Origin of the sequence: Streptomyces sp. CLV115, from assembly GCF_038448545.1 — a bacterium.
Classification (GTDB): Bacteria; Actinomycetota; Actinomycetes; order Streptomycetales; family Streptomycetaceae; genus Streptomyces; species Streptomyces sanglieri.
The window spans coordinates 1-44,068 of record NZ_JBCEWQ010000068.1; the positions used below are offsets into that span (position 1 = coordinate 1).

Annotated in this window: 35 protein-coding genes and 1 tRNA gene; 13 read left to right on the forward strand and 23 right to left on the reverse strand. The window is 70.4% G+C overall.

What is annotated here, in order from left to right:
• Nucleotides 1-56 precede the first annotated feature (56 nt).
• The 3 genes from AADR41_RS22925 to AADR41_RS22935 form a co-directional block, all read right to left on the reverse strand.
• Nucleotides 57-881, reverse strand: coding sequence for a hypothetical protein (locus AADR41_RS22925; protein WP_342283262.1), 825 nt, complete (start codon nucleotides 879-881; stop codon nucleotides 57-59).
• A gap of 182 nt (nucleotides 882-1,063) precedes the next feature.
• Nucleotides 1,064-2,137, reverse strand: a complete 1,074-nt coding sequence (locus AADR41_RS22930; RefSeq protein ID WP_446751100.1) for a metallophosphoesterase — start codon at nucleotides 2,135-2,137, stop codon at nucleotides 1,064-1,066.
• Between the two features lie 158 nt (nucleotides 2,138-2,295).
• Nucleotides 2,296-3,408: a LacI family DNA-binding transcriptional regulator gene (locus tag AADR41_RS22935; RefSeq protein WP_342283264.1), complete on the reverse strand. Its 1,113-nt coding sequence runs from the start codon at nucleotides 3,406-3,408 to the stop codon at nucleotides 2,296-2,298.
• A gap of 370 nt (nucleotides 3,409-3,778) precedes the next feature.
• Between AADR41_RS22935 and hisC the strand changes: the two genes are divergently transcribed.
• The 5 genes from hisC to AADR41_RS22960 all read left to right on the forward strand — a co-directional run bounded on the left by hisC (nucleotide 3,779) and on the right by AADR41_RS22960 (nucleotide 13,117).
• Nucleotides 3,779-4,858, forward strand: a complete 1,080-nt coding sequence (hisC, locus tag AADR41_RS22940; protein WP_342283265.1) for a histidinol-phosphate transaminase — start codon at nucleotides 3,779-3,781, stop codon at nucleotides 4,856-4,858.
• A gap of 323 nt (nucleotides 4,859-5,181) precedes the next feature.
• Nucleotides 5,182-6,690: a cytochrome ubiquinol oxidase subunit I gene (locus AADR41_RS22945; RefSeq protein ID WP_342283266.1), complete on the forward strand. Its 1,509-nt coding sequence runs from the start codon at nucleotides 5,182-5,184 to the stop codon at nucleotides 6,688-6,690.
• An 18-nt stretch (nucleotides 6,691-6,708) separates the two neighbouring features.
• On the forward strand, nucleotides 6,709-7,710 hold the full coding sequence (cydB, locus tag AADR41_RS22950; RefSeq protein WP_317860230.1) for a cytochrome d ubiquinol oxidase subunit II: 1,002 nt from the start codon (nucleotides 6,709-6,711) through the stop codon (nucleotides 7,708-7,710).
• Nucleotides 7,711-7,818: 108 nt separating this feature from the next.
• Nucleotides 7,819-11,352 (forward strand): thiol reductant ABC exporter subunit CydD, encoded by a 3,534-nt coding sequence (gene cydD, locus AADR41_RS22955; RefSeq protein ID WP_342283267.1) that lies wholly within the window; start codon nucleotides 7,819-7,821, stop codon nucleotides 11,350-11,352.
• A gap of 58 nt (nucleotides 11,353-11,410) precedes the next feature.
• Complete coding sequence (locus AADR41_RS22960; RefSeq protein WP_342283268.1) at nucleotides 11,411-13,117, forward strand: sensor histidine kinase; 1,707 nt, start codon at nucleotides 11,411-11,413, stop codon at nucleotides 13,115-13,117.
• Nucleotides 13,118-13,222: 105 nt separating this feature from the next.
• On the opposite strand, the gene AADR41_RS22965 is transcribed toward AADR41_RS22960, so the two are convergent.
• The 6 genes from AADR41_RS22965 to AADR41_RS22990 form a co-directional block, all read right to left on the reverse strand.
• A complete protein-coding gene (locus tag AADR41_RS22965) occupies nucleotides 13,223-14,089 on the reverse strand; it encodes a Cof-type HAD-IIB family hydrolase (RefSeq protein WP_342283269.1) in 867 nt (288 codons plus the stop codon).
• Between the two features lie 120 nt (nucleotides 14,090-14,209).
• The gene (locus AADR41_RS22970; RefSeq protein WP_342283270.1) at nucleotides 14,210-15,109 is read right to left on the reverse strand and encodes an LLM class flavin-dependent oxidoreductase; all 900 of its coding nucleotides are present in this window, start codon (nucleotides 15,107-15,109) and stop codon (nucleotides 14,210-14,212) included.
• A gap of 98 nt (nucleotides 15,110-15,207) precedes the next feature.
• Complete coding sequence (locus tag AADR41_RS22975) at nucleotides 15,208-15,750, reverse strand: RNA 2'-phosphotransferase (protein ID WP_342283271.1); 543 nt, start codon at nucleotides 15,748-15,750, stop codon at nucleotides 15,208-15,210.
• Between the two features lie 169 nt (nucleotides 15,751-15,919).
• Nucleotides 15,920-16,894 (reverse strand): MerR family transcriptional regulator, encoded by a 975-nt coding sequence (locus AADR41_RS22980; RefSeq protein WP_342283272.1) that lies wholly within the window; start codon nucleotides 16,892-16,894, stop codon nucleotides 15,920-15,922.
• Nucleotides 16,891-18,672, reverse strand: coding sequence for an SDR family oxidoreductase (locus AADR41_RS22985; RefSeq protein WP_342283273.1), 1,782 nt, complete (start codon nucleotides 18,670-18,672; stop codon nucleotides 16,891-16,893). Before AADR41_RS22985 ends, AADR41_RS22980 begins: the two co-directional genes overlap by 4 nt.
• The gene (locus AADR41_RS22990; RefSeq protein ID WP_342283274.1) at nucleotides 18,669-19,520 is read right to left on the reverse strand and encodes a M24 family metallopeptidase; all 852 of its coding nucleotides are present in this window, start codon (nucleotides 19,518-19,520) and stop codon (nucleotides 18,669-18,671) included. The genes AADR41_RS22985 and AADR41_RS22990 overlap by 4 nt, the downstream gene beginning before the upstream one ends.
• A gap of 426 nt (nucleotides 19,521-19,946) precedes the next feature.
• Between AADR41_RS22990 and AADR41_RS22995 the strand changes: the two genes are divergently transcribed.
• The 6 genes from AADR41_RS22995 (at nucleotide 19,947) to AADR41_RS23020 (ending at nucleotide 24,920) form a co-directional block, all read left to right on the forward strand.
• On the forward strand, nucleotides 19,947-20,936 hold the full coding sequence (locus AADR41_RS22995; RefSeq protein ID WP_342283293.1) for an ABC transporter ATP-binding protein: 990 nt from the start codon (nucleotides 19,947-19,949) through the stop codon (nucleotides 20,934-20,936).
• Nucleotides 20,926-21,834 (forward strand): ABC transporter permease, encoded by a 909-nt coding sequence (locus tag AADR41_RS23000; protein WP_342283275.1) that lies wholly within the window; start codon nucleotides 20,926-20,928, stop codon nucleotides 21,832-21,834. The genes AADR41_RS22995 and AADR41_RS23000 overlap by 11 nt, the downstream gene beginning before the upstream one ends.
• Nucleotides 21,831-22,742: an ABC transporter ATP-binding protein gene (locus tag AADR41_RS23005; RefSeq protein WP_342283276.1), complete on the forward strand. Its 912-nt coding sequence runs from the start codon at nucleotides 21,831-21,833 to the stop codon at nucleotides 22,740-22,742. Before AADR41_RS23000 ends, AADR41_RS23005 begins: the two co-directional genes overlap by 4 nt.
• A gap of 30 nt (nucleotides 22,743-22,772) precedes the next feature.
• Nucleotides 22,773-23,492, forward strand: a complete 720-nt coding sequence (locus AADR41_RS23010) for an ABC transporter permease (protein ID WP_124719945.1) — start codon at nucleotides 22,773-22,775, stop codon at nucleotides 23,490-23,492.
• A gap of 296 nt (nucleotides 23,493-23,788) precedes the next feature.
• Entirely contained in the window at nucleotides 23,789-24,487 is a 699-nt protein-coding gene (locus AADR41_RS23015) for a hypothetical protein (RefSeq protein ID WP_342283277.1), read from the forward strand.
• 345 nt (nucleotides 24,488-24,832) lie between these two features.
• Nucleotides 24,833-24,920, forward strand: a tRNA-Ser gene (locus tag AADR41_RS23020).
• 95 nt (nucleotides 24,921-25,015) lie between these two features.
• Here the strand turns inward: AADR41_RS23020 and AADR41_RS23025 are convergent.
• The 9 genes from AADR41_RS23025 to AADR41_RS23065 all read right to left on the reverse strand — a co-directional run bounded on the left by AADR41_RS23025 (nucleotide 25,016) and on the right by AADR41_RS23065 (nucleotide 35,005).
• On the reverse strand, nucleotides 25,016-25,825 hold the full coding sequence (locus AADR41_RS23025) for an HAD family hydrolase (RefSeq protein WP_342283278.1): 810 nt from the start codon (nucleotides 25,823-25,825) through the stop codon (nucleotides 25,016-25,018).
• Entirely contained in the window at nucleotides 25,822-27,111 is a 1,290-nt protein-coding gene (gene serS / locus AADR41_RS23030; protein ID WP_342283279.1) for a serine--tRNA ligase, read from the reverse strand. Before serS ends, AADR41_RS23025 begins: the two co-directional genes overlap by 4 nt.
• Nucleotides 27,112-27,822: 711 nt before the next feature.
• Nucleotides 27,823-28,758, reverse strand: a complete 936-nt coding sequence (gene pheA / locus AADR41_RS23035; protein ID WP_342283280.1) for a prephenate dehydratase — start codon at nucleotides 28,756-28,758, stop codon at nucleotides 27,823-27,825.
• A gap of 27 nt (nucleotides 28,759-28,785) precedes the next feature.
• Nucleotides 28,786-30,078, reverse strand: a complete 1,293-nt coding sequence (efeB, locus tag AADR41_RS23040) for an iron uptake transporter deferrochelatase/peroxidase subunit (RefSeq protein ID WP_342283294.1) — start codon at nucleotides 30,076-30,078, stop codon at nucleotides 28,786-28,788.
• A gap of 95 nt (nucleotides 30,079-30,173) precedes the next feature.
• A complete protein-coding gene (locus AADR41_RS23045; RefSeq protein ID WP_342283281.1) occupies nucleotides 30,174-32,150 on the reverse strand; it encodes a copper resistance CopC/CopD family protein in 1,977 nt (658 codons plus the stop codon).
• 14 nt (nucleotides 32,151-32,164) lie between these two features.
• Nucleotides 32,165-32,614, reverse strand: a complete 450-nt coding sequence (locus AADR41_RS23050) for a copper chaperone PCu(A)C (RefSeq protein WP_342283282.1) — start codon at nucleotides 32,612-32,614, stop codon at nucleotides 32,165-32,167.
• Nucleotides 32,611-33,264: an SCO family protein gene (locus AADR41_RS23055; protein ID WP_342283283.1), complete on the reverse strand. Its 654-nt coding sequence runs from the start codon at nucleotides 33,262-33,264 to the stop codon at nucleotides 32,611-32,613. Before AADR41_RS23055 ends, AADR41_RS23050 begins: the two co-directional genes overlap by 4 nt.
• A 45-nt stretch (nucleotides 33,265-33,309) precedes the next feature.
• On the reverse strand, nucleotides 33,310-34,053 hold the full coding sequence (locus tag AADR41_RS23060; protein ID WP_342283284.1) for a YcnI family copper-binding membrane protein: 744 nt from the start codon (nucleotides 34,051-34,053) through the stop codon (nucleotides 33,310-33,312).
• 148 nt (nucleotides 34,054-34,201) lie between these two features.
• Nucleotides 34,202-35,005, reverse strand: a complete 804-nt coding sequence (locus AADR41_RS23065; RefSeq protein ID WP_342283285.1) for a hypothetical protein — start codon at nucleotides 35,003-35,005, stop codon at nucleotides 34,202-34,204.
• Between the two features lie 203 nt (nucleotides 35,006-35,208).
• Here AADR41_RS23065 and AADR41_RS23070 point away from each other — a divergent pair, with 203 nt between their 5' ends.
• Nucleotides 35,209-35,772, forward strand: a complete 564-nt coding sequence (locus AADR41_RS23070) for an ATP-binding protein (RefSeq protein WP_342283286.1) — start codon at nucleotides 35,209-35,211, stop codon at nucleotides 35,770-35,772.
• 26 nt (nucleotides 35,773-35,798) lie between these two features.
• Here AADR41_RS23070 and AADR41_RS23075 read toward each other — a convergent pair whose 3' ends face one another.
• Nucleotides 35,799-37,262, reverse strand: a complete 1,464-nt coding sequence (locus AADR41_RS23075; RefSeq protein ID WP_342283287.1) for an aminopeptidase P family protein — start codon at nucleotides 37,260-37,262, stop codon at nucleotides 35,799-35,801.
• Between the two features lie 121 nt (nucleotides 37,263-37,383).
• The gene (locus AADR41_RS23080; RefSeq protein ID WP_446751101.1) at nucleotides 37,384-38,910 is read right to left on the reverse strand and encodes a PP2C family protein-serine/threonine phosphatase; all 1,527 of its coding nucleotides are present in this window, start codon (nucleotides 38,908-38,910) and stop codon (nucleotides 37,384-37,386) included.
• 498 nt (nucleotides 38,911-39,408) lie between these two features.
• Between AADR41_RS23080 and AADR41_RS23085 the strand changes: the two genes are divergently transcribed.
• Nucleotides 39,409-40,086, forward strand: a complete 678-nt coding sequence (locus AADR41_RS23085) for a bifunctional DNA primase/polymerase (protein WP_342283289.1) — start codon at nucleotides 39,409-39,411, stop codon at nucleotides 40,084-40,086.
• An 853-nt stretch (nucleotides 40,087-40,939) separates the two neighbouring features.
• Here AADR41_RS23085 and AADR41_RS23090 read toward each other — a convergent pair.
• The 3 genes from AADR41_RS23090 to AADR41_RS23100 form a co-directional block, all read right to left on the reverse strand.
• Nucleotides 40,940-41,905, reverse strand: a complete 966-nt coding sequence (locus tag AADR41_RS23090; protein WP_342283290.1) for a DUF5926 family protein — start codon at nucleotides 41,903-41,905, stop codon at nucleotides 40,940-40,942.
• 169 nt (nucleotides 41,906-42,074) lie between these two features.
• Nucleotides 42,075-42,770: an ATP-binding protein gene (locus AADR41_RS23095; RefSeq protein ID WP_342283291.1), complete on the reverse strand. Its 696-nt coding sequence runs from the start codon at nucleotides 42,768-42,770 to the stop codon at nucleotides 42,075-42,077.
• 53 nt (nucleotides 42,771-42,823) lie between these two features.
• Nucleotides 42,824-43,657, reverse strand: a complete 834-nt coding sequence (locus AADR41_RS23100; protein WP_342283292.1) for a glycerophosphodiester phosphodiesterase — start codon at nucleotides 43,655-43,657, stop codon at nucleotides 42,824-42,826.
• Nucleotides 43,658-44,068 lie beyond the last annotated feature (411 nt).

Here is a 44,068-nt window from a genome sequence, read left to right on the forward strand (position 1 = left end):
CCCCCCCCCCCCCCCCCCCCCCCCCCCCCCGGGGCGACGACCGGGCACCGGTCGGGTCAGTCCGGTTCGTGTTCCGGGCCGCCGAAGTCGGGGCTGGTGAAGTCCGGTGAGGTGAACGTCGGCCGGGGGCCGGCCGACGGGCCGTTGTCCGGGCTGGAGAAGTCCGGCGGGCTGTAGCCGATCTTCGGGATGCGGTTCGCGGAGCGGACCGGGGTGCGCGAGGCGGGAGCGGCGTCGGGATCGGCGAGCGCGTCCCGCAGGAACGGCAGGATGCCGCGTTCCAGCAGGGCGTGACGCCATGCCTCCCTGGCCCGCGCCACGTCCTCCGGCAGCTCCTCCTCGTCGTCCTCGACGGGCTGGGCCGCCGATCCGTTGCGCAGTGCCGTGATGAGCAGCCCGACGGCGGCGACCAGGATCGCGGCGGCCGTGACCGCGGCGAAGAACCAGCCCGCCGAGACCATCGTGGAGGCGAAGGACGGCGCCGGGTCGAGCAGCCTCAGCAGATAGCCGGCCAACAGGAATATGAACGCCGCGGTACCGGCGAGCACCGGCGCCAGAACCGTGACGACGGCTCCTATGCCGGCGCCCGACTGATGCGAACGGCCCTTTCCGGGACCGGGGTTCGCCTCGTCGTCCGTCCCGTCGGCAGGGCCCCGAAGTTCCTCACGGGCCTCCACGTAGTGCCTGTACTCGGTGGCGGCCGTCGCGGTGATCAGCTCGGTGGCGTCCAGCGCCATGGTGCGAAGCTGCACGGCATTGAGCCGTTCGCCGACCGCGGCCAGATCCGGCCGTTCATGGGCATGACGCAGTGCGTCGTCGAGGATCCGCTCGTACTCGGGTCGGTCCTCGGCCAGCAGGTGCGGAGCGCTGTTCATGTGCATCCCCCGATGCTCCGTCGGGCCTGAGTGCCCGCTGAATGCGCGCAGTTGGGCGGAAACGGAGGAGAGCCTGCTACTGATACGCCGATGGTAGAGCGCCCACGGCACGGGGTGACAGGGGGTTTCCGTAAATAGGCCCAGCGGTCGGCGTGGTCAGGTCGTGGGACCGTCTTCCCGGAAGTGCGTCAGTCATGCAGAGGCAGTTGGACGACCAGTAGCTTTCCGGCCATGGTCACTCCGCCGTCCATGGCGATGGCGAGCCCGTCCGCGTACACGTGCGGACCCTCGACCACGGGGCCGGAACCGTCCTCGCCGTCCTCCGAGCCGACCTCGCCCAGGAGGTACGGAATGGGGCTGTGACCATGGACGATGCGCTGTCCGCCGTAGGCCGCCATCAGCTCCCGGACGGCCTGCGGACCCGACTCGTCGCGGAAGGCGAACCGCTTGGTGAGCTTCCGGAAGAGGTCCCAGCACTCATCGGCGTCGTTGCGCGTGAGAATGGCGTGCACGGTGTCGTTGACGTCCTCGATGGTGCTGCCGTATTCGAGGTACGCCGTCGTGTCGGAGTGCATCAGCAGATGCCCGTCCTCCTCGACGACCGCGTCGAGCCGGGACATCCACTGGAGGTGGACGTCCTGGAGGCGCTCCATGTCGTTCTTCTGGCCGCCGTTGAGCAGCCAGGCCGCCTGGAAGGTGGCGGTGCCCGCACCGGAGTTGACCGGGGTGTCGTTGAAGCGCTTGGCGCCGAGGAGCAGCAGTTCGTGATTGCCCATCAGGGCCTTGCAGTAGCCGCCGGCGGCCGCTGCCTCGGCGGACAGGCGCATCACGAGGTCGATGACCCCGATGCCGTCCGGGCCCCGGTCGGTGAAGTCGCCGAGGAACCAGAGCCGGGCATTGCCCGCCGCCCACTTGCCCTCGGCGTCGATGAGGCCCTGCTCGGCGAGGGCGGCGTGGAGCTCGTCCAGATAGCCGTGGACGTCGCCGACGACGTACAGCGGTCCACGGCCCTGCTCCGGGGCGGGGAGCGGGTCGGGGACCGTCGGGACCTCCACGGTGTCACCGCGGTTGATCACCGGAAGATCGCGCGCGGTGGGCGTGTATCCGTCCGGCGGCATGTCGCCGGGGACGGCGTTGCCCGGGTGTGCCGAAGGCGGCGGCACCGGGCTCTGGGCATAGGGCGGTACGCGGAAGTCGCGCAACGTCGCCGTCCGCACCACGGGTTCCTGACCGGCCCCCTGTGTCATCGACCCCTCCACCACCGTCGCGCCGCCGTACACCTGACGGGCCCTGCTGGTCGGGGCGGTCCGCGGTGTCGTGCGCCCATCATAGGAATGCGGATCGTGCTCTGTGACGCACCAGGGGTGGTGAATCCGGACGCACGTCGGGTTCATCGGCCGTTTGGTCCGAAATCTCCTGATCAATCCCCTGCCGGAGAACGGGGCGCGCTGACCGTCGTGCGGGGTGGACGGCGTTGCGAGGAGGTCCGCACGATGAGTTCGGTCGGTATGACCTGCTCCACCGGTCCGTCGTGGTTCACGCCCTCGATGGCGTCGATCAGGAGCTGGACGACCGCGGTGCCGATTCTGCGCGGCTTGAGCGAGAGGGTGGTGATGGGGGGCTCGGTCGTCGCGTACACGGTGGACTCGCTGCAGCAGACCAGCAGCAGGTCCTCGGGGACGCGCAGGCCGTACCGGCGGGCCGCCGCCAGCAGATCGGTCCCGTTGGGGTCGAAGAGCCCGTAGACGGCGTCGGGGCGGTCGGGGCGGGCGAGCAGCCGGTCGGCGGCGACCGCCCCCGCGCAGGGGTCGTGGGCGGGGTACGACTCGTACACCGGGTCCTGGCCCACGCGCTCGCACCAGTGGAGGTACGCGGTGGTGGAGAGGCGGGTGTACGTGTCGGTGGTGGTGCCGGTGAGCAGGCCGATGCGGCGTGCCCCGGCGGCGGCGAGATGGTCGAGCAGGTCGAGCACGGCGGCCCGGTGGTCGTTGTCGACCCAGGCGGTGACCGGGAGCGTTCCGGCCGGGCGTCCGTCCGAGACGACTGGTAGCCCCTGGCGCACCAGCTCCGTGACGACCGGGTCCTGGTCGGACGGGTCGATCACGACGGTGCCGTCGAGGGCGACGTTCGACCAGACGTCGTGGCGCGAGGTGGCGGGCAGGATGACGAGGGCGTAACCGCGGGCGAGCGCGGCGGAGGTGGCGGCTCTGGCCATTTCCGCGAAGTACGCGAATTCGGTGAAGGTGAAGGGTTCGTCCCCGTAGGTCGTCACGGTCAGGCCGATCAGGCCGGACTTGCCGGTACGGAGGGTTCGGGCCGCGGCGGAAGGGCGGTAGCCCAGGCGCTCTGCGACCTCGCGGACATGGCGGCGGGTGGCGTCCGGGAGCCTGCCCTTGCCGTTGAGCGCGTCGGAGACGGTCGTGATGGAGACCCCTGCGGCGGCGGCCACGTCCCGGATTCCCGCTCGTCCTTGCCGGCCGCCGCGCCGGGGTGTGTCCGTCCGGCTCACCTGGTGCTTCCCTGCTGCTGTCATGGCGAGCCGATAGTAGGGCTCGGAGGGGTGGTTGGCCTGGTCGCATATTCACTCGTTGACAGGCACGTTTTTGCATGATCATCAAAGGTCAAATACCTTGCAAACAAAGGGTGTTGAGGCCCTTGACCGTAGTGTGTCATGCATCGAACCCGATGGGCCTACTAAATGGTCGATGTCTCGAAGAGGTCTCATCTCACCTCTTCGAGGGACGCGCGCCACGGAGTGAGCCACCGGCGCGCGCCGGACCGGAAGGCGCTCCCCCCATTCCTGGTCGCACCGGACGATTGGGTGCTCCGGCCATTCGCAGCGGCGCTCAATCCTCATAAGGTGAGCAGTATTGATGTGTACAGACGATCGAGGAGGACCTGCGGTGAGCGAGACGAGCCCCAAGCTGCGTGCCGAGCTGGACGGCGTCCCCGCCTATGTACCGGGCAAGCCGGCTGCCGCCGGTGGACCGGTCGCGTTCAAGCTGTCCTCCAACGAGAATCCGTATCCGCCGCTGCCCGGGGTGATGGAGTCCGCCCTGGCGGCGGCCGCGAACTTCAACCGCTACCCGGACATGGCCTGCACCGGTCTGATGAACGAGCTGGCCGACCGTTTCGGTGTGCCCCTCTCGCACCTCGCCACCGGAACCGGCTCGGTCGGTGTGGCGCAGCAGCTGCTCCAGGCGACGTCGGGACCGGGCGACGAGGTCATCTACGCCTGGCGCTCCTTCGAGGCGTACCCGATCATCACGCAGGTCAGCGGCGCGACCTCGGTGAAGGTGCCGCTGACCGACGGTGAGGTGCACGACCTCGACGCGATGGCGGACGCGATCACGGACCGCACCCGGATGATCTTCGTCTGCAACCCGAACAACCCGACCGGCACCGTGGTGCGCCGGGCCGAGCTGGAGCGGTTCCTGGACCGGGTGCCGGGCGATGTGCTGGTGGTGCTCGACGAGGCGTACCGGGAGTTCATCCGCGATGCCGAGGTGCCGGACGGCATCGAGATCTACCGGGACCGGCCCAATGTGGCGGTGCTGCGGACCTTCTCCAAGGCGTACGGCCTGGCGGGTCTGCGGGTCGGTTTCGCGGTGGCCCACGAGCCGGTGGCGGCCGCGCTGCGCAAGACGGCGGTGCCGTTCGGGGTCAGTCAGCTCGCCCAGGACGCGGCGGTCGCCTCACTGCGTGCCGAGGACGAACTCCTGGGGCGGGTGGGCTCCTTGGTGTCCGAGCGCGAGCGGGTCCAGCGGGCGCTGGCCGGCCAGGGATGGACCGTGCCGGAGTCCCAGGCGAACTTCGTCTGGATGCGGCTCGGGGACCGTACCGGCGACTTCGCCGGGGCCTGTGAGCGGGCCGGAGTGGTGGTCAGGCCGTTCGCGGGCGAGGGTGTGCGGGTCTCGATCGGGGAGGACGAGGCGAACGACCTCTTCCTGAAGGTGGCCGAGTCGTACCGCAGGGAGCTGTAGAGCGACCGCGCAGCCCCCTGCGCGACGGAGGGCCCCGGGCCCCGCACCTCGTTCGTCGAGGTGCGGGGCCTTTTGCCGGTGCGGGGCCCTCTCGTTCCTGGGGCCGGGGCGTCTGGTTCGGACGGATCGAGAGGCGTCTGGTTCGGGTGGATTGATCGGAACGTCCCGAGAGGGGTACCCCGCCCGAACGTCCCGAAAGTCTGTGCGCCATAATGCTTGTGAATGTGAACGCGTTCACAAGCGTGTCCTGTTTCCTCCCATGATTAGTCGGATTTAAAGGGCAAACTGCCGCTGTGACTACGGCGACGTAAGGAGAAGACGACGTGGAGCTAGCTCTGGCGCCGGAGACCCTGGCGCGATGGCAGTTCGGTATCACCACCGTCTATCACTTCCTGTTCGTCCCCCTGACGATCTCGCTCGCCGCGCTCACCGCCGGCCTGCAGACCGCCTGGGTCCGGACGAACAACGAGAAGTACCTCAGGGCGACGAAGTTCTGGGGCAAACTCTTCCTGATCAACATCGCCATGGGCGTCGTCACCGGCATCGTCCAGGAGTTCCAGTTCGGCATGAACTGGTCCGACTACTCGCGGTTCGTCGGCGACATCTTCGGCGCTCCACTCGCGTTCGAAGCACTGATCGCGTTCTTCTTCGAGTCCACGTTCATCGGGCTGTGGATCTTCGGCTGGGACAAGCTGCCGAAGAAGATCCACCTCGCCTGCATCTGGATGGTCTCCATCGGGACGATCCTGTCCGCCTACTTCATCCTGGCGGCCAACTCCTGGATGCAGCACCCGGTCGGCTACCGGATCAACAAGGAGCGCGGCCGGGCCGAGCTCACCGACTTCTGGCACGTGCTCACCCAGAACACCGCGCTCGCCCAGTTCTTCCACACCATCACCGCGGCCTTCCTGGTCGGCGGCGCGTTCATGGTCGGCATCGCCGCCTTCCACCTGGCGCGCAAGAAGCACATCCCGGTGATGCGGACCTCGCTGCGGCTCGGACTGATCACCGTGGTGATCGCCGGACTTCTCACCGCCATCAGCGGCGACCAGCTCGGCAAGGTCATGTTCAAGCAGCAGCCGATGAAGATGGCCGCCGCCGAAGCGCTCTGGGAGGGGCAGGACTCGGCGCCCTTCTCGATCTTCGCGGTCGGCGACGTGGCCAAGGGCCACAACACCGTGGAGATCTCCATCCCGGGGATACTGTCCTTCCTCGCGGACGACAGCTTCACCTCGTACGTCCCCGGCATCAACGACATCAACAAGGCCGAACAGGAGAAGTTCGGCCCCGGCGACTACCGCCCCAACATCCCGGTCGCGTTCTGGAGCTTCCGCTGGATGATCGGATTCGGGATGGCGTCCTTCGCCCTCGGCATCCTCGGGCTGTGGCTGACCCGGAAGAAGTTCATGCTGCCGCCGGGGCTGCGGACCGGTGAGGACGAAGTGCCGCATCTGGTCCTCTTCAAGAACAAGGCACTCAGCCCGAAGCTCGCCAGGTGCTACTGGATCGTCGCGCTCTGGACCCTGCTCTTCCCGCTGATCGCCAACTCCTGGGGCTGGATCTTCACCGAGATGGGCCGCCAGCCCTGGGTCGTCTACGGAGTCCTCCAGACCCGCGACGCGGTCTCCCCCGGCGTCTCGCAGGGCGAGGTGCTCACCTCGATGATCGGCTTCACCCTGCTCTACGCCGTGCTCGCGGTCGTCGAGGTCAAGCTGCTCGTGAAGTACATCAAGGCAGGTCCGCCGGAGCTGACCGAGGCCGACCTCAACCCGCCCACCAGGATCGGCGGCGACCATGACGACGCCGACCGGCCGATGGCCTTCTCCTACTGAGAGCAGAGGAGCTGAGAGATGGAACTCCACGACGTCTGGTTCGTGCTCATCGCCGTCCTCTGGACCGGCTACTTCTTCCTGGAGGGATTCGACTTCGGGATCGGCGTCCTCACCAAGCTGCTGGCCCGCGACCGCAAGGAACGACGGGTCCTGATCAACACGATCGGGCCCGTCTGGGACGGCAACGAGGTGTGGCTGCTCTCCGCGGGCGGTGCGACCTTCGCCGCCTTCCCCGAGTGGTACGCCACCCTGTTCTCCGGCTTCTACCTGCCGCTGCTGATCATCCTGGTCTGCCTGATCGTGCGCGGGGTCGCCTTCGAGTACCGGGCCAAGCGGTCCGGTGAGAAGTGGCAGACCAACTGGGAACACGCCATCTTCTGGACCTCGTTGATCCCGGCCGTGCTCTGGGGCGTGGCCTTCGGGAACATCGTGCGCGGCGTGAAGATCGACGCCGACATGGAGTACGTGGGCAACTTCTGGGACCTGCTCAACCCGTATGCCATTCTCGGCGGACTGGTCACGCTCTTCCTCTTCACCTTCCACGGCGCCGTGTTCGCGGGGCTCAAGACGGTCGGGGACATCCGGGAGCGGGCGGGCAGGCTGGCGCTGAAGCTGGGGATCGTCACCGCGGTGCTCGCGCTCGGCTTCCTGATCTGGACCCAGCTCGACAACGGTGACGGCTGGAGCCTGCTGGCGATGATCGTCGCCGCGGTGGCGCTGGTCGCCGCGGTCGCCCTGATCGCGGTGGGACGCGAGGGCTGGTCGTTCGCGTTCTCCGGTGTGACCGTCGCGGCCGTGGTCGCGATGCTGTTCCTGACGCTCTTCCCGAACGTCATGCCGTCCTCGCTGGACGACGCCTGGAGCCTCACGGTCACCAACGCCTCGTCCACCCCGTACACGCTGAAGATCATGACCTGGTGCGCGGGGATCGCCACCCCCGTCGTCCTGCTGTACCAGGGCTGGACGTACTGGGTGTTCCGCAAGCGCATCGGTACGCAGCACATCGCCGAAGCGCACTGAACGCAGCTGGGGCCCGACCGGCGGATCACGGCCGGGGTCGCGAAGTCGACCCCCGGTCCGCCGGGCGGACCCCGGTCCGACGACCGAGATCGCTAGGGGCTGTTTCACGTGAAACCGATCGACCCGCGTCTGCTCCGCCACGCCCGTGCCACCCGCCTCTTCCTGGCAGCCGTGGTGGCGCTCGGAGTTGTGGGGGCGGCGCTGGTCATCGCCCAGGCCATGCTCGTCGCCGAAGTGGTGGTGGGAGGGTTCGAGGACGGACTGACGGTCTCCGGGCTGCGGACCCCGCTGATCCTGCTCGCCGCGGTCGCGCTCGGCCGGGGCCTGGTCGCCTGGCTGACCGAACTGGCCGCGTACCGGGCCAGCGCGGCGGTCAAGTCCGAGCTCCGCGGCCGGCTGCTGGAGCGGGCTGCGTCGCTCGGGCCCGGCTGGCTGAGCGGTCAGCGCACCGGCTCCCTGGTGGCGCTCGCCACCCGGGGCGTCGACGCGCTCGACGACTACTTCGCACGCTATCTGCCGCAGCTCGGACTCGCGGTGGTCGTGCCGGTGGCGGTCCTGGCCAGGGTCGTCACCGAGGACTGGGTCTCGGCGGCGATCATCGTGGTCACGCTGCCGCTCATCCCGCTCTTCATGATCCTCATCGGCTGGGCCACCCAGTCGCGGATGGACCGCCAGTGGCGGCTGCTGTCCCGGCTCTCCGGACACTTCCTCGACGTGGTCGCCGGGCTGCCGACGCTGAAGGTCTTCGGCCGTGCCAAGGCGCAGGCCGAGTCCATCCGTACGATCACCTCGCAGTACCGCCGGGCCACGCTGCGCACCCTGCGGATCGCGTTCCTGTCGTCCTTCGCCCTGGAACTGCTGGCGACGCTGTCGGTGGCCCTGGTGGCCGTCACCATCGGCATGCGGCTGGTGCACGGCGAACTCGATCTCTACACCGGCCTGGTGGTGCTGATCCTGGCGCCCGAGGCCTATCTGCCGATCCGCCAGGTCGGCGCGCAGTACCACGCGGCCGCCGAGGGGCTCTCCGCCGCCGAGGAGATCTTCGCGGTCCTGGAGACCGAGCCACGGCAGGCCGGCACGGCGGACGTACCCGCTTCGCTCCGGCTGGAGCTGGAAGGGGTGACCGTACGGCACCTGGGCCGTACCGAACCTTCGCTGAGCGAGGCCTCATTGGTGGTGGACGAGGGGGAGACCGTGGCCCTGGTCGGCCCCAGCGGCGTCGGGAAGTCCACCCTGCTGGATGTGGTCCTCGGCTTCACGGCGCCCGACGAGGGACAGGTACGGATCGGCGGCGCCGATCTGGCGACGCTCGCCCCCGAGCGGTGGCGGGAGCGGATCGCCTGGGTACCGCAGCGCCCGTACCTCTTCGCGGGCACCATCGCGGAGAACGTACGTCTCGCCCGGCCGGACGCCGACGACCGCGCGGTGACGGCCGCACTGCGGGACGCCGGGGCGCACGATTTCGTGGCCGAACTGCCGGACGGAGCACGGACACTCATCGGCGAGGACGGCACGGGCCTCTCCGCCGGACAGCGCCAGCGGCTCGCCCTGGCGCGGGCCTTCCTCGCCGACCGCCCGCTGCTGCTGCTCGACGAACCGACCGCGAGCCTGGACGGTGAGACGGAGGAGGGGATCGTCGAGGCGGTACGGCGGCTGGCCGTGGGCCGGACCGTGCTGCTGGTCGTGCACCGCCCGGCGCTGCTCTCGGTGGCCGACCGGGTGGTGACCCTGGACCCGGCCGCGACCGCGCGGCCGGCCGGGGCCGAGCCGTCCGCAGCCGTACCGCGGCCGACGGGCGCACCCTCCGCCCCCACCGGGGCGACGCCGGAACCCGAAGCGCTGCGGGAGACCGCGGCCCGTTCCGGACGGGTCCTGGCACGGGTCAGGGAGGCCGCCGGGGCACAGCGCGGCCGGCTGGCGCTCGCACTGCTGCTGGGCAGCCTCGCCCTCGGCTCGGCCGTCGGGCTGATGGCCGTCTCCGGCTGGCTGATCTCCCGCGCCTCCGAACAGCCCCCGGTGCTCTACCTGATGGTCGCGGTGACCGCGACCCGCGCCTTCGGGCTCGGGCGCGCCGTCTTCCGCTACGCCGAGCGTCTGGTGTCGCACGACGCGGTGCTCAAGATGCTCGCCGAACTGCGCGTCGCGGTCTACCGGGGGCTGGAGCGCGTCGCGCCCGCCGGACTCCGCCGCACCCGGCGCGGGGACCTGCTGTCCCGGCTCGTCGCCGATGTCGACGCCCTGCAGGACTACTGGCTGCGCTGGCTGCTGCCCGCCGCGACCGCAGTGGTCGTCGGCACGGCGGCCGCCGGGTTCGTCGGCTGGCTGCTGCCGGCGGCCGGCGCGGTGCTGGCCGCCGGGCTGCTGCTGGCCGGGGTGGGAGTGCCGCTGGTCAGCAGCGCCTGCTCCCGCCACACGGAACGCCGGCTCGCCCCGGCACGCGCCGATCTGGCCACCCGGATCACGGACCTGCTCGGCGGGACCGCGGAACTCACCGTCGCGGGTGCCCTGCCCGCCCGTGCGGAACGCACCCGGGACGCCGACGGTGTGCTGACCCGGATCGCCGCCCGCGCGGCCACCGCCACCGCGCTCGGCGGCGGCCTCATCGCCCTGGTCGCCGGTCTCACCGTCGTCGCCACCGCACTCGTCGCCCTCCCCGCCGTGTACGACGGCCGGCTCGCGGGCGTGGAACTCGCGGTGGTGGTGCTCACCCCGCTGGCCGCCTTCGAGGCCGTGACGGGGCTGCCGCTCGCCGTGCAGTACCGCCGCAGGGTCGAGCGGAGCGCGGAGCGCGTCTTCGAGGTGCTGGACGCGCCGCTGCCCGTGCACGAGCCCGAGAGCCCGGCCGAGGCGCCCGCGTCGCCCTTCCCGCTGGAGGTACGGGGACTGTCCGCGCGGTACGCCGGAGCGGTGCGGGACGCACTCGACGGCATCGACCTGACGCTGACGGCCGGCCGGCGGGTCGCCGTCGTCGGGTCCTCCGGCTCCGGCAAGACCACCCTCGCCCAGGTCCTGGTCCGCTTCCTGGACGCACGGGCCGGGACGTACCGGATCGGCGGTGTCGAGGCCGATGCCCTGGAGGGCGACACGGTCCGGCGGTTCGTCGGGCTGTGCGCCCAGGACGCCCATGTCTTCGACAGCTCCATCCGGGAGAACCTGCGGCTTGCCCGGACCGACGCGACGGACGGGGAACTGCGGGACGCGCTCGGCCGGGCACGGCTGCTCGACTGGGCCGACGCCCTGCCGGACGGGCTCGACACCCTCGTCGGCGAGCACGGCGCGCGCCTCTCCGGTGGCCAGCGCCAACGCCTCGCCCTGGCCAGGGCGATCCTCGCCGACTTCCCCGTACTCGTCCTGGACGAACCCGCCGAACATCTCGACCTGGCGACCGCGGACGCCCTGACCGCGGACCTGCTGGCCGCCACCGAGGGACGCACGACCGTCCTGATCACCCATCGCCTGCAAGGTCTCGAAGCCGTCGACGAAGTGCTGGTGCTCGACGGGGGCCGGGTCGTGCAGCGCGGCCCGTACGCCGATCTCGCCACCGGAGAGGGCCCCCTGCGCCGGATGCTGGCACGCGAACGCGAGACCACGACGCGGGTACCCGAGCGGGCGGCCGGAGAGGCCGTGGGCGTGCCCGCGTGATCCGGGCGAATCCGACAGCCGACTTTCCTCCCCAATCGGTACTAACTACTCTCGGGGTATGCCGGAGCAGGACCCGAAGGACTCACTCGAAGCGGCTACCCAGGCGACCCGCAGCCTGCAGGGCCTGTCCACCGAAATCACCGCCCGCATCCCGCAGCTGCTGGAGGCCATGCGCTCCGTCGGCGCGGGCCTGGAACTGCACTCCACCCTCGACCGGATCTGCGAGACGGCCGCCGAACTCGCCCATTCCCGCTACGCCGCCATCGGCGTCGTCGACGAGGAGGGCGAGGGGCTCTCCGACTTCGTCACCTACGGCGTGCCGGACGAGGTGGCGGACGAGATCGGTCGCCGCCCCGACGGGCACCGGGGGCTGCTGGGCGCGCTGATCCACGACCCGGCGCCGGTGCGGCTCGCCGATCTGACGGCCGATCCGAGGTTCGCCGGCTTCCCGCCCGGCCATCCCCCGATGCGGACCTTCCTCGGCGTCCCGATCCGGGTGCAGGGGGAGATCTTCGGGAACCTCTATCTGGCCGAGAAGGACGACGACGGCGAGTTCAACGACTACGACCTGCACATGGTGCGGGTGCTCGCCACCGAGGCCGGGATCGCCATCGGCAACGCCCGGCTGTACGAGGCGGCACGCCAGCGCGAGCGGTGGATCGACGGGTCGGTGGCCGTGACCACCGCACTGCTCTCCGGCGGGGATGCCGACGACGCGCTCTCCGTCGTCGCCGAACAGGCCCGCCGCCTCGCCGACTCCGCCGCCGGTATCGTGCTGCTGCCCACCGGGGACGGCGGGCTGGAGATCGTCGCCGTCTCCTCGGACGACCCCAGCTCCTCGCTGGGGGTGATCATCGGGCCCGAGAGTGCGGTGGCGGCGAAACTGCTGGGCGGCGAGGCGGTCTTCGTGGACGATTCGGCCACCGACGCCCGCATGGTCACCAGGCTGGCCCCCCGGTACGGTCCGAGCATGCTGCTGCCCCTGCACAGCGGCGGGCGGGTGCTCGGCGCGCTCGCCACTCCCCGCGCCCGGGGCGGCCGGCCGTTCACGGAGACCGAGCGGACCCTCGCCACCCAGTTCGCCTCGCAGGCGGCGCTCGCGCTGATGATGGCCGAGGCACAGCGGGACCGGGAGCGGCTGGCGGTCTACGAGGACCGGGACCGGATCGCCCGTGATCTGCACGATCTGGTCATCCAGCGGCTGTTCGCGACCGGGATGATGCTGGAGAGCGCCCAGCGCCGGTCGGTGGTGCCCGAGGTGCAGACCGGGATCGGCCGGGCGGTCGACGAACTGGACGTGACCATTCAGGAGATCCGCACCGCGATCTTCGCGCTCCAGCAGGAACCCGCAGAGGCGCCGTCGGGGCTGCGCACCCGGGTCCTGCGCGAGATCAACATGGCGGCGGTCCCGTTGGGCTTCAAGCCCTCGCACCGCTTCCTCGGCCCGGTCGACGCGCTGGTCGGCGAGCTCACCGGCAAGAACCTGATCGCGGCCCTGCGGGAGGCACTGTCCAATGCCTTCCGGCACGCCGAGGCGTCGTTGATCGACGTGGTCGTCGACGCGACCGCCACGCTGCCCGACGGGAGGGACGCGGTGCGGCTCTCGGTCGCCGACGACGGGGTGGGCATCCCCGAGAACGGCCGGCGCAGCGGACTGCGGAACCTGGCCCGCCGGGCGGAGTCGCTCGGCGGCGCGAGCTGGTTCGGCCCCGGGATCGGGGAGGACGGGGGCGGTACGACCGTGGTGTGGGAGGCGCCTCTCTGAGGCGTTCCCCGGGCGGCCGCGCCGAGGCCCTTCCCCGGGGCGGCCGTTCTGGAAGGACTCGCCCCGGCAGGACCCCTCGCGGAGCGCGGCGTACGGCCTCGGGGCTCAGCGCCCGGTGCCGGAGGACCGGCGCTCGGCGATGATCCGCTCGATGACGACCGCGACACCGTCCTCGCCGTTGGTGGTGGTCCGGCCGGAGGCGGCGGCGAGTGCGGCCGGGTGGGCGTTGCCCATCGCGTACGAGGTGCCCGCCCACCTCAGCATCTCCACGTCGTTGGGCATGTCCCCGAAGGCGACGACCTCGGCGGGCGAGATGCCGCGCTCGGCGCAGCAGAGCTCCAGCGTGCTGGCCTTGGAAACCCCCGGGCCGCTGATCTCCAGCAGCGCCGTGGGGCTGGACCGGGTGAAGGAGGCCCGGTCGCCGGCCGCCGTACGGGCCAGGGTGAGGAAGTCGTCCGGGGCGAGCTCGGCGTGGTGGGCGAGGAGCTTCAGTACGGGGACACCGGTGCCGGGAGACTCCTCGTGCAGCAGCTTCTCGGCGACGGCGACCGTGGCGCCCGGGTCCCGGTGGAACGGCGGGTAGTCCGGTTCGTAGTGGATGCCGGTGGCCAGCTCGACGGCGAAGGTGGTGCCGGGGGCTGCGGCGCGCAGCGAGCGGACCACATCGAGGGCGATGGGGCGCTCCAGCGGCCGGACCTCGACCAGCTTGCCGCCGGCGTGCAGATCGGCGACCGCCGCGCCGTTGGCGCAGATCGCCAGGCCGTGACCGTGCACATGGTCGCTGACGACGTCCATCCAGCGGGCCGGGCGTCCGGTGACGAAGAAGACCTCGATACCGGCCTCCTCGGCAGCGGCCAGAGCGGCGACGGTGCGGTCGGAGACCGTCTTGTCGTCGCGGAGCAGGGTGCCGTCCAGGTCGGTGGCGATCAGCCGGACAGCGGCAGGCGGAGGCGAGTCGGTAGCTGAGGTCACCCGTCCATTCTCGCGTACGAGGGTGCACGGTCGTGCGGAGGGGCGCACATCTGAGGATGCGCGCCCCTGACCAGGGGAACATGCCCCGTGCATATGCCGCCGGTCCCGATGGCGGGTGGATCAGCGGCGGAGCTGGTCCAGGGCCTCCGTGGCGATGCGTTCGAAGACCTTCTCGTCCGCCGCGAAGTCGGAGTCGGGGATCGGGTCGTGGACGACGATCTCGGTGATGCCGAGCGCGAAGTGGGTACCGGCGAAGTCCACGAAGGCGTCGAGGGACTGGAGCGGGTCGCCCGGGGTGAACCCGGTCAGAAGGATCTTGTCCAGCTCGGCGGGGTCGCGGCCGATGGACTCGCAGGCGGCGCTCACCCTGGCGACCTGTCCGCGAACGGCCTCCACCGACTGCTCCGGGGTACCCGTCCCGATCAGCTTCGGGTCTCCCGTGGTGACCCAGGCCTGCCCGTACCGGGCGGCGAGCCTCATCCCGCGCGGGCCGGTGGCGGCCACCGCGAACGGCAGCCGGGGCCGCTGCACACAGCCGGGGATGTTCCGCGCCTCGTTCGCCGAGTAGAACGTGCCCTCGTAGGTCACCGAGGGCTCGCGCAGCAGCTGGTCGAGCAGCGGCACGAACTCCTCGAAGTGGTCGGCCCGTTCGCGCGGCGTCCACGGGTCCTCGTCGCTCCGGCGCAGTGTCGTGGCGTCGAAGCCGTCGCCGCCGGCGCCGATGCCGAGGGTGATGCGCCCGTCGGAGACGTCGTCGAGCGTGATGAGGTCCTTGGCGAGGGTGACGGGGTGCCGGAAGTTGGGGGAGGTGACGAGGGTGCCCAGGCGGAGGCGGTCGGTGACGGCGGCCGCGGCGGTGAGGGTCGGGACCGCACCGAACCAGGGGCCGTCACGGAAGCTCCGCCAGGCCAGGTGGTCGTAGGTGTAGGCGGCGTGGAACCCCAGTTCCTCGGCGCGCTGCCAGACCTTCCGGCCCTCGCTCCAGCGGTGGATCGGCAGAATCACAGTGCTCAGACGCATGGCTACGACGATACGGGGCCAGAAGCGGATGATCCTGTTCTGTGTGGACGCCGCCCCGGCGCTGCCCGGCGGCCGAGCCTTCGGTCAGCCGTCGCCGGTCAGCCGCGGAACCGCAGGAACTCGGGTGGTACGGAGGCGGTGAGCCAGACGCCGTTGGCGCTGACGTGGAAGGTGTGGCCGGCGCGGTGCATCGCGCCCGCGTCCACGGACAGGACGACGGGCCGGCCCCGCCGGGCACCGACCCTGGTCGCCGTCTCGCGGTCGGGCGAGAGGTGGACGTGCGTGCGGTCCATGGGCCGCAGGCCCTCGCTCCGGATCGAGTCCAGCGCGTGGCCCACCGTGCCGTGGTAGAGGTACGCGGGCGGTTCGGCCGGCGGCAGGTCGAGATCCACCGGGACGGTATGGCCCTGGCTCGCGCGGATCCGGTCGTTCTCGACGGCGAAGCGCTGCTTGTCGTTGACGGCGACGACATGGTCCAGCTCGGCCCGGGTGAGGTGGACGTTGTTGCGGGCCATGGCGTGCAGCAGCGTGTCGATCGGCACCCAGCCGTTCGCATCGAGTGTGATGCCGATCCGTTCCGGCTGGTGGCGCAGATGCTTCGAGAGGTACTTGGACACCTTTACGGTGCGTCTTTCGTCCATACCTTCAGGGTGCCGGTGATGGTCTCGCCGGCGCATCCCGGTTTCGCACACGATGTGCTGAAGCAATTCTCGGCTGTGCCGATGAAATTTTCGTCCACAGGTTTGATCCACAGTCAACTTGAGTTATCCACAGGCTATTTGGTGATTCTGTGGACAAGTCAAAGGGAAATCAACCCGTTTGGTCAATATGCCCTGTATGTACAGTGAGTGGAGCAAGTGAGTCCAATGTCCTTGATTGCACCTCGCGTTCCGTGGACGCCGTGACGAACGCGGAGACGTTCTCTGGCCCAACCAGCCGCTGCACGGCCCGGATCGTCCCGGGCGGAAGGTCCACCCGCTGCGTCGCGACCGCGGCGGAATCCGGTTCGAGCGGCGTGTCCGCACCCAGATGATGATGCAGATGACGTGTCGCGAAAGTCCGCATCGCACGGGCGAGTTCGGCATCGACCGTCTGCTGGGCGAGCGGACGCAGTCTGCGCACCATGGCGGCCGCCTCGGCCGCGTCCGTGTCGGTCGGCGGACGGTGGCCGAGATAGCGGGCGAAGACATGCTCGGTGGTGAACTCCAGGAGGCGCGAGGCGATCTGCTCGACCCGGCCGCGAAGTTCCCTCAGATGTCCGGAGATCGCGCCGAGCGGCACGCCCGCCGCGTACAACTCCACGGCCACGGCCAGCTCTTGCGGGCTCGGCACGAGGAACTCGTCGTCCCTGCCCGCGATGGGTTCGAGCACGCCGAGGTCCACCGCTTCGGCGACCGCCTCGTCGTCCGGGGTGCCGCCGAACCTGCGGTTCAGCTCGTCCCGGGTGATCCGGTCGGCCCGCTCGTCCGTCCAGGGGCCGTGCACCTCGGCCACGAGCCCGAGCACCCCGCCCAGACCGCGGCCGGTGTCCCAGGCGTCCAGGAGCTCCTTGATGCTGGCCAGTGTGTAACCGCGGTCCAGCAGATCGGCGATCTGCCGGAGCCGGGCGAGATGGGTGTCCCGGTACACATTGGCCCGGCCGCGCCGCTCCGGTGTCGGCAGCAGACCGCGGTCCTGGTAGGCGCGGATCGTGCGGACCGTGGCCCCGCTCGCGTGCGCCAGGTCCTCGATCCGGTACTCGGCGGCGGACTTCCGGTCCGCCGCCGACTGCCCGGGGCCGCTCACAGCGGCGGCTTCAGCCGGGCGATGCCGCGCAGCGCGCCGGGGCTGAACCGGGACAGGACGCGGGCGCCGCGGGCCTCCGGGGTGACCGGCACGACGGCCTGGTTGCGCACCACCGCCTTCAGGATCGCGTCGGCCACCCGCTCGGGCGGGTAGTTGCGGAGCCCGTACAGACGGCTGGTCCGCTTCCGCAGGCGCTTCTCCTCCGCGGCGTCGGCCCCGGCGAAGTGTGTCGTCGCGGTGATGTTCGTGTTGACGATGCCGGGGCAGATGGCGCTGACCCCGATCGACCGATCGGCGAACTCGGCCCGCAGACATTCGCTGAGCATCAGCACGGCCGCCTTGGAGGTGCTGTACGCGGGCAGCGCCCGGGACGGCTGATAGGCGGCGGCGGAGGCCGTGTTGACGATGTGGCCGCCCTGGCCGCGCTCGGCCATCTGCCTGCCGAAGATCCGGCAGCCGTGGATGACGCCCCACAGATTGACGTCGAGGACGTTCTTCCAGTCCTCGCTCGTGGTGTCCAGGAAGGAGCCGGACAGACCGATCCCGGCGTTGTTTACCAGGACGTCGACGATTCCGTACTCGGCGGCGACCTTCTCGGCGAGCTTCTCCATCGCCTGCTCGTCGCTGACGTCGACCTCTTCGCCCCAGGCGGCCGGAGCTCCTATGAGCCGGGCCATCTCGGCCGTTCTGGCGGCGCCCTCCGCGTCCCGGTCCACGGCCACCACCCGGGCGCCCGCCTCGGCGAAAGCGAAGGCGGTGGCCCGGCCGATGCCGCCGGCCGCGCCCGTCACCAGAACCAGCCGGCCGCCGAACCGGTCCGCGTACGCCCCGGTCGGCGCGGTGTCCTGCACCGGACGGCCGCTTTCCTCGGCGGCCTCGTTGGTGGCGACGAACTCACTGATCCAGGAGGCGAGCTGGTCCGGCCTGGTGCGCGGCACCCAGTGTTTGCCTTCGAGAGTGCGGCGCACCAACTGCGGTGCCCAGAGCTCAAGCTGGTCGTACAGCTTCTCCGAGAGGAAGACGTCACCGGTCGGGGTGATCAGCTGGACGGGCACATGGGCGTAGGCGTCGGTGCGCGGCCGGCTCAGCCGGGCGCGGACGTTGTCGCGGTAGAGCCAGGCGCCGTGCGCCGCGTCGTCCGGCAGCGAGGACGTCGGGTAGTCGCCCGCCGGGACCTTCTCCAGCCGTTCGAGCATCCGCGGCCACCGCTTGCCGAGCGGGCCGCGCCAGGCCAGCTCCGGCAGGACCGGCGTATGCAGCATGTAGACGTACCAGGACTTGGCGCCCTGACCGAGCAGCTGGCCGACCCGGCGCGGGGTGGGCCGGGCCATCCGCTGCTTGATCCAGTGCCCGAAGTGGTCCAGGGAGGGGCCGGACATCGAGGTGAACGAGGCGATCCGGCCCTCGGTCCGCTTGACCGTGGCGAACTCCCAGGACTGCACCGACCCCCAGTCGTGCCCGACCAGATGCACCGGCCGGTCGGGGCTCACCGCGTCGGCGACGGCCAGGAAGTCGTCGGTGAGCTTCTCCAGGGTGAAGCCGCCGCGCAGCGGCTTCGGGGCAGTGGACCGGCCGTGCCCGCGCACGTCGTACAGCACGACATGCCACTGGTCGGCCAGCTGCTTCGCCACCTCCGTCCAGACCTCCTTGCTGTCCGGATAGCCGTGCACCAGGACGACCGTGGGCCGCTCCTGGTCGCCCAACTCGGCGACGCACAGCTCGATTCCGCCCGTACGCACCCGGCGCTCGCGCGCCCCCGGCAGGTCTCGCAGACTCATGCCGCCACCCTTTCCTCGGCCCAGCGCCGCACATGCGGCAGATCGTCGTCCAGCCAGAAGGCGCTCTGCTCGGGGTCCTTGGAGTCGGTGACCACCAGGATCTCCTCGAACTTGGCGCCCGTGCCGCGGAATCCGAGATGCGGCTCCACCGCCCACAGCCCGGGCTGCGGGGGATGGTCGGAGAACCGGTACGGACTCCACAGCGGCGACCAGCCGTCCCGGTGCCCGTGCAGTGCGTCGCTCATCAGCCCCTTGAGGGACTGGGTGCCGAAGCCGAACACCTGCGGGGACCAGCGGCGCTCGGTGACGCGGTCGACCTTGTGGGCCATCACGCCGAAGGGATAGGCGCGGTGGCGGTTGGCGTACCCCTGCTTGATCATCAGGCGTTCGACGTTCTCGTATATCTCCCGCAGTGAACGCCGCTCGCGCACCTCGCGCAGTATCAGCGCGCGGTGGGCCTCAAGATCGGCCAGCAGCTTGTCGTGCAGGGGGTTGAGCCCGAGACAGCCGGAGTAGCCGATGTCGGCCGTGAAGCCCTTGTACACCGGGGCCAGGTCGAGGATGAACGGCATCCCCGGCTCCAGCTTCCGGCTGGTCGGGAAGAACTGCAGGGGCACCTTGAAGCCGGCGAACGCCGTGCGGTCCCCGAACCAGGCAAAGGGGAGGTGGAACCAGTCCCGCACCCCGCGCTCACGCAGCCAGTCGCGCTGCATGCGGGCCGCCTCACGCTCGGTCACGCCCGGCTTGAGCCGGCCCGCGACCGCCTCCGCGCAGGCGTACGCAAGGCTCTGGACTTCTCTGAACCCCCGCAGCTCCGGGGCCTTTTCGTCCTTCACTGCCGAGTTCATGCCACCGTCCGTTCCCTGCCGTGTGCGGTACGTGCCCGTAACGTGACACTGATGAATGTGACAATGTCCGGCGGCTACGTCAAGGGGTGTGCGGAGACCTGTGGACAACTCGGCCGGGGCACCCCGCCGACCACCCGCCGACACCTGCCGGGCCACCCCGCCGACACGCGCCGGGCTGCCCCGCCGACCACTCCGCCGACACACTCTGGGCAGCCACGCCGACCACTCCGCCGACACCCGCCGGGCCGCCCCTCCCGGCGGTCCCCGGCCGGCGCCTCATCCCTCGTGGTGGCCCCCTACGGGTCCGTACATCTGGAGTCGGAGGCCGAACCAGCCGCCAGGGCTGACGACTGATGTGGCCCGCGCCACTACCTTCGAACTGTGACTGTGATCGCGACCGAAAGCCTGAGCAAGCGGTTCCCCCGGGTGACCGCGCTTGACCGGCTCTCCTTGGACATCGGCCCCGGTGTGACCGGGCTGGTGGGTTCCAACGGAGCCGGCAAGTCCACATTGATCAAGATCCTGCTGGGTCTGTCCCCCGCCACCGAAGGCCGGGCCGCGGTGCTCGGGCTCGACGTCGCCACCAGTGGCGCCGCCATCCGGGAACGGGTCGGCTACATGCCCGAGCACGACTGCCTGCCACCGGACGTCTCGGCCACCGAGTTCGTCGTCCACATGGCACGGATGTCCGGACTGCCGCCGACGGCAGCGCGCGAGCGCACCGCCGACACGCTCCGGCACGTGGGTCTGTACGAGGAGCGCTACCGCCCCATCGGCGGCTACTCGACCGGCATGAAACAGCGGGTGAAGCTGGCGCAGGCGCTGGTCCACGACCCGCAGCTGGTCCTGCTCGACGAGCCGACCAACGGCCTCGACCCGGTCGGCCGCGACGAGATGCTCGGACTGATCCGCCGCGTCCACACCGACTTCGGCATCTCGGTCCTGGTCACCTCGCACCTCCTGGGCGAGCTGGAACGCACCTGCGACCACGTCGTCGTCATCGACGGCGGCACGCTGCTGCGTTCCAGCTCCACCAGCGACTTCACCCAGACCACCGCGACCCTCGCGGTCGAGGTCACCGACAGCGACACCCACCCGGACGGCACCGACGCGCTGCGTCAGGTCCTCACCCGGGCCGGCGTGAAGTTCATCGGCCAGGACGGCCTCGACACGCAGGGGCTGCCCGGCGCGGGCCACATCCTGCTGGTCGAGGCGGTCGGCGAGGAGACGTACGACATCGTGCGCGACAGCGTCGCCGGGCTCGAGCTCGGTCTCGTACGGATGGAGCAGCGGCGCCACCACATCGCCGAGGTCTTCCGTACCGAGGAGGCCCCCGAGGCCACCGGACCCGTACAGCAGCACGCCGTACAGCAGTCCGCCGCAGAGCAGAAGGGGAGCGGTCGCGATGAGCACTGAGACCGGGACCGTGGCCGGGGGCGACACCTCCCGCATCCACAACATCGGATACCGCTCCTACGACGGCCCGCGGCTGGGCCGTGGCTATGCGCGGCGATCGCTGTACTCGCAGTCCCTGCGCGGGACGTTCGGACTCGGCCGTTCCGCCAAGTCCAAGGTGCTGCCGATGCTGCTCTTCGGCGTGATGTGCATGGTCTCGGCGATCATCGTCGCCGTCGCCATCGCCAACCCCGCGGCGACGGGCCTGCCGATCAAGTACACCGCGTTCGCGATCTACCTCCAGGCCGTGATCGGCCTCTTCCTCGCCGCACAGGCACCGCAGTCGGTCTCCAGGGACCTGCGTTTCAAGAGTGTGCCGCTGTACTTCTCGCGGCCGATCGAACGGGTCGACTACGTCGTGGCCAAGCTGGCCGCCATGGCCTCCGCGCTCCTCATTCTCACCGGCACGCCGCTGCTCATCCTCTACGTGGGCGCGCTCCTCGGGAAGTTCGACTTCGCCGACCAGACCAAGGGATTCGGACAGGGGCTGGTCTCGGTGGCACTGCTCTCCGTGCTCTTCTCCGCGCTGGGCCTGGTGATGGCCGCGCTGACACCGCGTCGCGGCTTCGGCGTCGCCGCGGTGATCGCCGTACTGACCATCACCTACGGTGCGGTCTCCACGGTCCAGGCCATCGCCTGGCAGACCGGCTCCGAAGGGGCCGTCGAGTGGCTGGGGCTCTTCTCCCCCATCACGCTGATCGGCGGCGTGCAGAGCGCGTTCCTCGGGGCCGACTCGGCCTTCCCCGGCGGGGCGGCCCCGGGAACCGGAGCCGGCGTGGCCTATCTGATCGTTGTTCTCGCGCTCGTCGCCGGCTCGTACGCCGTACTGATGCGCCGCTACCGGAGGGTCGGGCTGTGACCACCATCGAGATCGACCACACCTCGCGCTGGTTCGGCAATGTGGTCGCCGTCAACGACGTGAGCATGACGGTGGGACCGGGCGTCACCGGGCTGCTCGGGCCCAACGGCGCGGGGAAGTCCACGCTGATCAACATGATGGCCGGTTTTCTCGCCCCGTCGACGGGCACGGTCACGCTGGACGGCAGGCCGATCTGGCGGAACGAGGCCGTGTACCGGGACATCGGGATCGTGCCGGAGCGGGAAGCCATGTACGACTTCCTGACCGGCCGCGAGTTCGTCGTCGCCAACGCGGAGCTCCAGGGACTCGGCGACGCGGAGGCGCAGCGGGCGCTGGCCACGGTCGAGATGGAGTACGCGCAGGACCGCAGGATCTCGACGTACAGCAAGGGCATGCGCCAGCGCGTGAAGATGGCGTCCGCGCTGGTCCACGAGCCCTCGGTGCTGCTGCTCGACGAGCCGTTCAACGGGATGGACCCGCGCCAGCGGATGCAGCTGATGGAGCTGCTGCGACGGATGGGGGCACAGGGCCGTACGGTGCTCTTCTCCTCCCACATCCTCGAAGAGGTCGAGCAGCTCGCCTCGCACATCGAGGTGATTGTGGCCGGACGGCACGCGGCCTCCGGCGACTTCCGCAAGATCCGCCGGCTGATGACGGACCGCCCGCACCGCTATCTCGTACGCTCCAGCGACGACCGCGCTCTCGCCGCCGCGCTGATCGCCGACCCGTCGACGGCCGGCATCGAGGTGGACCGGGGGGAGCAGGCGCTGCTCATCCAGGCGGTCGACTTCGGACGGTTCACCGAGCTGCTGCCGAAGGTCGCGCGTGAGCACGGAATCCGTCTGCTGACCGTTTCGCCGTCCGACGAGTCCCTCGAATCGGTCTTTTCCTATCTCGTAGCGGCCTGAGTAGTGGCCTGAAAGGAGCTGTGAATCGTCATGTACGACCCCACAGTCGCCCGGCTCACCTACCGGGCCCTGCTCGGCCGGCGCCGGGCCGCCATCCTGTTCGTCCTGCCGGTACTGCTGGTGGTCATCGCCGTCGCGGTGCGGACGTTCGCCGGATCCGACGACCAGGTGGCCTCGGACGTGCTCAGCGGTTTCGCCATCGCCACGATGGTGCCGCTGATCGGTGTGATCGCCGGAACCGGGGCCATCGGCCCCGAGATCGACGACGGATCCATCGTCTACCTGCTGTCCAAGCCGGTGAAGCGGCCGACGATCATCTTCACCAAGCTGATCGTGGCCATCGCCGTGACGATGGTCTTCTCCGCGCTGCCCACGCTGATCGCGGGCCTGATCCTCAACGGCAACGGCCAGCAGATCGCGGTGGCCTACACCATCGCGGCGCTGGTCGCCTCGATCGCGTACAGCGCGCTGTTCCTGCTGCTGGGCACCGTCAGCCGGCACGCGGTCGTCTTCGGCCTCGTCTACGCGCTGGTGTGGGAGGCCCTGTTCGGTTCGCTGGTACCGGGGGCGCGCACGCTCAGCGTCCAGCAGTGGTCCCTCGCGGTCGCCGAGAAGGTCGGGGGTTCGGGCGCGATCACCTCCGACGTCGGACTGACCACCGCGACGGTCCTGCTGGCGGCGGTCACCGTGGTGGCCACCTGGTACGCGGGCCAGAAGCTGCGCACGCTGAAGCTGGCCGGCGAGGAGTGACTCGCCCTGCTCGCCCCGTCAACCCTCGCCTTCCGGGCGGGGGTTGACGCATTTCGGACAGTAGTACGCGTAACTGTACGGTTATCGGTTCGTTGGGCAGGCCGCGTGGAGGCAACTGGAATCCGTGGCGTCGTGGCTTTCGTGAAACAGGGAGTGCCGATGCCGGCGAGGCGGAGCCCGCCGGGTCGGTCATCGAGTGAGTGGCAACCGTGAGCGTCCTCCGCCCCTCAGGCCCGGGACAGGGCTGCCCGTCGACGGTTTCGCGGATCGTCGTTCCTTGATCGGAAGGCATGCCCATGCCCACAGAAGTCGCCCTGCTCGAATCGCGCGCGCTGCGCGTGGAGCAGATGGAGCGCGTCGATGTCCTCGACAAGGTCAAGAGCCTTGTCATGCTCCCAGACGGAATTCACCTTCGCACAGAAGATGTGGCCCGGTACTTCGAAGTATCCACAGAGGTCATCAAGAAGGTCACTCAGCGGCATCGAGCCGAGGTCGCAGAGAACGGACTCATCCTCATGTGTGGCGCTGAGCTGCGGGAATTCCATAGGGACATGTTGTCCCTATGGAATGGTGAGGGGGTCGGAAGTTATCCACAGGCAGCCACTCGGCTCACCCTCTTCACCCGCAGGACCGTCCTCAACGTCGCGATGCTTCTTCGCGACAGTGACATCGCCCGATGCGTCCGTACGTATCTGCTCGACGCCGAGCAGGACCTGCGGGCGGGCTACGCCTCGCTCGAACACCGCGTCACCCGGGTGGAGAGCTGCCTGGCCGGAGTCGGTACCGCGCTCCAGGAGCTCGGCCCCGTCCTCAACCGGATGTCGCACCGGCTCGACAGCCTCGACCGGCGGCTGGACGTCACCCATCAGGTCGTCGGCGCCATGAGCGTGCGGCTGGGCCACATGTCCGAGGACATCGGTCGTATCGACGGCAGGATGGATGAACTCGCCCGCAACCTGAAGGAACTGAGCCGGCGCAGCAACAAGCAGCGCTGATCCGGCAAGAGTTCGCGGCCCTTCGGCCCCGCCCGGAAAACGGCTGGCGTCGAAGGGCCGTACCCGGCACAGTGGTTGGTACAGCACATGCTGCTACGAACGGCATACGCCGCCAGGAACGGCACGCGCCGACATGAGCAGCGCGCGCGGTCGGAACAGCACTGCGCCGACAAGCACGTCACAGGCCGGGAGAGGAGCGCGACGATGACCGAGAGTCCGAGTCCGTCGAGTTCCCCGCAGGGCGGACCCGAGCCGGCACCGGAGTAGTCAGCTAGGACTCCGCCGCGCCGCTCGGAGCAGAACGCCCGGGGCGGCCCCGTCTGCGAATCGCGCGGCCGCCCACCCGGAGGATTGGCCGAGTGGTAAGGCAGCGGCTTGCTAAGCCGTCGTCGGGGCCGTGAACCCCGCGCGCGTTCGATCCGCGCATCCTCCGCCGCAGCAGAGCCGACGGTGCCACGTGCGCTTCACCTGCACACGTGGCACCGTTCCCACGAAGTCCTGCGAGTCTCTCCGAGTCCCTGCGAGTCCCTACGAGGGCGTCTGCAGCAGCCGTTCCAGGACCACGGCGATGCCGTCGTCCTCGTTGGACGCGGTGATCTCCTGCGCCACGGCCTTCAGATCCGCGTGCGCGTTGGCCATCGCCACGCCCCGCCGCGCCCAGGCGAACATCGGGATGTCGTTGGGCATGTCGCCGAAGGCCAGGGTGTCCGCGGCCTTCACCCCCAGCCGGCGCGCGGCCAGCGAGAGTCCGGTCGCCTTGCTCAGCCCCAGCGGCAGGATCTCCACCACTCCCGGCCCGGCCATGACCACGTCGACGAGATTGCCGACGGCCGCGCGCGCGGCCGTCGCCAGGGCGTCGTCGTCCAGGTCCGGATGCTGTATGTAGACCTTGTTCAGCGGCGCGGACCACAGCTCGGCCGGGTCCTTCACGAAGACCGCCGGAAGCGGGCCTTCCTGTACCCGGTAGCCGGGACCGACCATCACTTCGCCGTCGAGCCCGTCCCGGCTCGCCGCCAGGGCCAGCGGACCGACCTCGGCCTCGACCTTGGACAGCGCGAGCCCGGCGAGCTGCCGGTCCAGCGTCAGCGAGGTCAGCAGCTTGTGCTCGCCCGCGTGGTAGACCTGCGCGCCCTGGCCGCAGACGGCGAGCCCTTCGTAGCCCAGGTCGTCCAGGATGTGGCGGGTCCAGGGGACCGCGCGGCCGGTGACGATGATGTGCGCGGCACCGGCCGCGGTGACCGCGGCCAGTGCCTCACGGGTGCGCCCGGAGACCGTGTCGTCGTCACGCAGCAGCGTGCCGTCGAGATCGGTCGCGACGAGCTTGTACGGGAAGGTCACTTGGCGACCGGCTCCAGGACCTCGCGCCCGCCCAGGTACGGCCGGAGCACCTCGGGCACCCGCACCGAACCGTCGGCCAGCTGGTGGTTCTCCAGGATCGCCACGATTGTGCGCGGTACGGCGCAGAGCGTGCCGTTCAGCGTGGACAGCGGCTGGAGGACCTTCTTGCCGTCGCGGGTGTCGCGCATCCGGACGGACAGGCGGCGGGCCTGGAAGCCGTTGCAGTTCGACGCGGACGTCAGCTCGCGGTACTTGCCCTGCGTCGGGATCCACGCCTCGCAGTCGAACTTCCGGGAGGCCGAGGCGCCCAGGTCGCCGGTGGCGACGTCGATCACCTGGAAGGGCAGCTCAAGGGCGGTGAGCCACTGCTTCTCCCAGTCGAGCAGCCTGCGGTGCTCGGCCTCGGCGTCCGCCGGGTCGACGTACGAGAACATCTCGACCTTGTCGAACTGGTGCACCCGGAAGATGCCCCGGGTGTCCTTGCCGTACGTACCGGCCTCGCGGCGGTAGCACGGCGAGAAGCCCGCGTAGCGCAGCGGCAGCTTCTCGGCGTCGATGATCTCGTCCATGTGGTACGCGGCGAGCGGGACCTCGGAGGTGCCGACCAGGTAGTAGTCGTCCTTCTCCAGGTGGTACACGTTCTCCGCGGCCTGGCCGAGGAATCCGGTGCCCTCCATGGCGCGCGGACGGACCAGCGCCGGCGTCAGCATCGGGATGAAGCCGGCCTCGGTGGCCTGCGCGATCGCCGCGTTGACGAGGGCGAGCTCCAGCAGCGCGCCGACGCCCGTCAGGTAGTAGAAGCGCGAACCGGAGACCTTGGCACCGCGCTCCATGTCGATGGCGCCGAGCTTCTCGCCGAGCTCCAGGTGGTCCTTGGCCTCGAAGCCCTCGGCACCGAAGTCACGGATCGTGCCGTGCGTCTCCAGTACGACGAAGTCTTCCTCGCCGCCGACCGGCACGTCCTCGTGGACGATGTTGCCGATCTGGAGCATCAGGCTCTTGGCCTCGGCGTCGGCCTCGTCCTGCGCCGCGTCGGCGGCCTTGACGTCGGCCTTCAGCTGCTCGGCCTTCTTGAGCAGCTCGGCGCGCTCGTCGGGCGAGGCCTTCGGGATGAGTTTGCCGAGCGCTTTCTGCTCGGAGCGGAGTTCGTCGAAGCGGACACCGGACGACCTGCGCCGCTCGTCGGCGGAGAGAAGGGCGTCGACGAGTTCGACGTCCTCTCCACGGGCGCGCTGGGAGGCGCGAACACGGTCGGGGTCCTCACGGAGCAGGCGAAGGTCAATCACCCCTCCAGGCTACCGGCCTGTACTTGCACAGCTCGAACCGATATTGCCGAGCGCGGCACTTTGCCCTAATTGCCGGAATTGGTAATGCTGGGGGAGATTGTGCGGCCGAGGTCGATCCCGACCGTCAATAAAAAGAGCCTACTCCCCTAAATGGGGCAGAAGGCTTCACTCGTCTTGACGTATCACCCTTGCCTGGAGGGGCAGTTGCTCGTTGCTTGTCCACAGGTTCTCGGACTTCCCAGAGTTATCCACAGGCTGTGAGGAAGGTCTGTGGATGCCGGAGGGGGGCATTCCGAAAGTCGTGCCATGGCTCGCGGATTTACCGTTCAAACCCACTTCAGACGCTCGTTCGGGTGGGAATTTCCCCTCTTGGGGAGTTGATCAACGGAATTGAGGCAACACGGGGTGGCGTGGGCGGCCTTCCGGTCTGTGGATGCATCTGAGTCGACTGGAGTGATATGTCGACCATGTCGCATTGGAGTGTCGACTTGTCCCCAGGTCGAGAACCGCTCCTGTGGATAACTCTGTGGATGCAGAAAATCGGCAGATAGCACCGGTCCGGCAGACGGCACCGGTCCGGCAGGTAGCGTCGGCCCGGCAGAGAACACCGGTCCGGCGGTCGCGGCGTACGCGACCCCGGCACTGATGCCTTCCCGCCCCGCAGGAAGAAACCCCGTGAGCCCCGTCAGCCCCGTGAGCCCCTCAGCCCCGTCAGCCCCGGCCGTCCAGGTTTCTGGCCAGCCAGTCGGAGGCCTCGGTGAACTCCGTGTCCGACGTCCCCGCCCGCAGCGGCCGTACGTCCTGCACCGCCACACCGGCTCTCGGGTACGAGCCCAGGAACCGCACCTTCGGGCAGACCCGCTTCAGCCCCATCAGCGCCTCGCCGACCCGGCGGTCCGCGATGTGTCCCTCGGCGTCCACCGCGAAGCAGTAGTTCCCGATGCCCGCACCCGTCGGCCGTGACTGGATCAGCATCAGGTTCACCCCGCGCACCGCGAACTCCTGGAGCAGTTCGAGCAGCGCACCGGGGTGGTCCTCGCCCAGCCAGATGACCACCGATGTCTTGTCCGCGCCCGTCGGCGCCGCCGGCCGGGCCGGGCGGCCCACCAGCACGAAGCGGGTCTGCGCGTTCTCCGCGTCATGGATCTCGGTCACCAGCGGCTCCAGGCCGTAGGTCGCCGCCGCGAACTCACCGGCGAAGGCGGCGTCGTACCGGCCCTCCTGCACCAGCCGGGCGCCGTCCGCGTTGGACGCCGCCGACTCCCACACGGCGTCCGGGAGGTGGGCGGCCATCCAGTTGCGCACCTGCGGCTGGGCGGCCGGGTGTGCGGTGACCGACTTGATGTCGGACAGCTCGGTACCCGGGCGCACCAGCAGGGCGAAGGTGATGGAGAGCAGCACCTCGCGGTAGATCATCAGCGGTTCGCCGGTGGTCAGTTCGTCGAGCGTCGCGGTGATGCCGCCCTCGACGGAGTTCTCGATCGGTACGAGGGCCGCCGCGGCGGCCCCGTTGCGTACCGCGTCCAGAGCCGCGGGCACGGAGACCATCGGGACGAGTTCGCGGGTGGCGGCTTCCGGGAGCGTACGGAGGGCGACCTCGGTGAAGGTGCCTTCGGGGCCGAGATATGCGTAGCGCGTGGCGGACATACCGTCACCCTAATGCGCCCCGGTGGCTCAGGACTCCAGCAGCCGCTGCCCCACGTATTCGCCCTCCGCCGCACCGCCGGGCACCGCGAACAGACCGCTCGCCTCGTGCCTGATGAACGGTGACAGGGCATCGCCCCGGTCCAGCTTCCGCTGCACCGGAACGAACCCGCGCAGCGGATCCGCCTGCCAGCAGATGAACAGCAGACCGGCGTCCGGAGTGCCGTCCGCCGAGATGCCGTCGTGGTACGAGAAGGGGCGCCGCAGCATGGCCGCACCGCTGTTCTTCTCCGGAGTGGAGATCCGGGCGTGGGCGTTCTCCGGGATCAGGAGTCTGCCGTCGGCGCCGGCCCTGTCGAGGTCCATCGCGGTGGTCTCGGTGCCGCCGCTCAGCGGAGCGCCGTCCTTCTTCCGGCGCCCTATGACCTGCTCCTGGCGCTCCTGAGGGAGCTTCTCCCAGTCGTCGAGCAGCATCCTGATCCGGCGCACGACCGCGTACGAGCCGCCCGCGAGCCAGTCGTACTCGCCATCGGACGATCCGTCCTGGGCACCCGCGGCGCCCGACGTCCCCGACGCGTCCCTGCTGTCCGGGACGAAGATGCGGCGATCGAAGTCGCTCTCGGCCGGCTTCGGGTTGTTGGTGCCGTCGACCTGGCCCATCAGATTGCGGGCGGTCATCGGCGCGGCCGTGGCACCGGGGGAGCGATTGAAGCCGTTCATCTGCCAGCGGACCCTGGCGGCCGGGGCGGCCTCCTTCTGTACGGCGCGCAGCGCGTGGAAGGCGACCAGTGCGTCGTCCGCGCCGATCTGGACCCAGAGGTCACCGTTGGAGCGCGCGGCGTCGAGGCGGTCGGAGGAGAAGGGCGGCAGCGGGTCGAGCCCCGGCGGGCGGCGGTCGGTCAGGCCCGTGCGTTCGAAGAAGGTCCGCCCGAAGCCGAAGGTGACGGTCAGCGAGGACGGCCCGGCGTCCAGCGCGATCCCGGTGTCGTGGTCCGGGCCGTCCGCCGCGCCGCTCCCGGCGGGCTCGCCCGCCATCAGCCGCCCGGCGGTCGCCGACCACCGGCGCATCAGCGCGGCGGCCTCCTTCCGGCCGGCCCCGGGCACCAGGTCGAAGGCCACGAGATGGCCGCACGCCTGAAGCGGGGTGGTGATCCCCGGTTGATGTTTCCCGTGAAACATCACCCGGGTGGAGCCGACCGCCGTCAGTGCGGTGGGTTCGTCGGGCCGGGTCGCGGCATAGCCGGTGGCGCCGCCCGCCGCGCCCAGCACCAGCCCGGCCGCGCCGGCCGCACCCGCGCTGCCGATCAGCCGGCGCCGGGTGATGCCGGCGACGGCGTTCCCGGTCCCGTTGCCACGGGAGGTGTCGCCCGCGCCGCCCGCCGAGTTCTTCCTGCTGTTGTTCGCGCTCACGATCCCGCTCAACCGATCTTCATGTTCTTGTCGATGGTCGTCTGATCGATGTCCGACGTACGCACGGTCACGGCGACCTTCCAGTTGCCGGCCATCGGGATCTGGACGCCGTCGGCGCTCCAGTGGCCCTCGGTCAGCCGGGCGGGGACGACGGGGAGCGGACCGATGTCCTTGGACTCCAGGGTGAAGGCGACCTTCACCTCGGGAACGTCCATGGGCTTTCCGTCGCTGCCGTCGACCCAGAGGTGGAGCTCATTGGCGCCGGTACGGGCGGGGGTGATCTCCATGCGCACCGTTCCCCGGCCGTTCTCGCCGCCGGTGTCGAAGGGCAGCTTCATCTCGACCGGGCCCCCGGCTGCCGGGGCGCTCGCCGAGGTCGATGCGCGGGCCGCCTCTTCCTCGGTGCGCGCCGGTTCGGTGGAGGTCAGCACGGTCGTCACCGCCAGCAGTGCCACGGCGACCCCCACTTCCGCCAGCACCGATCGGCGCAGCCCGGACCGCTCGGGGTCGGCGTCGCGGATCCGCTTCTTCTCGGCGGTGGCCACGGCGGCCTGCTGCCGGGCGAGCTGGGCCGCCCGTGCGGGGTCCTCGGCCGTGGCCCCGGAGGTGTCCGGAACCTCGGCGCTCTTGGGCGTCTCCGTCGTCGAGGTCCCGGCCGGAGCGGTCTCCTCGTCCTGGATCTCCGCCGGCGCGGCGCCCCCGCCCGCGATCAGGCGTGCCGTCCACCGCCGTGAGAACCAGGCGATCGCGATCAGGACGGCGACGAGCGCCACCTTCACGAGCAGCAGCTGTCCGTATCCGGTGCCGGTGAGCGCGGACCAGGTGCCGACCTGGCGCCAGGACTGGTAGATCCCGGTCGCGGCGAGCACGACGACGCTGCCGAACGCGATGCCGGAGAAGCGCCGTACCGCCGTCGCGCCGATGTCGGGGGTCCGGTACAGCGCGACCAGCAGGGCGGTGAGACCGCCGAGCCAGGCGGCCACGGCCAGCAGGTGCAGCACATCGACCGGCATGGCGATGCCGGGCTGGATTCCGGTCGAGGCGTGCTCGGCGAGCGCCCACGTACCGGCGATCCCGGCGGCGATCACCGTGCCGCCGATGGCCAGCCCGAAAGTGAGGTCCTTCTTCTCGCGCTCGTCCTCGCGCTTGGCGTAGGCGCCGAAGAGCACGGCGATGAAGAGCGCGGAGGCGCCGAGCAGCAGCAGCCGGGAGACGAGCGCGGCGCCGGGCTTGGTGTCGAGCACGGCCTTCAGCCCGTCGAGGTCGAAGGCGTCCGCGAGCTTCCCGGATCCGGTGTACGGGCTGCGCAGCAGCAGCATCGCCAGGGTGGCGACGGTGAGGGTCGTCCAGCCGCGTACGACCAGGCGTTGCAGCGGACGGGCGCCCGCGCCGCGCTGCCAGCAGGCCAGCACGAAGGCGGAGCCGCCGGCCAGCAGGATGAAACCGGCGTACGCGGCGTAGCGCGCGATGTCGTAGAGGGTGCCGACGAGGCCGCCCCCGGCCTGGTCCGTCGGGAGCGCCACGGTGGTCTTGGAGGGGGCTCCGACGGAGAAGGTGAAGGCGCCGGACACGGGGTGGCTGTCCGCGGACACGGCCTGCCAGGCGACGGTGTACGTACCGTCGGGCAGTCCGGCGTGGAGCGAGACCCCGTACTTCACGGTGGAGCCGCTCTGCAGATCACGCGGTGCGGCGCCGGTGTCGGCGCGCTTGCCGTCGGGGTCGAGGATCCGGATGGAGTCCTCGCCGAGGGCGACCTGCTCGGAGAAGGTGAGCGTGACCTCCTTGGGTGCGGTGGCGACCACCGCCCCGTCCTGCGGATCGCTCCCGGTCAGTGCGGCATGCGCGGACGCCGGGCCCGCGCCTCCCAGCAACAGCGCGAACACCGTGCCGACGAGGGCGGCGAGGAGCGCGGCCGCGGCGAGTGGACGGCGTATCGCGGGAGCCGAGGGGGTCGGTCCGAAGTGCGGGGCGGTGGTGGCTGTCATGACGAGTCAGTCCCTCACTGCTTCTTCGGGTTGTGGGTGGTCTCCATCACGGGCAGGTCGACCTCGATCGGGTCGGCCTTCTCGAAGTGCAGCTGCACGGACACCTTCTCGCCCTGCTTGGGCCGCTGCTTGAGCTTCATGAACATGATGTGGTTGCCGCCGCGTTCCAGATCCAGCTCGCCGCCCGCGGGTATGTCGAACGACGTCACCATGCGCATCGTCTGGTTCTTCGTCTCGTGGATCGTGACGTCGTCGGAGATGGAGCTGGTGACGGAGGTGAGCCGGTCGGACACGCCGCCGCTGTTCTTCACGACGAGGAAACCGGCCGCCATGTCGCTGACCGGCTGCGGCATGAACGCGCCGGTCACCTTCAGCTCGGGCCTGCTGTCCGAGGACGAGCAGCCCGCCAGCGTCAGCCCCGCGGTGAGGGCGACGACGCCGGCGAGGGCGGTGCGGCGGTTCACGGGGTCTCCCCCTTGATGATCTTGGGGAGGTCCTTGGTGTAGTCGTCGGGCGAGGTGTCCTCGCTGTAGACGAGGTAGCCCTGGTCGGTCTTCGGGGAGAACGCGATGACCTGGGAACCGTGCATCGAGACGACCGTGCCGTCCTTCTCCTTCTTCGGTGCGTCGATGCCGATGCCGATCTGGCGCGCGCCCGCCTGGATGGCCGGGAAGTCGCCGGTGAGACCGGTGAAGGAGGGGTCCTGCTGCTTGAGCCAGCTGCCCAGCGAGGACGGGGTGTCCCGCTCGGGGTCGGTGGTCACGAAGACGACCCGGAGCTTTTCCTGGTCGGCCTTGGGCAGCGACTTCTTGGCGATGGCGATGTTGCTCATGATGAGCGGGCAGACGTCGGGGCAGTTGGTGTAGCCGAAGTAGATCAGCGTCGGCTTGCCCTTGGTCTGCTCGCGCAGGTCGTACTTCTTGCCGTGGGTGTCGGTGAGCACCAGATCCGGCTTGGTGAACGGTTGGTCCAGGGCGGTCGCGGCCTTGGTCTTCGGCTGGACCGACACGTCGGCGATGGGCTTCTTGGCGCTGTCTTCGCTGCTGCCACAGGCGGACAGGGTGAGCGCGGCCGCGGCGACGAACGCCGCGGCCAGCACCTTTTTCTTGGGCATGGAGCTCTGATTCCTGGTGGTCGGTGGGACGGGTGGCGCGGTGGATCAGGCGGTGCGGCGGCGGCCGGCGAGGACGCCGAAGGCGACCCCGGCGATGCCGACGACGATGCCGACGATGCCGAGGACACGGGCCGTGGTGTCGCTCGTGGACGAGTCCGAGGCGGCCGTCGTCTGCTTGTCCGCGGCCTCGGCACCGGAGCCGGCGCCCTTGGCGTCGTCGGCGGCACCGTGCTCGCCTGTGGCCGGTGCGGTCAGGGCGAGGACCGGCGCGGGGCTCTCCGGCTCCTCGGCGCCCTTCTTCTGCTCCTCGATCCAGCGGACGACTTCCTTGTTGTCGTACGTCTGGATGGCCTTGAACACGAGCTGGTCGGCGTCCTCGGGGAGCTGGCCGATGGAGAGCGGGAACTGCTGGAAGTCGCCGGGACGGATACCGCGCTCGTCCTTGTCGCCCGTGGCGGTCCAGGTGACCTTGGAGACGGCCTCGTTGATCTTCTGGCCGTGCATCTCCAGCGGCTTGGCCAGCTTGCTCTTGGTGACCTCGATGTCCCAGCCCGGCACGGCCTGCGGCATGACGGAGGCCAGCGGGTGGTCGGTCGGGAAGTTGACCTCGACCTTGGTCGTCGAGGCGTTGTCGCGCTCGTTGGGGACCTTGAAGTTGACGGTGGCGTAACCGCCCTTGGCGGCCTCGCCCTGCGGCTGCACGCTGACATGCGCGGAGGCCGTACCGGCGAGGATCAGGACGGTGGACGCGGCGACGCCGCCGGCGAGGGCGATGCGGGAAACGTTCATGGCAGGTATCACTCCACGGAAGCACGAGGGAAAGTGGTCCGGCGCGCGGGTGTGCGCCGACATCACGACACCTCTCCCCTCCGAACGGCGGGCATGCGCCGACCGGGTACGGAACAGAGCGGTCCGTGCGCCGGGTGGAGGTGTCGCGTCAGGCTGCGAGTGCGTACGCGAGTGGCGGACCGCGCCTGATCACCAGGTGCTGCAAGGGATCCCCGGTGGCGGGCGCCGGGGCGTCGACCGCCGTACGGAGCGTGCGCGGCCCGGTCGTCGGGCCGCCGGGGAGTCCGGCGCGCAGGGCACCGACCAGGGCGAGCGCGGCGCGCAGCGCGCGCAGCCGGGCCCCGGCGGCGATCTGCTGGGCGCCGTGCGCGGAGAGCCGGACCAGCCGGAACAGGGCGATCTCCCCGCGCCGCAGCAGCCAGCCGGTGGCCACCGCGGCCAGCAGGTGGCCGAGGACCATGGGCAGGTCGGGCAGCAGCGCGGCGAGCGCGGCCGGATCCGTGCCGGACGCGGCGGCCACGTGCTGGTGGGCGCCGCCCGACACCGAAGCCGGGTCGATGCCCGCGGTGGTGACGATGCGGTGCGCCTCGGCGGCGCTCAGCTGTGCCGGACCGGCCCCGCACACCAGGCTCGCCGCGAACCGGATCAACGGGTCGTCGCCCGCCGCGGTGTTCGCCGGGGTGTCGTGCGTACCCATGCCGAACAGGACGTGCAGGGCGATCTGTCCGCCCGCCAGCGCGGCGGCGATGGACGGCAGTGAACGCTCGCGTCCGGCGAGCGGTGCCACCACCGCGGCCATCCCCAGGAATCCGGCGAGCAGGGTCCACCAGGGGACGGGCGCACAGGAGGCCAGGGCGTGACCTGCCGCGGACAGCGCGACACAGACCGCGGCGAACACCGCGGTCCTCAGGAGCCGCAGACCGGCTCCGGCGCGTGCGACCGGCATAGACATGGCCGGGTCATCATCGCACCGAGCCCCCGGCTTCGGTACGGCAGGTCCGGAAGGTCGCCTTCGCGGGTGTGCGCCGGGCATACACGGGTGTACGGAGAGCTGGTATCCGCCGAATGAGCGGTCTCACATCCGGTCCGCGCTTACGAACGGTGCCGCGCGGCAATAGGTATCGGTATGTCGAGCCGCAGCCAGGAGGCTGGAGCATGAGCATCTGGTGGTCCCTCCATTTGCGGCGCGAGGCTGCGAGCGTTCCACTCGCCCGCCGCTTCCTGCTGGGCACCATGGAGACCGCGGGCGTGGACCCGGACATCTCCTTCGATCTGTCGCTCGCGCTCAGCGAGGCCTGTGCGAACGCCGTCGAGCACGGCGGTGACCACGAGGACCAGGAGGACTGGGAAGACCGGGGCGACCGGTTCGGCACCCGGGATCCGTGGGACGTGTGGGACGAGCTGCCCGGCGCCGCCTCGGAGCAGTACCAAGTCACCGCCTACCTCGACGGCGAGAAGTGCCGTATCGAGGTCGCCGATTCGGGCCCCGGCTTCCCGGCCCGGAGCACCCTTCGCGACTCCGCGGAGCGGTACGGGGACCAGCAGCGGTACGAGCCCCGGCAGTACCCGCCGCTCAGTGCCGAGGACGGGCGGGGGCTGTGTCTGATCGAGCAGCTCGCCGACCATGTGCACTTCGGCAACCGCCCCGGCCGCGGTGCCGTCGTCAGCTTCGACAAGGTCCTGAAATGGCGGAAGGACGCCCTGCTCATGGTGTCCTGAGCAGAGCGTCCTCGGACGCGTGGGGATCAGCCCTTGAGCCGGGCCATCCACGCCTCGACCTCGTCGGACCGGCGCGGCAGCTTGTCGGAGAGGTTCCGGTTGCCGTCCTCGGTGACGAGGATGTCGTCCTCGATCCGGACGCCGATGCCCCGGTACTCCTCCGGCACGGTCAGGTCGTCGGTCTGGAAGTACAGACCGGGCTCGACCGTGAGGCAGACGCCCGGCTCCAGCGTGCCGTCGACGTACGCCTCGGTGCGCGCGGCGGCGCAGTCGTGGACGTCCATGCCGAGCATGTGGCCGGTGCCGTGCAGCGTCCAGCGGCGCTGGAGACCCAGCTCCAGGACCTCGTCCACGGTCAGGTCGCCCAGCAGGCCCCACTCGACGAGCTTCTCGGTGAGCACCCGCTGCGCGGCGTCGTGGAAGTCGCGGAAGCCGGCGCCGGGCTTGACGGCGGCGATGCCCGCCTCCTGCGCCTCGTACACCGCGTCGTAGATCTTCCGCTGCAGCGGGGTGAACGTGCCGTTGATCGGAAGGGTGCGGGTCACATCGGCGGTGTAGAGGTCGTCGGTCTCCACGCCGGCGTCGAGCAGCAGCAGCTCGCCGGAGCGCACCGGTCCGTCGTTGCGCACCCAGTGCAGGGTGGTGGCGTGCGGGCCGGCCGCGCAGATCGAGCCGTAGCCGATGTCGTTGCCCTCGATGCGGGCACGCAGGAAGAAGGTGCCCTCGATGTAGCGCTCGCTGGTCGCCTCGGCCCGGTCGAGGACCTTGACGACGTCCTCGAAGCCGCGCGCGGTGGCGTCGCAGGCCTTCTCCAGCTCGGAGATCTCGAAGGCGTCCTTGACCAGCCGGGCCTCGGACAGGTGGACGCGCAGTTCCTCGTCGCGCTCCGCGGTGACCTTGTCGGTCAGCGCGGCCTCGATGCCGGCGTCGTGACCGCGGACGTTGCGGACCGGGCCGGTGGCCTCGGTCAGCGCGGCGGGGAGCTCGCGCACGTCTTTCGCGGGGATGCCCAGCAGCTGCTCGGCCTCGGCGAGGGAGTGGCGGCGGCCGACCCACAGCTCGCCCTGGCCGTCGAGCCAGAACTCACCGTTCTCGCGGTTGGAGCGCGGCAGCAGGTGGACGGTGGCCTCGTGACCGTTCTCGGTCGGCTCCAGGACGAGGACGCCGTCCTGGGTCTGGTCGCCGGTGAGGTAGGCGTACTCGGTGGAGGCGCGGAAGGCGTACTCGGTGTCATTGGAGCGGGTCTTCAGGTTGCCCGCGGGAATGACCAGTCGCTCACCGGGGAAACGCGCGGAGAGCGCGGCGCGGCGGGCGGCCGTGTGTGCGGCCTGGGCGATCGGTTCGAGGCCGTGCAGCTCGGTATCGGCCCAACCGGACTTCATGTTCGCGGCGAGTTCATCGGAGACGCCCGGGTACAGGCCGTTCTTCCGCTGCTTGACCGTCTCTTCTTCCTCGGTCTCCGGGTTCTCCGGGGTGAGCTCCTCAGCCACGATTTGTCTCTCCTTGATACGACACTGGACCCCGACCATCGTACGGGCGTACGGAAGGGGGCACAGGGCCGGAAGACCTGTTACACGGCTGGGGCGGGCGCGGAGCGGAACCCGGTGGCGCTCAGTCGAACCGCGCGGCCAGTACGACCACGTCCTCGGAGCCGTCGTTCCGGTCGCGAGCGCTGCCGCTCCGGTCGGGCCCGTCCGGCAGCACGGTGTGCAGCACATGGTCGGCGACGGCTCCGGCGTCGTGGCGCATCGCCTTGGGTACGGACGCGGCGGCCGAGTGGAGCCGCGCGAACGCCCGGTCCGTCGAGTCGCCGGTGCGGCGCAGCAGCCCGTCGGTGTAGAACAGCACGGTCTCGCCGGGCTCCGGGGTGATCTGGACGCTGGGCGCCTCCCAGCAGGCGAGCATGCCCAGCGGCGCGGAGACCGAGGTCTCGACGAATTCGGTGCGCCGGTCACTGATCACGAGCGGCGGGGCGTGGCCCGCGCCGGCCAGCAGGATCTTGCGCTCGGCGGGCTCGCAGTAGGCGAACAGCGCGGTCGCGGTACGGGCCGGCTCGGTCAGCCGCAGCAGCAGTTCCAGGTCGGAGAGCACCGCGACGGGGTCCTCGCCCTCCATCACCGCGTACGCCCGCAGACCGGACCGCAGCCGTCCCATGGCGGCCAGCGCGCCCGGCCCGGAGCCGTTCACCGAGCCCACGGCGAGACCGAGCGCCCCCTCGGGCAGGGCGAGCGCGTCGTACCAGTCGCCGCCGCCCCGCGCCGCCCTTCGGTGGCGGGCGGCCAGCTGCACGCCGGGGATCCGGGGCAGCCGGCTGGGCAGCAGCTCCTCCGTGATGGTGGCGACATCGGCCCTGGCCCGCTCCAGCTCCAGCAGCCGGGCCAGGTGCTCACCGGCGTATCCGGCGTAGAGGCCGACGAGATGGCGCTGGCGTTCCAGGGGTTCGGCGGGTTCGTCGTACAGCCAGACGGCGGCACCGAGCCTGCCGGTCGCCCCGGCGGTGATCGGTACGGCGTAGCTGGCGGCGTATCCGAGCCGGGCGGCGACCTCGCGGCGGCGGGGGTCCAGGCCGGGGTCGCCCGGCAGATCGGGGGTGGTCAGCGCGTCCTCGGCGTCCGGGAGCCCTTCCAGGATCCGGCCGTAGGAGGTGGCGGTGCGCGGAACGGTCTCGATCTGTCCGAGCTCGGCGTGGGCGAGGCCGAGGCCGATGGTGCTCACGGGGCCGCGGCGGTCGGACGGTTCGAAGACGACCAGGCCGCGGCGGGCGCCGACCAGGGCGGCTCCGGCGTCCAGCAGTTCGTGGAGGGCGTCGTCGAGCGTGCCGGTTCCGGCCAGCCGCTCGGTGAGTTCGTGCAGCGTGGTGAGGTCGGAGACCCAGCCGGCGAGCCGGTCCTGGATGAAGGCTCCGGTTGCGGAGGGCGCCTCGGACAGAGACCCGGCAGTGTGCGTTGAAACCGGAACTGTGGGATCGATTCCAGCCACTTTCGGCAGGTGTGGGGCGCTCATGGCTTCCGGCTTTCCGACCAGTGCTTTCTGTCGAATAGCATCGCAAACCCCCATGTCATTCTGCGCCGCTATCAGTGCATCCGCATGTACACGTAGCACCACATGTACACGCACAAGTGAGGCGATGTCCAGCATTGTCCCCACGGGATTTATGGTGTCCGGGAGGCCGTAAAGTTGGCCAAAAAATGCACCCGAAGGCAACTATTTGCGGTCGACTGGGCGTGCTCGAACAGGGGGTGTTCTCGGGGTGAAGTCCCGGAGGGAGCGTCATTTCGGGCATGCTGGGTACGTAATCGATGAAGGCCAGGGGCAGTTCTGACCGCCCCGGAACCCGGCAGCGGGCCCGGACGTCCTCTCCAGTGACGGCCACGCCCCCACCCCCGAGTGGCGGGGTTTGCACCTCGGTACGGCAGGCGCGATGTGCGCGCCGCTCCTCGCCGCGCCTGTCCGGGCCGATCCGTCCGGACCCGTCTCGCACCTGCTCGACTCGGCTCGGCCATGCTCGGTACCGACGTCCCACCCGTACCGCAGATTTGAAGAGCATGTACGCACAGTGAAGTGATGCATACGTACGGCAACTCACACGTGGTGTGATGTGGACCCTCGGCGTTCAACGGAAAGGAACGAGCGCTCATGCGCGAGATCCTCGGAAGGCGACGCAGGCTCCGGCTCCGGCGCAGGGGAAGGCCTGCCCGGCTCGACGCGGCCCTGACCTGTGCCACGGCATGGCGGTGGCCCGTGCTCCCCGGAGTGGGACTGGAGGCGGCCGGCGGCCGCGGTGACCGTGGCCGCGGCTGCGCCTGTCCCGATCCCGAGTGCGCCGTGCCCGGCGCACACCCCTTCGACCCCGGTCTCCTCGCGGCGACCACCGACGAGCGCATGGTGCGCTGGTGGTGGACCAACCGGCCCACCGCCCCGATCCTCCTGGCCACCGGCGGACGTGCCCCGTGCGCGCTGAGCCTGCCGGCCGTGGCCGCCGCCCGGGCGCTGGTCGAGCTGGACCGGATGGGTGTGCGGCTGGGGCCCGTGGTGGCGACGCCGACGCGGTGGTCGCTGCTGGTCGCCCCGTACAGCCTGGAACGGCTCGGTGAGCTGCTGCACGCCCAGGACTGGGTGCCCAGCTCGCTCCGTTTCCACGGCGAGGGCGGCTATCTCGTCGTCCCGCCGTCCGAGGTGGGGGCGGGGCAGGTGCGCTGGGAGCGGGCCCCGGCATCGGACGAGCCGTGGCTGCCGGACGTGGGGACGGTGCTGGACGCGCTGGTCGAGGCGAGCAGCGGCGCCCCGGACGGCGGCAGCCGGCTCGCGTACTGACGGGGGTGGGGCGCCGGGTGCCGGGACGCCGGGCATCGAGGTGCCGGGGTATCGGGCGTCGAGGTGTCGGAGTGGCGGGGCGTCGGGGTGCCGGGGGGAGTCGCGTCGTCCCGGCTTTCCGTCCGGATGTCCGGCGGGCCGTCGGATACTCATGTGAAGCCGACGGATGAGGCCCGGGAATATCCGGGCGGCCGGATTCCCGGTGATGTACGCGGCCGGCCCGGTCTATGCCACGCAATTGCAAAGTCCGCAGGGCCCGCCGTCGTATAGGCCGATGGTGGAAGGCTTTCTGACGGCCTTTCCGGAACGCCCCGGACCGGATTGCTCGAATATTCATTCGAGTGTTTCTGGTGTGGTCGGAGGTGACAGAGGTATTTGTGGAGATCATCCGCTCCTGGAATCCGCCGCCCGCATCCGTCCCCGGTATTCGGTGCCGGTGCCCGGCATCTGTCCGAGACCGATCGGTCCCCGCGGGGGCTCGCCACTCCCGCGCCGCCGGTCCGCACGTGCGCAGACGGTCGTCGGCAAGGCGGGACGCGGAGGTGTACCGGCGTGGGAGCGGCCGCAGGCGCGGGGGCGTGAACCGTTGCGCTCGATGAGCCGGGGCGTATCGACGAGGGGTTTCTGCGCGGGCTCGTGCGCCGCGGTGCGCGCTGTGCGCCGTACCCGGAAATGAGGATGCCCGATCGCTGGCGACGGGGGATGCACCAGCGACCGGGCTTCTAGAACGGTAACAAGAGATCTGCCGTTCGCAAATTCGATCTCGCGTATTCGGACAGCGATTTACCTGTCAGTACGGGGAGTTGTGACGCGAGTCACCTATCGGGCCGGCCGGGCCCGGGGTTCGTCACCGTCAGCTGAGAGTCACCTGGCGGTTGGTGAGCCCACCGCGCGCCCGCCGCTCCTCCGCGGTGAGCGGTGCGTCCGAGGCGAGTGCCTCGGTCAGCCGCTGCGCGAACTCCACCGCGGGCTTCTCGCACTCCTCGGCCCCCATCGCGCTCGGCAGGTCCCAGACCGGGACCATCAGCCCGTGCGCCCGGAAGGAGCCGACCAGCCTGGTGCCCTCGCCCAGCGAGGAGGTGCCGGCGGCGTGCAGCCGGGCGAGCGCGTCGAGCAGCTGCTCCTCGGCGTGCGGCATGACCCAGCGGAGGTGGTTCTTCTCCGGGGTCTCGCACCAGTAGGCGGCGTCCACACCGGCGAGCCGTGTCGTCGGGATCGCCGCCCCGTTCGCGCGCTCCAGGGAGGCGGACACCTCGGGCGCGGCGTTCTCCGCGTCCGGAACCCAGAACTCGAAGCCGGAGTGGACGGCGGGCTCGAACGCCGCGGCAGGGTCGAGCACGTCCTGCAGTCGCGGACCGTCGGCCGGCACGCGCTGCGCGGCCACGGGCGAACCGGGCTCGGCGGTCAGCGCGCGCAGCAGGGTGTCCGCGAGATCACGGCTGAGGTCGCCGGACGGGGTGTCGTTCTGCAGGGCGAGCAGCACCGAGCCGTCGTCGCGGCGGAGCGCCGGCCAGGCCATCGGCAGGACGGTCGCGAGCGTCACCGAGGGCACACCCTCGGGCAGCCCGTCCTTCAGCGTCAGCGCCACCGTGGCGGCGGGCACCAGTTCGCGCAGCGCGACCCAGTCGCACTCGCCGGCCAGCCCCTCGAACGGGCGGTGGACGAGCTCGGTCACGGCCTGGGCGGCGGCGCGGCCGTGACACGCCTTGTAGCGGCGGCCCGAACCGCACGGGCAGGGCTCGCGAGCCCCGACCACCGGGATCTCGCCGTCCTTGAGTTGCTGCTTCCCGGCCTTGGTCTGAGGGCGCTTCTTGGCCATGGTGGGCTTTCTCCCGATTGCGACAGTGCGGTCTGGGCCGCGAGCCTAGCCGTCCCTGTCGCATCCGGGACACACGTGCCCGCGCCCATGCGCCCGCCGGTGCCGGCATCGGCGCCGGAGCGAATGGCAAAGGGGCGGCGGAGCATGTGACGGAGCGAGTGGCGGAACGTCAGCCCACGTCGTCGAAGGCGTCCGCGAATCCCAGCGTGTCGAGCCCCGAGACGGAGACCCCCGAAACGGAGACCCCCGAAACGGCGGCCCCCGAAACAGCGGGCTCCGAGATGTTCCGCCCCGAAATGCCTGGCCCGGGCGTCACCGGCCCCCCGGGCTGCTGCCCGTGTCCCTCGTTGACCAGGACCCAGACGGTCACTTCACCGGACGAGCTGTCGCGTACGCCCCACTCGTCGGCCAGCGCGCTGATGATGTTGAGCCCGCGGCCGCCACGCGCCGTGACCGACGGAGTGGCCGGAATCGGACGCGTCGGACCGCCGCCGTCCGTCACTTCGACGGTCAGCCCGCCCGTTCTGTCGACGTGCCATGCGGCGCGGACGTCGCCGTCACCCACATCCGTGTGCCGGCCCAGCGGCCTGCCGTGCCGGCAGGCATTGCTGAGCAGTTCGGAAAGAATCAGTACTGCATCGTCGACGACCGAATCCGACACTCCGTGACTGCGCAACTGCTCGCGCATCCGGTGCCGCGCCTGGCCCACGCCCGCAGGGCCATGGGGTACGGCCATGCTCGACGACGTGGGCACTTCCTGTGCCACCACCAACGCCACCCCCGAGACCTCCTTTGCCCCACGCCACGGAGTGGATGCCCCCCTGGACTGGACCGGAAACCGGCCAATGGACTGCCAGTGACGCACTCGTAACGATCGAATACGGTTCGAATGCGCCGGTGCACTCCGTGTGACTGGTGCTAAAAGCGTCCAAGTTGTGCCAGAACCTGCTTCGGGCGGTTCGTGATGATCGCCTCGATGCCGAGATCGACGCAGCGTTCGACGTCCTCCGGCTCGTTCACCGTCCAGACGTGCACGCGGTGCCCCGCGCGGTGCAGTCGCTCGATGTAGCCGGGGTGATTGCGTACGATCCGCATCCCCGGCCCGGCGATGCGCGCCCCGGCGGGCAGCCGCCCGTCGCGCAGCCGCGGCGAGAGGAACTGCATCAGATACACGGTGGGCAGCGTGGGGGCCGCGGCCTGGACGCGGTACAGCGAGCGGGCCGAGAAGCTCATGACGCGTACCGGCGACGGGCCGTCGGCCGGGGGCGTGTCGAGCTCGAAGTGCTTCAGCAGCTGCAACAGCCGCTCCTCGACCTGGCCCGCCCAGCGGGTGGGGTGCTTGGTCTCGACGGCCAGCTGGAGCGGGCGCCCGGCGGCCCGGGTCTCGACGACGAGTTCGAGCAGCCGCTCCAGGGTCAGCACGGAGGTGAGCTCCCCCGGCACCGGATCCCAGTCCGGGGACTCCGACTCCTCGCGGTCCTTCCAGGAGCCGAAATCGAGGGCCGCGAGCTCGGCGAGCTCCAGGGCCGAGACGGCGCCGCGGCCGTTGGAGGTGCGGTTCACCCGGCGGTCGTGCACGCATACGAGATGGCCGTCGGCGGTGAGCCGTACGTCGCACTCCAGGGCGTCGGCACCGTCCTCGATCGCCTTCCGGTACGCGGCGAGGGTGTGCTCGGGCGCGTCGTCGGACGCGCCCCGGTGAGCGACGACCTGGATGGGGCGGTCCGTGGGCTGCTGTCGTGCGTGGGTCACGGCGTCATCGTGTCACCGTCGGGCGACCGCTGTGCGCACGTTGTGCAGCGGAAGCACGTACCCCGGGGGCGCGGCCGCGGCGCACCCTGCGGTGCGTCTTGCACGGGGGGACCGTTTTGACCGATGTAAAGATTGGTGTGCGGATGCACAGGTCCTGCTTACAGTGGCCTGACGTGCCTTGGGAAAAGCTGTTACGGGACACGTACGCAGCGGATCTCTTGCCGAAATTGATGTGGAACCGAGGAGTAAAGAGCTGTGAGCACAGAGAACGAGGACAACGAGGGCACTGCGGCCGAGGCCGTTCCGTCCGTTCCGTCCGCACCTCCAGTGCCGGCCGACGCTCCTCAGGGGTCGCCCGGGAGCGCGCCCGATTCCGCCCCCGTGGCCGGACAGCCCGCCGCGCCTCCCCAC

Bases quoted from the DNA above. Each gene is read 5' to 3' on its own strand.
- AADR41_RS22925 (WP_342283262.1), bottom strand. From the start codon at position 881: ATGCACATGAACAGCGCTCCGCACCTGCTGGCCGAGGACCGACCCGAG.
- AADR41_RS22935 (WP_342283264.1), bottom strand. From the start codon at position 3,408: ATGACAGCAGCAGGGAAGCACCAGGTGAGCCGGACGGACACACCCCGG.
- cydB (WP_317860230.1), top strand. From the start codon at position 6,709: ATGGAACTCCACGACGTCTGGTTCGTGCTCATCGCCGTCCTCTGGACC.
- AADR41_RS22960 (WP_342283268.1), top strand. From the start codon at position 11,411: ATGCCGGAGCAGGACCCGAAGGACTCACTCGAAGCGGCTACCCAGGCG.
- AADR41_RS22970 (WP_342283270.1), bottom strand. From the start codon at position 15,109: ATGCGTCTGAGCACTGTGATTCTGCCGATCCACCGCTGGAGCGAGGGC.
- AADR41_RS22975 (WP_342283271.1), bottom strand. From the start codon at position 15,750: ATGGACGAAAGACGCACCGTAAAGGTGTCCAAGTACCTCTCGAAGCAT.
- AADR41_RS22985 (WP_342283273.1), bottom strand. From the start codon at position 18,672: ATGAGTCTGCGAGACCTGCCGGGGGCGCGCGAGCGCCGGGTGCGTACG.
- AADR41_RS22990 (WP_342283274.1), bottom strand. From the start codon at position 19,520: ATGAACTCGGCAGTGAAGGACGAAAAGGCCCCGGAGCTGCGGGGGTTC.
- AADR41_RS23000 (WP_342283275.1), top strand. From the start codon at position 20,926: ATGAGCACTGAGACCGGGACCGTGGCCGGGGGCGACACCTCCCGCATC.
- AADR41_RS23010 (WP_124719945.1), top strand. From the start codon at position 22,773: ATGTACGACCCCACAGTCGCCCGGCTCACCTACCGGGCCCTGCTCGGC.
- AADR41_RS23015 (WP_342283277.1), top strand. From the start codon at position 23,789: ATGCCCACAGAAGTCGCCCTGCTCGAATCGCGCGCGCTGCGCGTGGAG.
- pheA (WP_342283280.1), bottom strand. From the start codon at position 28,758: ATGTCCGCCACGCGCTACGCATATCTCGGCCCCGAAGGCACCTTCACC.
- AADR41_RS23045 (WP_342283281.1), bottom strand. From the start codon at position 32,150: ATGACAGCCACCACCGCCCCGCACTTCGGACCGACCCCCTCGGCTCCC.
- AADR41_RS23055 (WP_342283283.1), bottom strand. From the start codon at position 33,264: ATGCCCAAGAAAAAGGTGCTGGCCGCGGCGTTCGTCGCCGCGGCCGCG.
- AADR41_RS23060 (WP_342283284.1), bottom strand. From the start codon at position 34,053: ATGAACGTTTCCCGCATCGCCCTCGCCGGCGGCGTCGCCGCGTCCACC.
- AADR41_RS23065 (WP_342283285.1), bottom strand. From the start codon at position 35,005: ATGTCTATGCCGGTCGCACGCGCCGGAGCCGGTCTGCGGCTCCTGAGG.
- AADR41_RS23070 (WP_342283286.1), top strand. From the start codon at position 35,209: ATGAGCATCTGGTGGTCCCTCCATTTGCGGCGCGAGGCTGCGAGCGTT.
- AADR41_RS23080 (WP_446751101.1), bottom strand. From the start codon at position 38,910: ATGCTGGACATCGCCTCACTTGTGCGTGTACATGTGGTGCTACGTGTA.
- AADR41_RS23085 (WP_342283289.1), top strand. From the start codon at position 39,409: ATGCGCGAGATCCTCGGAAGGCGACGCAGGCTCCGGCTCCGGCGCAGG.
- AADR41_RS23090 (WP_342283290.1), bottom strand. From the start codon at position 41,905: ATGGCCAAGAAGCGCCCTCAGACCAAGGCCGGGAAGCAGCAACTCAAG.